Below are 53,695 nucleotides of genomic sequence, written 5' to 3' on the forward strand. Positions count from 1 at the left end.
TCGGCGCGGAGTTCGAGCCGATCCTGCGCAAGCCCGAGGTGGGCGCGATCGCCAACTTCATCGGCGTGGTGCGCCGGCATGGCGACAGTGACGACGTGATAGCGCTGGAGATCGAACACTACCCGGGCATGACCGAGCAATCCCTGTGGACCATCGTCGAGGAAGCGAGCGCGCGCTGGCCGCTGGAAACGGTCAGGATCGTGCACCGGACCGGCCGCGTCGCGCTGGGGCAGGCGGTGGTGCTGGTCATCGTCGCCGCGCCGCACCGGCAGGCGGCGCTCGACGCCTGCGCCTTCCTGATGGATTTCCTCAAGACCTACGCGCCGTTCTGGAAGAAGGAGATCCACGGCGACGGCCATGCCGCATGGGTCGCCGCGCGCACGCGCGACGAGCAGGCGGCGGAGCGGTGGGGCTGAAACGGGGCGGCGCTGTCCCGGGCCGCAGGCTGCAGGCCTCAGGCTGCCGGCGTGAAGCGCTGCCGCCAGCCGCAAGTCACAAGCCGATGACGCATGACGCATGACGCATGACGCAACGACAACGGATGGATACCGATGAGACTGACCATCAAGACCTTCGCCAGCCTGCGCGAGCAGCTCGGCGCCGCGCAGGAGACCCTCGAGCTCGATACCGCCGAGGTGTCCATCGCCGGACTGCTGGAGATCCTGGCCGCGCGCGACGCGCGCTGGGCCGAAGCGCTGCGGCAGCGCCAGCCGATCCGGGCCGCGGTCGACCTGCAACTGGTGGACCGCGCCTACGTGGTGCGCGGCGACAGCGAGATCGCGTTTTTCCCGCCGGTGACGGGCGGCTGAGGAAAACTGAGGAAGACTGAGGAAGGCCGAGGGCGGCTGAGAGGCGGCCGCCTTCGATGCCACCACTGCCACCACCGGCGGCCGGAGCCGCCGGTGCGCCGGCCTCTTCAGCGGGCGCAGCTCGCGACCAGCTTGCCGACCTCGATCACTGCCTCCTCGATGCGCCGCGACCACGGGCTGCTGTAGTTCAGCCGGATGAAGTTACGGTAGCTGCCGGAGATCGAGAACATATACCCCGGCCCGATCGTGATGCCGCGCTCCAGCGCAAGCTGGTAGAGATGCATGGCGTCGACCTTGGCCGGCAGCTCGACCCACAGCACATAGCCGCCGGCCGGGCTGGAGATGCGCGTGCCTTCGGGGAAGAAGCGCGACACCATCGCCCGCATCAGGTTGGCCTGCTGCGCATAGGCCTTGCGGATCCGGCGCAGGTGGTGCTCATAGCCGTCGCGCTCGAGGTACTCGGCAATGGCCAGCTGCGGCACCAGCGGCGTGGCCAGGGTATTCAGGAACTTGAGCTTCTCGACCTGGTCGCGATAGCGGCCCGGCAGGGCCCAGCCGATGCGATAGGTCGCGGTCAGGCTCTTGGAGAACGACGAGCAATGCAGCACCAGGCCCTTGCGGTCATAGCTCTTCAAGGAGCTGGGGTGCGCGTCGCCGAAGTAGAGCTCGTTGTAGACGGCGTTCTCGATCACCGGGATGTCCGCCGCCGCCAGGAACTCGACCAGTTCCCGCTTGCGTTCGTCGGGCATCTGGAAGCCGAGCGGATTCTGGAAGTTCGGCATCACCATGCAGGCCGCGATCGGCTGCGACTTCACGATCGCCGCCAGCTCGCCGATATCGATGCCGTGCTCGGGGTGGGTCGACACCTCGATCGCCTTCATGCCCATGCGCTCGATCGCGTGCAGCATCGCGTAGAAGGTCGGCGACTCCACCGCGATCACGTCGCCCGGCTTGGCCACCGCCTGCAGGCACAGGTTGATCGCCTCGGTGGCGCCGACCGTGACGATGATCTCGTTGGGATCGACCGGCATGCCGTTCTCGAGGTGGCGCCGCGCGATCTGGCGCAGCAGGCGCGGATCGCCCGGCGGCAGCGCGTTGGTCAGGCTCCACAGCGTCTTGTCCCGGCCGGCGGTATAGGCGTAGCGGTTCAGCTTCTCGAAGGGGAACAGCACCGGATCCGGATAGGGCGAGCCGAGCGGCACCGCGTCACCGCTGCCGATCGAACGCAGCGTCGACAGCACCAGCCGGCTGACGTCCACCGTCGATGACACCGCGATCGGCTTGGACGCGCGCAGGTCCTGCATCTGCCGCTCGCCGTCGGCGCGCTCCAGGTTGACGAAATAGCCGGACTGCGGCCGGCTCGCCAGCAGGCCGCGGCTCTCCAGCAGCAGGTAGGCATGGAGCACGGTGGTGATGCTGATGCGGTGCTGCTGGCTGGCCTGGCGCACCGACGGCAGGCGCTCGCCGTGCCGATAGACGCCCTGGCGGATCAAGCGCTCGATATCGTCAGCGAATTTCTCGTAGAGCTTCATCGCAGGCCTCCCGCGCCGGTGGCGCCCGCCGTCGGCCAGGCGATGGCGCCGAACGGATCGGGACCGCTGCCGGTGGCAGGGGGGTGGATGGCCTTGCTTCTCTTCCTGGCTTCGTCCTTCACGGCGGGGGCTCCGATGGTGGCGAGGCGCCGGGCCCGTGGGGAGGGCTGCCGGCCGCGCGCAATGTTGATGGAAGGAAGAGTAAGAGGGAGCGGCTGCCCGCAGTACGCACACATCCGCCCACGGCACAAGAGTACAGTTTCTATCCCGCCTGGGCGGCGGCCGGATTGTACTCGGAACCACGTGGCGTGCGCCCGCAGCCACTCCGAAAGCGCGCGCCGGACGCCGCAGGGCGACCGAGCCATGTCCGGCGTCTTGGCGGTCACCCGGGCAAATGCCATTACACTGTCCGGCCTATGACGTACACCCTAGCCGCCCCGGTCGAGGCCGAGCTCGACATCCGCAAGAGCCGCTTCCTCGCCCTGGCCATCCCCGTCGCCGACCGCGACGCCGCCATGGCCGAACTGCAGCGCCTGCGCGCACTGCATCCCACCGCCACACACGTCTGCTGGGCCCTGCTGGCCGGCGGACAGTCCGGCATGTCCGACGACGGCGAACCCTCGGGCACCGCCGGCCGCCCGATCCTCGAAGTGCTGCGCCACCACGACCTCGACGGCGTGCTGGCCGCCGTGGTGCGCTACTACGGCGGCATCAAGCTGGGCGCCGGCGGCCTGGTGCGGGCCTATACCGACGCCATTGCCGCCGCCCTCAAGCAGGCCGAACGTGTCGAACGGATCACCTACGCCACCTTGGCCGTGGAAGTGGACTACGCCGACGAACCGCGCGTGCGCCGCTGGCTGGACCAGCCCGAACAGGCCGGCTGCAGCCTGGCGGACAGCGCCTACGGCGCGCGCGCCCTGCTGACCCTGCACCTGCCCGCGGCACAGCGCGAGCGCGCACGCGCCGCCCTGCGCGACGCCACCCACGGGCGCGCAAGCTTTCCCGAGCAGCCCGGCGATGACGACGCCTGAGCCACCCGCCATGTCCGCCCCCTCCCCGCATCCCGCCACCGCCACGCTGGAGCCCGCCGGCACCCGCTTCCCGGTGGCCACGGGGCAGACCCTGCTCGAAGCCGCGCTGCGGGCCGGCGTCACCCTGCCCCACTCGTGCCGCAACGGCACCTGCCGCACCTGCATGTGCAAGCTGCACGCCGGCGCGGTCGACTACCGCATCGCATGGCCCGGGCTCAGCCTGGACGAGAAGGAAGACGGCATGATCCTGGCCTGCGTGGCGCTGCCGCGCGGCGACGTGGTGATCGAGGTGGCGACGCCGTTCTGAAGCGACGGCGGAGGCATTTGCGGGAGAAGGCGTCCTGGCGCGTATGCCCGCGCCAACGCCCTGCCCCGGCCCTACCCCGGCCACACCGCCACCGTGCGCGCATGCCGCGCCGCGCAGTCCGCCAGCGCGCCCAGCACCTCGCGCATCATCCACCCCTGCCACGCGTCGTAGTCGGCCATGGTCGGGGCATCCGGAATGCGGCACGGCGCCGCGAGCGCGCTATCGAGCGGCGGCGGCAGCGCGGGTGGCGTCGACGGCGCCGGACAGGAGGCGCATCCGCTCAGCATCAGGGCGGCAATCCACGGGAAGGGGCCTGGCACGTTGGAGTTCCTCCTCAAGACGATCGAGCCGCGCCGCCAGCGCGGACTGGGACTGCCGGTAGGCATCCGCCGCGGCACGCATGGCAGCGCTGCTGGCGCGCAAGGTCTCGAGCGCCTGCGCCGACTGCCGCGCCTGCGCCCCGCTGGCAGCCAGCGCGCTCGCAGCCTGCACGGCCTCCAGGCGCCAGCCATTGGCGGTCCAGCCTGCCGCGCCCAGCAGCAGGCCGGCGCCGGCCAGCCCGGCCAGCCGCCATGCGCCTACATCCGGCATAGCTCACGCTCCTGCCGCCGCCGCTCGACCAGGCCCGGCAGCACGCGGCCGCGCGCCAGCACCCAGCGCGGCAGCTCGTCGCAGGCGCCGGCCACGTCGCCGGCGTTGAGCTTGCGCAACAAGGTGCTGGCAGCGAAGGCCTCCGGCCCGACGTTGTAGACGAAGGACGCCAGCGCCGCCCGGCGCGTCTCCGGCAAGGGCACCGCCACCAGCCGGTCGACCGCGCCGAGCGCCTTGCCCAGGTCCGCGCGCAGCAGCGCCTCGCACTCCGCCTCGCTGCGCCGCTGCCCGAGGCGCACGCCATCGGTATGGCCGTAGCAGATGGTGGCGATGCCGACCGGGTCCAGGTAGGCTGCCGGACGGTAGCCCTCGAACAGCGCCACGGCGGCCGCCGCCAGCGCCAGCGCGCCGGAGCCGAGCGCCAGCGTCACGCGTTGCGGCAGCGCCATCTCAGCGCTCCCGCCGCGCGCGCCACCACGGGCGGCCGATCTTGACCCACAGGAAATGCGCGGCGAGCAGCAGCACATAGCCCAGCGTGACCGCGCTGGCCCAGTCGGCGACGCCGTAGCCCATGAAGGTCATGATCGGCACGGGGGTGGCCGGCATGACCTTGGCGGCCTCCACTGTCATGTCGGCTTGGTTCATCGGGAATCCTCCGGCACAAAAGAAAAAACCCGCGCATGGATACCACGCGCGGGCACCAACGGCACCGGCCGCAGCGCTCAGTCCCAGGGCGCCTGCGGCCAGGCGCTCACCTGCGCCGCATCCGGATCGATGGCGCGCAGCGCCTTGCGGTACTGGCTCATGGACCTGAGCCGCTCCACCTCCGGCTCCGTCAGTTCGCCCAGCAGGAAGCCGTCGAGCAGCGGCGCGATGCGCCGCTCGGCCTCGGCCAGCAGCCCGTCGCGCCGTGCCGCGGCCTCGTCGGCTTGCAGCCGAGCGGCCAGCGCGTCGTCGAGCTGCCAGCCTTCGTCGCGCCACACATGGGCGGGACCTGGCCGCGGCTCGTCGGTGAGGAAAGGCGGCAGGTCGCCGATGCCGCTGTACTCGGCGCCCGCCTCGAAGCGGCTGCCGTCGGCCGTGCGGTAAAGCGGCACCCCGCGGTAGTCGGGCTGCGCGGTCCAGGCGCCGTCCGCCGCGTTCTGCGGCACGCCGCCCGCCGCATCGCGGTAGACGGCGATGGCGCGGCCGGCCGCGCGCGGCGGCGGCACCGGCGTGGCATAGCCGGGCACGATATGGACGCCGGGCTCGAGCGGGCTCGGATCGGCCACGCCCAGGCCGAGGTATTCGCCGGTGGTCGGGTGGTAGTTATGGATGTCCATGAGGTTCTTCCTTGTCTTGGGGTCAGTACTTGATGCAGGCGAGGAGGGCGATGTTGCGGGGGCGGGTTTCGGTGCCGCCGGTGCTGCCGATGGGGGCATAGCTGTTGTCGGAGACGATCATGTAGTTGCCCGTCCCGTTCTGCCCCTGTACCACGCCCTGTCCGGGCAGGCCCGAGTGGGTGTGCTGCTTGAAGAGGTCCGCCTGGGCACTACCGAACGTGCGCCCGGCATCGACGCCGCGCGCATCGTCCCAGCCGCGCAGGAACTCGCCGCGGAGGTCCGGCACGTTGAAGGTCTGCGAGCCATCGCCGTTGCCGAAGGTCGTCCCGACCTCAGCGAACAGGTCGGCGTAGACGGTGCGCGATACCGCGGCACCATTGCAGCGCAGATAGCCGGCGGGCACTGCATTCCTGGCGTGATAGGCGATCGTGCCGGGCAGGACCAGCCCGAAGTTGGTTGCGCCCAGTTGCCCGAGCTTGGTCCAGGCCGTGTTTGCCGCATTGCGCATCTTGAGCGTGCCGCTGGCGGTGTCGGCCCAGAACTGGTAGGGGTAGGACGGATTGGGCTCCACGGAGCCGGACTGGTTCGTCGCGATCGCGGCCAGCGCCTGATTCAGGTCGGCCCGGAACGCGGCACCAGGCTGGTTGTCGATGATCATATCGTGTTGGGACATGTGTTCCTCTCCAGGTCAATAGCCGACCGCATCCCAGTCGAAACGCCTGGAAATGGCTGCGCCGGCAGCGTTGTAGAAATTGACGGTAAAGCCGCGCTCGTTCGGCGCGCTGATGGTGAAGTAGTCGCCCTGCACCATGTTCTGGGCGGTGATGCCGACCTTGGGCACGATATGGAACGGCGGATCGAAAACCACCGCCTGCGCGCCCGCCGCCGACACCACGCCGCGGCCATAGGCAATCCTGTCGGGCATGTCCACGGTGACCGTCAGGCCCGCGACCAGCACGTTGTGGGCACTCGATAAACTGCGCAGTTCGGCGCGCCATTGAAAGGCCCGGGCCTCGTAGTCACCGGCCGCGAAGCGCTCCCAGGGCGACCACGCGGGGGTACGGGCCGGATCGTCGCGGGTGTGGCGCACGAACAGGGTTACCCCGGCATCGCTCAGTCGATCGCCATCGATCGACTGCCAGGTATCCAGGGGCTCCGGTCGTACATCGAACAGGTCGCCGGTGTCGAACCCCAGGGCATCGATCGTCGCCGTCAGCCGCGATGTCTCGATCCGCCCGAGGTCCAGCGCATTGGCGAAGGTGTAGCTGCCCGAACTCGCCACACCCCCGAGCGAATCCACCCATGGCCAGCCGCCGGCACCGACGACCGCATCGATGGCGCCGAGACGGTCGATCTGGCCGGCGTCGTCCCACAATCCGCTCGCGTCGACCGGGCCCTGGCTGTCGATCAGGCCATTGCCGATCAACTTGATGCCGCCGAGCGCCCGGTCGAAGATCACCTTGTCCTTGGCTCCAGCGAAGGCAGGCTGCTCCGACACCGTCGCCACCACGTTCAGTCCCTGCAGGCTGGGAGCGGTGGTGGCCACCTCGGACGCCGTCACGGATTCGTTCCCGCTCGAGTCCACCCACTTGATCAGATAGACGCCGGTCAGAAGCGGCAGCTGTGCCGAATTCGCGGCACCGGCGACATAGCCACCGATGTCGATCGCGCTGCCCCATTCGGGCTGCATCAGGTTCGAGGTATGCCGGATCGATGCCCGGCCGCCATTGCGCACGTCGAGGTCGGTCGCCGGGTCCCAGACGAGGTGCGCACTGCCGCTAAGCGCGCTCAGCGAAAAACCGGTGACATCTTCCGGCGGCGCCAGCTTGCCCACCACCACGTGCACGGGCGAATAGGTCCAGTCCGGGCTGCGCACGCCGATGCCGGAGACGTAGCGCGCCCGCACCACATAAGGCGCGCCGTCCTCGACCGGCATCAGGTAGCCGCTGGTCGCGGTGGCGGCCAGCGGCGCAAGACTGGTCCAGTCTTGCGCGTCAGCCCGCTTGTACTGCAGCTCCACACGACCGGATTGCCGCAACTGCGCATCCTGCGCCGCTGGCCAGATCACCCGAACGCGGGAGGTCACCACCCCGGTCTGGCTCAGTACCAACTGCTCGGAGCCTGACTCCAGGCGGATCTGCCCGACCGGCTCGACCAGTAGGGGATTCGGCAGGTTGGTGTCGGGCGCGGGATCCGACGAGGTGGCGTCACCGGCGTTCCAGTCATAGACGGAAGGTGCTTCTTCATTCAGCACCAGGTCGACACCACCGTCGTCGCTCATCTTCCACGACATGACCCGGAAGGTCTTCTCGGCCCATCCGAACTTGGCCGACGACAGCTTGACCGTGCTGTACGCGGTCAACCGGAACGCGCTCAGTTTTGCCGGAAACTCGACGACGATTCCCTGCCGGGAGCGCTCGAGGATGATCTTGGCCAGGCGCTGCGCCATCACGCCGTCGGTGGTAAACGGCAGCTCGATGTCCCGTTCGATGCTCTCGCCATCCTGCCCGGCATACAAGGCATTGCTGACCGCCGGGAAGTCGCCCGGCAACCAGCCGTTGGCCGGGTTCACGTAGGTTCCCTTGACCACATTGAAGAGGTCGCGCCGGGACATGCGCGCCTGCACCTTCATCGCCCCGCGCAGGTCGTCCTCCGTCAGCGTCATCGTTGGAATGTCGTAAGCGCCGGCGAAGACCCGGAAGACTCCACCGGAGATCACTACCGAACCGGCACCGGCGGTGGTCATCTCGGTCAGGTTGTCGCGCGGCGACTTGTCCAGCATCACGATGCCATTGCAACGGTAGCGCTGCTGGGTGGTGCCGTCCGCCAGGCGCACAGCCTCGTCGCTGACGTTCGCCGCCGCCATCACGGTGGCGAGGTCCACATCGCCGGCAGCGCAGGAAAACCCACGTTCGTCGCACAGGTAGTCGTAGACGCAGAGCGCCCAGTTGTCCGACCAGGCGACGGTGCCACCGCGAGGGTCGTACACGCGCTTGCCGCGCACCAGTGCCTTGATGTTGGGCAGGCCGTTCGGGAATACATCGGCGTCGTACTCCAGCCGCACATAGAGATAGCAGACGCCACGCAGCCGGTGCTCGGCCGACCAGCCCGGCACCATGGCGACCAGGTCAGGATCCGCCTCCTGCTCCGGCCAGCCCAGGTGCTTGTGCACCACCACCAGGCCATTGCTCCGACGCTCCTCGAAGGTCACCACCACCGTTTCCGCATCGTCGGGCAGCCCGCGCACCGTGACTGAGTCGCTGCCCTCGCTCCACGAGACATCCGTGATCGCTACATCGCGCCCATCCGCACATTTGGCGACGGCCACCTGCAAGGTCAGGACCGGAACGCCGGTCGATAGCGTGAAGGCCGTATGGCCTGGCGGAACCGCGACGAAACGGGTGCGGGACTCTCCCCAGACCTTGCGGAACCGGCCGCCCGTCGGCTGGCCATTGCCGTCGAGCGGTCCCACTGCCTGGTCGCCGAGATAGACTTCGTCGATCGCCTCACAGGTATGATCGGCCAGCGCCACGACCAGATGCATGTACTGGTTCTTGTGCGCGCCATCCGTGCTCGCCGCGAACACCAGCGGGCCGGACGTCATTGCCTTGCCGTAGATCAGGTTGCGGGGCTGGACGTTGGAGCGGACGATCTGGGTGCGGCCCTGGGCTTCGGCTGTAAAACTGTTCGTCGTTCGTGGCTTGAACACTGCGCCCATCAAGGCGTTGAAGGCCATCGCTAAAGCCAGCGAAGCGACGGCATAGGTGGCCACGTAGGCCGCGGCCACCCCGATCCCCGCCGCCATTGCCGTGCCCAATGTCGCCATGCCTGCCCCGGCCGAGACCGCTGCGCCAAGTGCCTCCGCTACTGCTGCCGCTGCTGCTGCCGGCATAGTTCCCCCCTATACATGCCAAGCGGCCTTCGCCGCGTCCATCGAATGAAAGACGATGCCCTCGCGCCCCTGCGCGGCCAGCATGCCGCCCACGCAAAGCGCCAGTGCCTCGCCCTCCGGCGTGTCGATCAGCGCCACGTCGCCGCGCCCGGCCAGGGCGGGGGCGACCGGCTCGCCCAGTACCTGGGTGGCGATGCCGGCAACCCCGCCGTTGTCGCGCAGCACGCGGCGCGCGCCTCGCTCGCCCTGGTACAGGCCGCGCCAGCGCGCGCCGGGATCGCTGCCGGTCATGGCCGCGATGCCGTCGCAGACGAACAGGCAGCAATCGCTTTCTCCCCACGAAAAAGCCCGCGCGCGGCGGGCTTCGATGAAGGCGGCCAGGCGGCTCGGCCAGTCTTGTTGTCGTTGCTGTCTTGGCATCAGCGTCCCCATGTCAGTTGCTTCTCCACCATCTGCGCCACGAACTCGAAGCCGCGATCACCGGGATAGCGGGCTTGCTGGTCCTCGTGGTTGTATCGGCGCACCTTGGCGCGCTCCCAGCTGACCATGCGCGATTCCGCCGACACCGTGACCTTGGCGGTCTCGCCCACCTCGGTGTTCATGGTGTCCATGCGGCCGGAGAACAGGCGCACGGGCGCAGCTGCCAGTTGCAGATCCTCCCGCAGCGGCGCGAACCAGATCTGGCAAGCCTTGCCCTGGTACTGCTCCGCCAGCGTGATGGCGATCAGCTCGGGCGGCACGCCCGCCAGCGTGAGGCGCACGCCGATGGCCTCGAGGCCGGCCTGCTCCTGGATCGGCTCGATGCCGCCCAGCGCGCCGATGCCCAGCCACGTGGCGCCGTTCCACTCGATGTCGTAGCCGGCGCTGCACACGCGCAGCGGCTGGGAGAAATCCATCTGCACGAAGAACAGATAGGGCACGTGGCCCGCGCGTACCGCCGCGGCGGTGGCCTGGTCGAGGGGGCGCGTCATGCCGGCACCTCGATGAAGTCCACCGCGAAGGTCTCGTGCCGCCAGGCCGCGGTGCTGACGAACTCCCAGGTATCGCTGGCCGGGCGCATCAGCGCCTTGGGCTTGTCGAGCGCGATCGAGGAGCGGTCGGCGGGCGCGCGCCGGAACGGCGGTGCCACCGGGATCTGCGCCAGCCCGGCGGCGTCGCTGGTGACGTCCGCCGTGACGAGCTTGAGCTCGCCGCCGGCGGCGATGAACTCGCCGGCGCGCAGCACCAGCGTGGCGGCCGGCCAGGAGCGCGACGGCAGCAGGCGGAAGTCGCTCAGCGCGCCGTTGACCTGCGGCGCTGCCGCGCCGGCCAGCTCCGGACGCGCCGCGACGATGGCGGCGGCGGGTGTGCCGTGCGGCCACAGGTAGAGGCGGCCCGCCATGCCGTTGAGCGCGGCCAGCAGCGCCTTGAGCCGGCGCTGCTGCGGTTCGCTCAGCGTGGAGAAGGTCAGGCGCGCCCGCCACAGCGCGCCGGGCCGCTCCACCGTCTGCGTGGCCCGGTTCAGCGGCGAGGTGAAGCTCTCGGTGTTGGACTGCAGTCCGAACATCGCGCCGGACGGCAGGAGGTCGTCGGGAAAGGTCAGGATGGCCATGGCTTATCGTCTCTGGGAAAACTGGCCGCCCCGGTTGATGCTCTCGAGGATCTGGGCCTTGGTCTGCTGCTGGCTCTGCTGGATCGCGGCGATCACGTCGGCGCGGTCGGAGCGGCTGTCGATGTTGTAGGTGTTGTGGAAGGTGATGGCCGGCGCGGCGCCAGACACGTCTCCCTGGCCGGGCAGAGCCGTGTCGGGCAGGATGCGGCCTGCCACGTCGGGCACGAACAGCTCGGGGCGGCCGCGTTCGCCGATCAGGTAGGGCTGGCCGGCATCGACGTTGCCACCGCTGGCACGTATCGGAGTGCCAACCGGCATGCTCATGTCAACGGGAGTACCAGCCATATCCGTACTGGCAGCTTCCCCACCGATCAGGCTGCCGATGAGGCTAATGCCCATCTTCGCTAGTCCGGAGATCGCTGCACGCGCCTGGATCTTGATCAGATCTGCAATAACCGACTTGGCAAACTCGCCAAAATCGAGCTTTCCGGTGGTAGCAAAAGTCGCCACGGCATCGCCCATCTTGCTGAACGCGTCGGAGAAGAGCGACTCCACCGCACCGGCGACGCCACCAGCGGAGCCGAGGTAGTCTTCGAGTCCCTTCTGCGCGTCGCCGAGCCAGCCTGAGAAGGTATTGATGCTGGCCTTCTTCGTCTTGCTATCGCCGGCGCCGGCGCCGGCCTCCGCGGTCGTGGCAGCGCTGGCATCCGCGCTGCCGGCCGCCGCCTCTTGGGCAGCCTGTGCGGCGCCTTGCTGATCCTGCGCACCGCCGGAACCTGCGCCGGGAGTGGAAGTGCCTTCCTGCTGTGGGAACAACCAGTCCAGCAGGCCGACGCCCCCCTTGGCCAGTTGGGACAGCCCGACTTTGCCGACGGATTTGCCGAGCGACTGCAACGCGGTCTTGCCCGCTGCCGGCAGACTGAACTTGCCGGTCTTGGAGTAGTCGACGATGGCGTCCTCGAAGGCCGTCAGGACATCCTTGACGCCGTTCTGGACTGAACCGGCTTCGACCCCGCTGTTACCCGCCTTCTTCTGCATCGCACTGCGGGCCGGATCCACCACGTACTCCCGGAACAGTCCACCGAGGCTGGTGGCGCTGGCGCGGTTGGCGCGCTCCAGCGCGTCGGTGGACTGCTTGGCGCGGTTGACCGCCGCCTCGTGCTGCTTGAGCGCGCTCTGTGCGCCGGTTGCGGTGGTACCGGTCTTGGCCAGCCCGGAGGCGGCCTTGTCGCCGTCGCCCGCCATCTTGGCGATGCTGCCGGTGGCGCGCTCGAGCGCCCGCACGAAGCGGTCGACCGCGTCCTCGCCGCGCTTGAGCGCGGCACTGTCGAGGGCGATGCCCAGGGTTGCGATTTGCATGGTTATCCCTTGCGCTGGTACGCCGCCGCCATCACCACACGGTCGAGGCGGCGGATGGCGTCGAGCTGCCAGTGCGCCGGCCGCTGGCCGAGCAGGGTGAAGTAGGCGTGGATGTCGGAGTAGGTGAGCGGCTGTGGCATGGGCCTGCCGCGGCGGGCCGCGTTGAGGTCCGCGAACCACGTCCACAGCTGCAGGCCGGCCGCCGGCAGCGCCGGTCCCGCCAGTTCAGGCAGGGCGCGGCCACTCTGGCGTGCGGCCGCCTCGAGGTTGTGGCGGACGGACGAGCCGTCGGGCAGGCGCGCGTCGAGCACCGCCTGGTGCTCGGCGTAGGCCACCAGCTCGTCCGTCAGCGCGCCAAAAAATTGGCGGTCTCCGCCGCGGCCGCGTAGACCTGGCCGCGCGCCTCGGGGTTGATGGTGTACAGCAGGCGCGCGTGGTCCGGCGTGCAGGGTTCGTCGATGCCGCGCCAGGCCAGCGTGCGCAGCACCGCGCCTTCGATGGCACGCGCCTCCTCGTCCTCGATCGGGTCCGGCGCCATCTTCTCGCCCTTCTTGGCGGCGACGTAGGCACGCTCGCGCCGTTCGTTGATCAGCTTGCGGTTGGCGGCCATCACCGTGTCCGAGTGATCGCCCAGCACGGTGATGAAGACGCCGAGGCCGTCACCGGCGGAATTCTTCAGTTCGAACTCGTGGCCGGCCTCGCTGGCCCGCACCAGGTTGAGCGAGGCGAGCGGACGCGACGATGCGCCCTGGCTTGTTTCCATGGTCTTGCTCCGGGGAAAGTGAAGGAAGGCGCGGTGGCGGCGCACAAGCGCCGCCGCCGCGCCGGGGCCACTGTCAGGCCAGCGAGTCCTGCACCGACAGCGTGGTCTTCTCGCTGGCAGTGCCGGTGCCGCCGGCGGTGTTCAGCAGCGCCTGGAAACTGAAGGTCTGCACGATGCCCTTCTCGCCGTCGTCCTTGGCGGCGCTGCTCAGTTTCACGCGCGGCAGGTTGAAGGCGATGAAGTCGGCATTGGCGGCATTGCTGGTGGTCAGCGCCGCCACGATGCCGACCTCGCCCTCGCCGACGAAGGCATCGCGCAACGTGCCGTCCTGGAAGTAGGCGGTGAACTGGCCGGTCACCACCAGCCGGCCGGGGAAGAAATCGGGCATGGTGTTCTGCCCCACCACCGGATCGCCGCTGAGATTGCCGTTGACCGACACGCTGAGGCCGGTCACCAGCCCCACCTGCACACCCCCGACCAGCAGTACGCCGTTGACGGCGGCCACCACGCCCGCAGCGGTCTCGGCCGCAGGCGCGGTGAAATAGGCGCCGGTGCCGGTCTTCATGTCGATGCCGCGCAGCTGCGGCGAGATGGTTGCCATGCCGGTGGCGGGCAGGCTCACGTCGAGCTGGCCGACCTTGCAGTCGGTGAACTGCTCGGACTGGTTGATGTCCGCGTACCAGTGCTCGAAGGTCAGGTACTTGTCGGTGTGGCCGCTGGCCGGCACGAAGGTCTTCTTGCCCTGCACCGTGACCGAGGCCGAGGCAATCGGGCCTTCCGCCACCAGCGCGCTGCCATTGAGCACCAGCACGTTGAGCACGGTGGCGGTGAGCGACACCACCAGCAGGTTCTTGGCGGCATTGGCGGCGTTGAAGCCGCCGGCGAGCCGCACCACGTCGCCGGCCTTGATGCCGTCGGTGAGGAAGGAGCCGGCGGCGCGCGTGACCGTATAGGCCGGGCCGCTGCCTGCCACGGTCAGGCTGGCGCCGGACACCACCGCGCCGGCGCTGAAGTCGCGCCGCAGCGCCGCGGCGATCAGGTCGGCATAGGTGCCGGGCGACAGCTCGCCCTTGATGGTGCCTTCGACGCGGCGCACGCCGTGGCGGAAGTCGGCGATCTGCTGGTCGGCGCGGATCTCCTCCGACTGGTAGCTGTCTTTCACCAGCGACAGGTCAGAGGTGACGCGGCGCAGGATCTGGCCGCCGGTCGAGCCGGCCGCGACACCCTGGCCGGTTTGCGCCTTGTAGCGCAGTTGCTTGTACAAACCCTTGGCAATCGGCATGGATAGGCTCCAGGAAAAGAAAAAACCCCGCGCGCGGCGGGGCTGGTGGCAAGGTGGAAAGAGAGCGGGCGGCGTCAGCCGCCCAGGTTGGCCAGGTAGTCGATGCTGACCGGCACGCAGTAGCGGTCGCCCTCGATGGCGCCGGCACCGATGGCCGGCGTGGTGCGCACGATCACCTCGACGCCGTCGGCACGCAGCGTGGTGGCGCGGGCGAACCACTGGCGCAGCGCGTCGGCCTGGGCCTGCACGGCGGCCGTGCCGCTGTCCTGCGGATAGCACAGCGTGACCTTGTAGAGACCGACCTCGCGGAAGGCAGCGCCGTAGCTGGCGTTCTCCGGCGTGGCGGGCGTCATCAGCACGCGCTGGTAGGGCACGCCGGCGGCGGGCGTGAACGGCTGGTTCTCCCAGGCCGTGGCCAGCGCGGGCTGCATGGTCTTGAGGCGTTCTTCGAGCGCCTTGCGGATGGCGACGGTACTCATCTCGGGGGGTCTCCTGCGAGGCAATGCATGGGAATCGGAACGGATGCATCGATGGCCGGCGCAGCAAAGCAAAAAGCCCGCGAGGCGCTGGCCTGGCGGGCTGGATTCGCTGCGCTCCGGTCCGGCCACGGGCATCCCTCCATCGGGATGCTGTGTCTCGGTCTGAACCGGTGCGCCGCGCTGGGCAATCAGTAATCTGGGTTCAGATTAGAGGACAACCGCACAGCGCGCAAGCTTTTGCACCGTGTTTTTTTACGCCATCGCGCATGGCGCGGCGCGCACCGTGAGCACGCGCCGTGCGGGCAATGCGGAAGGCGAGGAAGGCAAATGCGGTGCGGGCTGTGCGGACAGTGTCGCCGTCTGTTGCACCGCCTGTTGCACCGACTGCCGTGCCACCTGCCGCGCCAGTTGCCGGCGCGCGTCGTCCAACGACAGCACATGCATCATCACGCGCTGAGCCTTGGCCAGGCGCGCCTCCCAGTGGCGCAGCGTGCTGGGCGCGGCGCCGTACTTGCGCACCAGCACGCGGCACACCATCTCGGCCTCCATGCGGTGCACATAGTGGTATTGCAGCAGGCGCTTGGCGAGCGGGTCCTGGATGCGCTGCCAGGCGCGCTCGATCCTCCAGCCGTCCTCGATGTCGCGCGGCAGCAGCGGGATCGCGGCCTGCCGCTCGGCGGCATCGCGCAGCGCGGTCGCCACGCGTGCCCACGATGCGCAGCATTGCGGCTGCCAGCGCGGATCGCGTACCACCCTGCCCCAGTTGTCCAGCCGGTCTTCGATATTCATGATCGCTCCTGTGGTGATCGGCCTTGGTTCGGCCCTGCTTCGGTTGCAACGCCCGCGCGCGCCTGGCGCGGGCGCCGTGCATGGCGTCCTTCATAGATCCTCGCGGATCGCCCGCGCGGGGCGCGGCGCCGGCGCGCGGTATCCCGCCGGTGCGTCGAGGAAGCGCGTGGTCTCGCCGTGGTAGGCCAGCGGCACGCTGCCGGTCTCGCCCTGGCGCTGCTTCTCGACCAGCACCTCGCACATGCCGCGCGCTGGCGACTCCGGGTGGTAGACCTCGTCGCGGTAGAGCAGAAGGATGATGTCCGCGTCCTGCTCCAGCTCGCCGGAATCGCGCAGGTCGCCCATCAGCGGGCGCTTGTTGGCCCGGCTCTCGAGACTTCGGTTGAGCTGCGCCAGCGCGATCACCGGAATGCCCAGCTCCTTGGCCAGCGCCTTCAACCCACGCGAATAGCTGCCGACTTCCTGGCTGCGGTTCTCGCTGGCGCCACCGCTCATCAAGCCGAGGTAGTCGATTACCAGCAGGTCGAGCCCGTGGCGGCGGCGCACCATGCGCGCCTTGGCACGCACGTCGGCCAGCGACAGCGCCGGCTGGTCGTCGAGGAACAGGCCGAGCTCGGCCACGCGGCTGCGCGCCGCCGCCAGGCGCCGCCAGTCCTCGTCGCCGAGTTGCTCGGGCTGGCGCAGGCGCGGCAGCGGCACCTCGGCCAGCATGGCTAGGTTGCGCTGGTGCAGCTGCGCCTTGGGCATCTCCAGCGACAACACCAGCACGCTGTGGCCGCGCGCGGCGTGGCAGGCCACGTTGAGCGCGAAAGCGGTCTTGCCCATGGCCGGGCGCCCCGCCACGATGACCAGCTCGCCGGCGCGCAGGCCGCCGCCGAGCTTGGTGTCGAGCGCGCGAAAGCCCGTTGCCAGCGCCTGGTGCGCGCCGGCCGCCTGCTCGCGCAGCGCGCCCAGGCAGGCGTCGAACTCCTCGCTTGCGCGCACCGGGCGCGCCATCGTACGTTCCTGCGCCAGGGCTTCCAGCCGTGCCTGCACGCGATCAAGCACGGCGCGCGCAGGTTCGCCGCCTGCCACCAGGGCCGGCAGGTCCGACGCCACCGCCAGCAGTTGCCGCTTGAGCGCGCGGTCGCGCACGGTGGCCGCGTAGCGCGCGATATTGGCACTGCCCGGCGTCTGCAGCGCCAGCGCATTCAAGTAGGCCAGGCCGCCCGCGTGGGCGTCCAGTCCGTGCGCGGCCAGGCGTTCGAAGACAGTGACCGCGTCGGCACCGACGCCATCGGCAAGCAGGGCGACGATATGGCGGAAGATCGCCGCATGGTCGGCGCGGTAGAAATGCTCGGGCAGCAGCCAGCCGGCGCGATCGATCGCGTCGTTGTCGAGCAGCAGCCCGCCCAGCACGGCCTGCTCGGACTCGATGCTGTGTGGCACCGCGCCAGCCGTCACCGCCGCCAGGCCGACGTCGCGCGCGCTCATGCCGCCTCCTTGTGGTAGCGCCCCTCGCGGATCTTGGCGAAGTTTTCGGCCTTGACGATCCAGTCGAGGCTGGCCACGAACGGCGGCTTGCCGGCGCTGGGCGCACGGCCGGTCAGGAAGCGGCTCTCGGCGATGTAGGCGAACAGGCGGCGCCAGTAGTCCAGCGTGCGGCGCCCGGCGTCCTCGCTCCAGCGCGCGCGCAGTTGTGCCTGCCGCGCCGGCGTCCAGTCGCGGATGCGCGGACACATCGGCAGCAGCTCGTGGTAGAGCGCGACGATGTCTCGGTGCGGACAGTCGGCGCGGCCGCGCTCGGACGCGGCAGGTAGCGTGGCTTCGGCAATCCCCTCGCCGGCAGCGGTGGCCACAGGTAACCCGCCAGGGTTACCCCTTTCCTGGTCCTTCCCCTGGTCCTTCCCCTGGTCCTTCCCCTGGTCCTGCTCATGCCCTTGCTCCTGCTCCTGTTCATGGCTCGCAAGGGCCAGGCAAGGGGCTTCGCCCGGTGCCGGCGCACCGCGGCACCGGCTCAGGTGGAAATCGGTGCGGTACTGGTCGAAGAAGGGGAGCAGGAAGGGGTTGTCCGGCAGCGCGTTGTACTCGTTCTGCGCGCCGGCGCAGCGCTTGTCGGCCGCGCTCAGCGCCCGGCCGATCTGGTAGTGGGCCATCTCGCACACCCACACCATTTCGGTGGCCGGATCGTAGCGGCAGAAGCCGGCCTCGATGCAGCCGGCCAGCCCCGCCGACGCAGCATCCATGCCCAGGCCGGTCTCGTGCGCGATATACATCACCGGCAGGTAATAGAGGCCGAGCATATTGGCATGCGGGCAGGTGGTCAGGTAGAGCGCCACCAGTTGCGCGGGTGCGCCGTGCGCGCGCAGCCGCCTGCCGGTCGGCCCCATCCAGAACTGCGGGCTGATCTTGCCGTAGTCACGCATGGCGGCCCTTCCCGTCCATGCCGGACGCCATGGCCAGCCCGCGCAGGGCGCCGTGCCCGTGCCGCGGCGCCTTCATCGCGCCCCCTTGCGCCCGAGCAGTTCGTGCGGCTTGCCGGTGGCGGCGCAGCGCCGCAGGCCGCGTACCTGCAGGTAGCCGGCGTCGAGCAGCTCACGCACGCGTCCGCACACCGACGACAGGCGCAGGTGGGTGCGTGCGGCGATGTCCTCGCGCGTCAGCAGCACGCCACCGCCGTCGAAGCAGTCGATGACCATGCGCTGGCGCGCGCTGAGACCCGCTGCGCCACCGGCGCCCGGCGCCGTGTTCGCGGCCGCGTCGCCTATCGCTGCGCCGGCCTCCGCTTTCCCTTCCCTTGCATCGTTCATGGCACTTCCCTCCTGTTGAAAGGGCAGGCCCGCACTGCGCGCGCGGCCCGCCGGACCGCCCCGGCGCCGCGTGGCCGGGTTGGGTCGGATGCACTTTCGGACGATTCTATTACCATATCGGTAACCATTACAAGACTCATCTGTTACCATGAAGGTCTATTTACCTTCTCGGTCAAACCGGGTTCAATCACGCGCATGAAGTCGATCAAAGAAATCCGCCGCGAGAAGTTCTCGATTGCCATCGCCGAGAAGTCCGACGGCAACCAGTCGCGCGCCGCCCAGGCCCTCGGCTATTCCACCCCCTCCCTGGTCAACCGCTACCTGAGCGGCGGCAAGGACATTGGCGACCGCACCGCGCGCAAGATCGAGGAGACCTTCGGCTATCCGCAGTTCTGGATGGATTCGGAAAGCCGGCCGGCCGTGCCGCCGGCGCAGTCGGACGGCCTGGCCGCGCGCGTCGGCTTCGTGCTGGAACGGCTGGGCATCCGCAAGAAGGAACTGGCGGCAGCGGTGGGCGCGCCGGAATCGGATGTGCAGGAATGGGCCGAGGGCAGCCGCAAGCCGACCCTGGTCCAGGCCACCGTGCTGCAGGAGCGCTACCAGGTCAACGCTGTGTGGCTGCTGACCGGCAAGGGCCAGCCATCGCCGGCGGTGGCCTACAGCGACGACTGGCACCCGATCCCGATCGCGCCGCAGGCATTCAAGAAGATCGCCGTGGTGGCAATGGCCCAGCTCGGCGACAACGGGCACTTCTGCGACCTGGAATACCCGGTCGGGCACGGCGACGGCTACCTGCATTTCCTCAGCGCCGACCCCGATGCCTATGGCCTGCGCTGCGTCGGCGACTCGATGGAGCCGCGCATCCGCGACGGGGAATTCGTCGTGGTCGAACCCAACCAGGCCGTGGCCAGCGGCGACGAGGTGCTGGTGAAATCGCGCGACGGGCGGGTGATGGTGAAGATCCTCGGCTATACGCGCGACGGCTACACCCACTTCCTGTCGATCAACCAGAACCACAAGACGGTGAAGATCCGGGCCGAGGAGATCGAGCAGCTTTCCTTCGTCTCGGCCATCGTCAAGGCCTCGTCCTGGCGCCCCGACTAGGCGGCAGGGGGTGGCGCCGGGCTGGCTGTGACCCCATAGGACAAAGACAGCCAGCCGAATTGTTACCTTTTTGGTTCCAATTATCAGAAGTGTTTGGTAAGATTCCGTCGGTCGCCGGCAGCGGTGGCCGACCCAGGCAGGAGGAACATCGATGACCGATCAGGACAACCCGGGCAAGGCGCAGGACAAGCGGGCGCGCAACAATCGCTGGCTGTTCCGCGCCATGGTGGTCGCGGTGGCGGCGATCGCGGTGGCCAACCTGCTGCTGGGGGAAAACGACGGCGATCACGACGACGGCTGCGCGCCTTGCGAGCGCCTGCCGGTCAGCGACACCTGAGTCGCGCCGCCGCCTGCGGGACTCGGGCCCTGCCTTCATTCCTTGCGGCAAAACTCGCGGAAAACCGACGATTGCAGACCATTGACCAGAACCGGCATCCGAGCCGGCAGCCGAACCAGCACGACGCGGCCGCGAACATCGTGGCCGTCACCCGCCAGGCCTGGGGCCTGGTGCCCGCCCCGGGACCTTATTCCTCCTCGCCCCCCTCCCGTTGCGCCGGCTCGGACCGGCCGGCGGCGCAGGCCGACCCGCTGGCACAGCCAGCACACTCCGCACAACCGGCGCTCAACGGGGCGGCCGCCTGAGCGGGTGCGCCTGCCGGCTGTCCTCCGGCGCCGCCTCCCGCTCGTCCAGCCCGTAGTCGCGCAGCACCTGGGCCACACGCAGCCGATAGCCGGCGAATACGCCGGCGCGACCGGCCGCCTGCGCGCGCCGGTGCGCTTCCACATTGCGCCAGCGGCGCACGGCCTCCTCGTCACGGAAGAAAGACAGCGACAGCAGCTTGCCGGGCGTGCTCAGGCTCTCGAAGCGCTCGACCGACAGGAAGCCGTCGATGGACTGCAGCGTGGGTAACAGCTGCGCGGCGAGGTCGAGATACTGGTCGCGGCGGCCGGGGGCGGGTTCGACTTCGAAGAGGACGGCGATCATGGCTGGTTTCCAGGCAAGGGATGGGGCATGGCAGGGAATCGGCAACGATTCCGGAACGACATGCCGCCAATGTGCCAGCGCCGTGCGCCGCCATGTTTCATGCTGTGATGAAGCGTGGGCCGCCCCCTCCGACCCGCTGAGACGCACGGCACGATTTTCCGAGACGCCCGGGACAGTACGCGCGGCGCGCTCCTGCAACAATCCCCGCCGGCCCGCCGGCCGCGCCGCCACCAGAGCGGCCCGCAGGCGGCCCCCTGGCCGAGGCCAGGACACTCGATTGATCGACAGGGGGGTAAATCCATGCTGTTCTCCTACACCAGGAACCTATCGCTGACGCTGCTTGCGGCGGCCGCGCTCGCCGCCTGCGGCGGCGACAACGCGGACAGCGGCGCCACGAGCGCCGGCGGCACGCCGGCGACGGGCGGCGGTGCCACGGCACCGGCGTCCGGCTGCGCCGAGACCGGCGTCGATGCGCGCTACGCCTGCCAGACCGGCAGCACCGAGCCGCTCTATGCCTACCAGTGGGCGCTCAAGCAGGCCACCAGCTTCTTCCGCGCCTTCACCGGCACCGCCGATGGCGTCACCGACATCAACGTCGAGGAAGCGCACGCCGCCGGCTTCAAGGGACAGGGTGTCAACGTGCTGGTGCTGGACGACGGCATGGACATCGGCAACGAGGACCTGGCCGCCAACGTCAACCGCGCCATGACCCACAACTTCGACGATGGCGGCAGCGACCCCACGCCGGCCGATATCGCCGCCAACATCGACGAAGCGCACGGCACGGTAGTCGCCGGCATCATCGGCGCGGCGCAGAACGGCAAGGGCGTGATGGGCATCGCGCCGCGCGCGGTGCTCGGCGGCGCCCGCTTCATCGGCCCGGCCAAGGCCGATCCCCTCAAGGCCTACGGCGGCGCCGACTGGTCGAGGTCGGCGCACATCATCAATGCGTCCTACGGCGACAACCCGAAGCTGCCACTTGCCTATGACACCGGCGAGGACGCCTCGCCGCTGATCCGCGCCTTCCCCAAGTTACGCGGCGGCAAGGGCCTGGTGATGGTCAAGGCGGCCGGCAATGAGTTTGCCGACACCGGCGAGAAGCCGACGCGGTACTGCGCTTCGGTCGGCGGCCAGGGCGGCGTGGTGAGCTGCCAGAACCCGGCCAACGACACCGATGCGCTCGAGCCCGGCGTGATCGTGGTCGGCGCGGCCAATGCCCGCGGCGTGCGTGCCTCCTATTCGAGCGCGGGCTCGGTCAACTGGGTGACGGGCCTGGGTGGCGAGGGCGGCGAGGCCGGCCGCTACGGCGAAGCGGGCAGCGGCCCGACCATCTTCTCGACCGACCTGCACGGCTGCGCGCGCGGCTACGCCCGCACAGGGGTGAGCAAGGTGAACGACTTCATGGTGGCCGGCAGCGTGACCAACCAGAAGGACAACGCCAACTGCGACTACGCCAGCATGAACGGCACCTCGGCGGCCACGCCGACGGTGACCGGCGTGGTGGCGCTGATGCTGTCGGCCAATCCGAACCTGAGCTGGCGCGACGTGCGCGAAATCCTGCGCGCCACCGCCAGGCCCATCGATCCTGGCTATGGCTCGCGCGATAACCGCAACCAGCGCGTGAACCTGCGCGACAGCAGCTTCACCGGCTCGACCGACGCCAGCCTGGTGGATGGCAGCCGCAGCGCCCGCGTGGACCTGGGCTGGCAGAAGAACGCCGCCGGCTACCGCTACTCGAACTGGTACGGCTTCGGCCTCGTCGACGCCGGCGCGGCGGTCAAGGCGGCGCGGGCCTACACGGCCTACAAGCCGGCGGAACTGACGGTGCCGGACTTCACCGAGGCCTTCGACGAGATCACCGAGTTCCGCTACGGCCAGGTGCAGAAACTCGGCCAGTTCACCGTGACCGGCAGCGACAAGGTGGATGCGCTGCAACTGCGGCTGAGCGGCTCGGTCTGCCTCGGCAGCGTCGGCATCTTCGTCAAGTCGCCGTCCGGCACGGTGTCGGCGCTGGCGGTGCCCTACAACGCCTTCTACGTGACCGGCGCGGCCGCAGCCGACCACTACGGACTGGGCAGCTATGCCTTCTACGGCGAAGCGGCGGCGGGCACCTGGGAGGTGTACGCGGTCAACGCCGTGCCGCTGATCGAAGGCCCCGGCCAGTGCAGGAACTACACGCCGCGGGACGGCACGTCCACCGTGACGCTGGCCAGCCCGCTGGCTGTCGAGTACCGTATCATTGCCGCCCGCTGAGGCGGCGGGGAGATCCAGATGAAGACCAATCCGTTCGACCGTACGGCGTCCGGCGCCTGCGCCGCGGCCTTGCTCGCCGCCGTCCTCGCCCTGCCCGCCGTATCTGCCGCTGCCGCCGACACCGGCTACGCCATCGGCACCCGCCTCAGCCAGGCGCAGCAGGCCGCGCTCGGCGGCGCGCGCGAGGTGCAGATCGGGGGCCAGGCCTACCGCGTGCTGCCCGACACCGACAGCAAGCCGCGCACGCTCAGCAGCGGGGCGTCGGCCGCCGAGGCCACCTCGCTGGTGGTCAATGCGCGCGGCGTGGTGGGCGAGTCGCGCAACGAGGTGCTGGTCTCGCGCGTGCCGGTGCAGGCCGTGCAGCAGGCCGTCGGCCAGCTCGGCATCCGCGCGGTGTCGGTGCAGTACTACGACCACATCGCCATCAGCAGCCTGCGCTTCGCCAGCTTCGAGGACACCGCCGCCGCGCGCGAGCGGCTCAAGTCCCTGCTGCCCGCCGACGCCGGCGTGGACGTGCCGGTCCGCTACAGCAAGAGCACGGTGCGCTGACCCTGGGCTGACCCTGGGTTGACCCTGGGCTGACCTTGAGCAAACCCGCTGCCGGGCCCTTTGCCGCGCCTGCAGCGGGCCCGGCGCGGCAATTCGCGCCGGGCCCGCCCCTCCTCCACCGACGGTTCCCCTTTCCGCCTCCCATGCGCCATCTCTACCGCCTGGCGGCCTGGGCGGCGCTCGCGCTGCTCGCCGGCGCCTGCGCTTCCTACCGCTATATCCCACCGCAGACGGCCGCCGGCCGCCAGTGCGTCACCACCTGCGACACCAACAAGCAGCTCTGCGCCGCCGGCAAGGAGCAGACCGCCGCCGTCAAGGCACAAGCCTGCGAGACGCGGCGTGCGACGCAGCTTTCGGCCTGCCTCGCGGTGGCGGGCAACGACAAGGCTGCGCGCGAACAGTGCGCGAAGAAGGTCGGCTACTGCTCGACCTACGCCGACACCAGCGCCTGCGACGAGGGTTATCGCAGCTGCTACGTCCAGTGCGGCGGCCAGGTAGTGCTGGAGGAGGACTGAGCTGGAGGAGGACTGAGCGGCACCGGGCACCGCGCATCGAGCCTCCGGCCGGCTGGCGATAGCGGCTAGGCGCGCTCGCCTGCGTGCCGCAATCCCGCCAGCCAGGCCTGGATCAGCGCCGCCTCGCCGGCTTCGGCCTCGGCCACGCCGATGCCGGCGGGCGGGCGGGCCGCGTGCGCAGAGAGCACGCGCACCTCGCGCGGACTCAGGCCGAAGCGGCGGCGGAAGGCGCGGCTGAAGGCGCTTTCGCTGGAAAAGGCATAGCGGTAGGCCAGTTCTCCGATGGCCGGCGGATGCGCGTGCGGACGCGCCAGTTCGTCGAAGCAGTGATCCAGGCGGCGGCCCTGGATGTAGGCGTGCACGCCACCATCGTCGTCGAACAGGCGGTACAGCGTGGCACGCGACAAGCGGAAGGTGCGCGCGATCTGCGCGGCCGACAGCGTCTCGGCGCACAGGTGCGCGTCGACATAACCCTGCACCAGGCGGCGCATGCTGCGGCGCGCCGCGGTCTGCGCCGGCAGCATGCCGTCATCGAGTGCGGCCGCGCCACCTTCGAGCAGCACCAGCGCTGCGCGCACGCCGGCCGCCATTTCCTCCGGCGTCAGGTCGGCGCCGTGTTCCAGCAGCTCGGCCAGATGCGAACCCAGCAGGCGCGTGGCGGCGCGCGCCGGCTCGAGTACGGCGCCATGCAGGTCGCGGCGCCGCAAGGACAGCGGCAGGTGGTCGCGCGGCACCACCAGGGTCAGGTTGGAGAAGGCGCCCGCGCGCGAATCGAGCGCGCGGCCCAGGTCCAGCACGCTGACCGAGCCGGTCGCTGCATGAACCTGGCGTCCGCCGTAGTCCCCCTCGACCGCCCCGGCGAGATAGCACTGGATCAGGATGTGGTCGACCTGGCTGCGGCGGATATCGCCGGCGCCACGCCGGAACGCGTGCGCCACCGACGCGCTGCAGCGCGAGATCAGGCTGTCGCCCAGGTGCACCGCGTCCAGTTCGCCGCGGAAGGCCGCGGCATCGCCGTCAACCTCGATCGTGAACAGCGGTGCCAGCGCCATGCGCCAGGAAGCGGTGGCCTGCGGGTCGGCGCCACCGTCCAGCCGCACCCGCAGCCGCGGCACCGGTGCGCGCGCGGCGGCGTCCGCCAGCGGGGTGCCGGTGCGGGCGGATGCGGAGCGGGAGGCGGATGCGGCAGCGGACAAGAAGGTCTCGGTGATCGGTGATCGGAACAGCGCGCGCGCAGTTCATGGAACCGAGCACGGATGCGCGGGGAAAAGTGCAGATAGGATCATAGCGAATGCCCCTCGCCATGGGAATGGCCGGCACCGTGAGCGGCCCGGCCGTCTTGCCGGATTCCGCTTCCGCCTCCGCCTCAGCCGCCTCAGCCGCCTCAGCCGCCTCAGCCGCCTCAGCCGCCTCAGCCGCCTCAGCCGCGTTCAGGCGACGGGCGCGGAGCCGGCCGTGCCGGCACCCGGCTCGTCTTCCACCGCGATGCCATCGCGCCCCGCGTCCTTGGCGCGGTACAGCTGCCGGTCGGCCCGCTTCATCAGGTCTTCCAGCCAGGCCGCCTCGCCCGCGGCGGCGAAGGCCAGGCCGAAGCTCGCGCGGATGGCGATCCCCTCGCCATTGTCCGCCTGCATGCCGGCATGGCCCAGCCGCTCGCGCAGCGCCTGGGCCTGGGCCACCGCCTCGCGGCGGCCGGGTACGAAGGCCAGCACCGCGAACTCCTCGCCGCCGACGCGCGCAACGATCTCGTCCGCCTGCCAGACCTCGCGGCAGAGACGGGCGATGCGCACCAGCACGCGGTCACCGGCGGCGTGGCCGTAGGTGTCGTTGATGCGCTTGAAATAGTCGACATCGAACAAGGTCAGTGCCAGCATGCGGCCGGCCCGACCCGCCTGCGCGCAGGCCGGTGCCGCCTGGCGCTCGAAAGCGCCGCGGTTGAGCAGGCCGGTCAGCGCATCGCGCTCCGCCTGCACGGTCAGTTCCTCGATCAGGCGGTGGCGCTCCTGCTCCAGCCGGGCCCGCTCGCTGCTGTGCTCCTGCAGCACCTGCACCGCCTCGAACAGTTCGCGGATCTCACCGCTGTAGTGCTGCGCCGGCGCCACCGCGGTGAACTGGCCGGCGGCGATGGCACGGATGTCGCGCGTGGCTTCGGCGAAGGGCTGCACCACCTGGCGGCGGAACAGCCGGGCACTGAGGAAAAAGGTGGCGATCACGGCCGAGAGCGCGGCACCGATGGCGGCCAGCCACGCCAGGCGGGTGTCGCGCCAGCGCTGCACCTGGGCCTGCGCCAGGTCCAGGATCTCATCGCGGAAGGCAACGATGGAGGCCATCAGCGGCACGTAGTGCTGCGTAAGTTCGGCCGTGGTCACGCCGGTGCCCGCCGGCGCGCTCGCGAGCACGCGCAGTTGCTCGATATAGGCCAGGCCCTCGTCGAAGTACTGGCTTTCCATGCGCTGGAAGGTGCCGTGCGCCAAGGCGGGATCGTTGAGCACGCGCGGCTGCAGCAGGCCGCGCAACTGGTCGATGGTGCCGCGCGTGCGTTCGATCGCGTACTGCTCGGCCTCCCCCAGCGGCCGGTGCGCGGCCAGGGCCGGCGCCAGCTGCGAGCCCAGCAGCCCGGCCTGCTCGCGCAGCACCGCGGCCAGACGCGCCGCCAGCAGGCGGCCCAGGATCCCGGGCGCCCCCTCGTCGACGCTGGCGGCGGCGGCGTCGGCGATCGAGACAAAGCGCGGGATCACCCGGACCATGCCATCGATCGCGTGATACAGCGAAGCGCTCGAACGCCGCGCGCGCGGCTGCCGCAGCAGGCTGTCGATGGTGGCGCGCGCCCTGACGAGGTCGGCCTGCGCGACCAGCACCGCGGCCCGCTCGGCACGGCACGGGGTGCAATCGGCCGCTGCCAGTTCACCCAGCAGGTCCGCGATGCGGGCATCGCTCTCGCCACGGAATGCCTGCAGCGTGGCCAGGCGCGCGCTCGGGATCGGCAGGTCTTCGCCGAGCGCGGCGTTGCCCGGACCGCGCTCGGCGGACACCTTCTCCATGGCGAGCAGCACGGCGCGGAAGATGCGCAGGTTCGCCAGCGCCCGCTCGGCGTCGGCGTAGGCGGCCCATTGATGGAGGAACAGCCAGCCGGACCCGGCCAGCAGGATGCCGGCCAGGGCGCCCGTGACGAGGCCGAAGCGGCGCTCCAGCGAGGAGGCGCGCAGGGCGGCGCCGAGCCTGCGCTTCAGCATATCGAGGTCAAACGGGCGCCGCCGGCCGCGGCCGGCGGGATACGGGCGGCGCAGGCGTGGCGAGGGCGGCCACGCCCGTCTGGGTGGCGGTGCCGCCACCCGGCCCGCCACGCAGGCGCGCCCTGTCTGATACGGCGATGGGTTCTTGACATAGTGGGCGGGTAATCTCCGCGTTCGGCAATCGGCCGGGCCGTGACCGCCCGGCGCCGCCAGGCAGGCAGCCGGCCGTCGCGCGGTACCCGGATGCGGGCGGGACCAGCCCGCCCGCTCCGGCAGTGCGGACCCGGCCAGGCCGCACGCGAGCCTACTCCAGGAAGCGGATTTGACAGCACCCCACACTGGAATGGACTCTGCATGGTACCGGGCAGGCGTCCCCGTTTTACGGCACCGTCCCCGACAAATTGAGCGCCCGCCGCGCAAGCCCGGCGGGGCCGCCGGAGGGGCCGGACAGGTTGTGACGGCCGGTGCGCACCGAGGCTCTTGTGCGCATGCCCGGCCCTGGCCTCGGTCATCGGCAGACAGTGAAGGGCGGGTGGATTATTATCATCAGATGTAAATGGACATCAACCATGCGCAGGGAAGCGAAAGCAAGTGATATCGAACTAGGGCAGCCGTTGAAATCCGCGCTGCTCGACGAGTTGGGATTTCCGATTGCGGACCAGGGAACGGTCTTCCACAACCAGGAAGAACTGGCCCTCGCCATGTATGGCGGCCGCTGTTTCTGGGCGGACGATATGGAGCCCCTCGGCCCGGACGAACCGGCATCCCCGCTGGGCGACCGCTATGGCCTGGTGGTCGGCACCCTGCTGCACGTAAAGCGTCCCGGCGATGCCAGCCGGGCCGCCGCCAGCCGCCTGATCGGCTTCACCGAGAACGCGGCCTTCATCGCCTGGCCGAAGCTGGAGGGCCGCAACGCGGACGCACTCGACGGCGAGACGGTACTGCTGCGCGGCTTCACCGGCACCAGCATCCACAGCTTCTCGGCCCGCGTCAAAGCCAGCTCGGGCGCGCCGTTCCCCTACTGGATGCTCGACGAGATCAAGCACATCGACGCGCGCGAGATGCGCGGCAGCATCCGCGTGCCGGTGCGTATCGCCGGCACCTTGTCGATGGCCGACGGCAGCGCCGCGCCGGAGACGGTGCTCATTACCGACCTGAGCCTCGGCGGCGCCTCGCTGATGGCCGCCAGCGCCGCCCTGACCGCGCCGGGCAAGCCGGTGCAGCTCGCCTTCACGCTGCGCGCGGCCGGCCGCAACACGCGCTTCGTGCTCGACGCCCTGACCCGCGACGAATCCAACACCGACGAAAGCGGCCCCTTCCACTGCGTCGGCGTCGCCTTCGATGCCTACGACGAACGCGAGGCCCTGCTGCTGCGCTCCTTCATTCACGAGCAACTGCTGGAAAGCGCGACCCTGCGCACCAAGGGCTGAGCGGCGGCGGCGCGGCCGCTGCCACTGCGGCCGCCCCGGCCTTCTCCTCTCTCTGCTGCCCCCGGCCTATACTGGAATCCTCGTTTCACCCTGGGGGAAACCATGGAATACACGCCTGGCATCAGCCAGCTCGCCGGCCTGCTGGCCGACCCCGGCCGCGCCGCCATGCTGTGGGCGCTGATGGACGGCAGCGCGCGCCCGGCCGGCGAACTGGCACTGATCGCGGGCCTCTCCGCCTCGTCGGCCAGCGGCCATCTGGCGCGCCTGGCCGAGGGCGGGCTGGTGGTGATGCAGGCACGCGGGCGCAGCCGCTTCTACCGGCTCGCCGCACCCGAGATCGGGGTTGCGATCGAGGCGCTGGCGGCGGCATCGCTGGCCAGTCCGCCGCCGCGCCTGCGCGCGCTGCCGGCGTCGCGCGGCGCACCCGCCGCGCTGCGCCAGGCACGCACCTGCTACGACCATATGGCCGGCGAGCTGGCGGTGGGGCTGTTCGAGCGCATGGTGCGGGCGCGCTGGCTGCACCTGGCCGGAACCGGCGTGGAGTTGACCGAAGCCGGCGCCGCGGCCATCGGCGGACTCGGCGTGGACCTGGAGGGCGCGCGCCGCCGGCGGCGGCAATTTGCCTGCACCTGTCCGGACTGGAGCGAGCGCAAACCCCACCTGGGCGGCGCGCTCGGCGCCGCGCTGCTCGACGGCTTCCTCGCGCGCGGCTGGGTGGAACCGGTGCGCGGCTCGCGCGCGCTGCGCCTGACGCCGGGCGGCCAGCGCGAGATCCCGCGCCTGGCGGGCTGACGGCGCGCCGCGATCCGGCTAACATCGCGGGCCGGCCCCATGCACGGCGGCCCGCCTCACCCTGCTCCACCCAGACTTCCCCTGCGCCCGACACAATGCCTCTCGACGACGACCACGACGACCTCCGGTTCACCCTGGAACGCCTGCTCGCCCTGATCAACCTCGACGACCCGGCCGTCTGCGCCGACCAGCTCGCCACGCTCGAAACGCGGCTGGACGACGATCCCGATGCCACCGAGGGCGAGGCGCTGGCCGCGCTGATCAAGGAGGTGATCGACTGGGAATCGGGCTTCTGCGTCGGCGCCGATGACACTGCCGGCTTCGTCGGCTGCATCGGCCACCTCTGCGCGCGCCTGGACTTCGAGCCGGACTGGGGCGTGGAAGACCCCGAGGATCCCGCCCTGCTGGAGGACAACAGCGTGCCCGAGCTGATGGAGCTGGTCCATGCGCAGCTGCGCGTGGCCGGCTACACGCTATGGGCCTGGGACACCGGCGGCGACGCCTATGCCGGCTGGATCACACGCAGCGAGGACGATCCGGAGATGCTGGACGTGGCGCACAGGCTGGGCCTGCACGTGCACAGCGCCGACCGCGCCGGCTGAACCAGAGCTGCACCAGGCCTGCATCGGGACCGGGTCAGGGCTGGAGCGCGGACGCGACACGCGGCGCGCCGTCCTCGTCGGGCAGGTCGCCCAGGCGGATGCCGGCCGCCGCGCCGCCGCGCGCATCGGGCACGCCCAGCGTCTCCTCCAGCACATCGAGGAAGGCGCGCACGCTGGCGGGCATCAGTTTGCGGGCCGGCATCAGCACATAGACCTTGAGTTGCGAGGAGGTGTAGGCCGGCAGCAGGCGCACCAGCCGCCCCAGCTCGACCTCCTCTCCGGCAAAGCGCGAGGACAGGCGTGCCACGCCCAGCCCTTCGGTGGCGGCCTTGAGCCGCAACTCCGCATTGTGGGTGGCGACACGCGGCTGCACCGGCAGCCGCGCCACCTCCACGCCGTCATGCATCACTTCCCACTCGGTGTCGCCGGCATCGCCCAGGGTCGGCCAGCCGGCCAGGTCCTGCGGCACGCGCGGCAGCCCGCGCATGCGGATCAGGTCGGGCGAGGCGTAGAAGCAGCGCTCCACCAGCACCACGCGCTTGCTGGCGAAAGAGGAATCCGACAGTCCGGTGTGGGTCATGACGAAGGCGAGGTCGTAACCCTGCTTGATCAGGTCGGGCTGGTCCCAGGTGACATCGACTTCGACGCGCAGCCCGGGATGCAGCTTGAGCAGGCGCAGCAGGCTGCCGGACAGGTGGGACGAGCCGACCTCGTAGGGCGTGGCGATGCGCAGGGTGCCGTTGACCTGCTCGCTGACCGAGACGGCCTCGGCGCTGATCTCGCGCAGCGCGCTGAAATGCGGCGCGACGCGTTCGTAGAGCTGCTGGCCGCGCTCGGTGATGCGCACGCGCCGGGTGGTGCGCTCGAACAGGCGCACGCCCAGTTCGGTCTCGAGCCGGGACACGGCGGCGCTGGCCGACGACTTGGGCACATCCGCCAGTTCCGCGCCGAGCGTGAAACTGCCGCCTTCCGCCACCCGGCAGAAGATCTCCCAGTCCTTCCAATCGATCGTCTTCATTCGCAAGCCTCGCCACCTTCGCCCGCACCGGCGCTGGAAAGCGCGTCAGCTGCGGCCGGCCATTGTCCCACAGGGCGAACAATGCTGCAGCGCAGTGCCGCAAGCACGGCGGGCGGTGCCGGCGTACCGGCATCACTGCTACGGCATCCCCGCCTTTTCCTTGACAATTTACACTGTATATTTACACTGTAAATAATCGTAGTGATACCGCGGGACCGGCCCGGCCGGAGCGCGCACATTCCTGGAATGCCATGGCCAAGTCCCTGACCCAACCCGAGATCGATGCCTTCAAGGCACGCCTGTGCGAGGTGGCCGAGCGCCGCTTCGCCGAGGGCGGCGTGGCCAGCGTCAGCATGCGCCAGCTGGCCGAGGAACTGGGCTGCAGCCCGATGACGCCTTACCGCTACTTCCGCGACAAGGAGGACATCCTCGCCGCGGTGCGGGCGGCGGCCTTCGACCGCTTCGCCGACGCCATGGAAAACGCCGGCACCGGCATCGAAGACCCCATCGAGCGCGCGCGCGCCTCCGGCCGCGCCTACCTGGATTTCGCCTTCTCCCAGCCGAACGCCTATCGGCTGATGTTCGACATGTCGCAGCCCGACGACGGCCGCTACCCGGAACTGCAGCGGGCCGGCGAGCGCGCCCGCCGCACCATGGGCGCCCACCTGGAGATGCTGGCTGAACGCGGCCAGATCCATGGCGACCCGCAGGTGCTCAGCTACGTGGTCTGGGCGGCCGTGCACGGCCTGGTGGTACTGCACCTGGCCGGCAAGCTGCCGGAGTCCCCCGATTTCCGCACCATCCACGGCGAGATGATGCGGCTTCTCGTGCAAGGCATGCGCACGCCGCCGGCACCCGCCGGCGACACGCCCTGACCAGCCCTGCCAAGCCACCGGCCGCGCCGAGCCGCCCCCACACACTGCAGGAGACATCGATGAGCCAGCCCTTCCCGTCCGTCCCCTACCTGACGGGCAACTTCGCCCCCATCCTGATGGAATGCGACGCGCCGGACCTGCCGGTCAGCGGCGAGCTGCCGCGCGCGCTGCGCGGCACGCTGTACCGCAACGGCCCCAACCCGATGTTCGCGCCGCGCGACGACTTCTATCACTGGTTCATCGGCGACGGCATGGTGCATGCCTTCGAGATCGGCGACGGCCGCGCCAGCTACCGCAACCGCTGGGTCCGCACCGAGAAGCTGCGCCGCGAGCAGGCGGCCGGCTGCGCCCTGTTCGGCAGCTGGGGCAACCCGGCCACCACCGATGCCTCGGTGCAGGAAGTCGACGGGCAGGGCGTGGCCAACACCAACATCCTGTGGCACGGGGGCAAGCTGCTGGCGCTGGAGGAAGCGCATCCGCCGATCGCGCTCGACGCGCGCGAGCTGACCACGCTGGGTCCGCTGCGCTACGAGAGCGACCTCGGCGGCCACGCGCTCGGCAAGATGACGGCCCACCCGAAGATCGACCCGCGCACCGGCGAGATGGTGTTCTTCGCCTATGCGGCCGACGGCCCCTTCACGCCGTCCATGCTGTACGGCAAGCTCGACAGCGCCGGACACCTGACGCACCTGGAGCGCTTGCTGGCGCCCTACCCGAGCATGGTGCACGACTTCATGGTGACGCAGCACTACGCGCTCTTCCCCATCCTGCCGCTGTCCGGCAGCATGGACCGCGCCATGCGCGGCGAGCCGGCCTACGCCTGGGAACCGGACAGGGGCTCCCACATCGGCATCCTGCCGCGCAGCGGCGGCGCTGCGCGCATGCGCTGGTTCCGCAACGATGCCTGCTATGTGTTCCACGTGATGAATGCCTGGGAAGACGGCAGCAAGATCATCGCCGACGTGATGCAGTACGACAGTTCACCGCTGTTCAACCCCGGCGCCGGCCCGGCCGGCACCTCGGCGCGCCTGTGCCGCTGGACCTTCGACCTGGAAGGCAACAGCGACACCTTCACGCGCACCTGGCTGGACGACCTGCCCGGCGAATTCCCGCGCTTCGACGAGCGCTTCGCCATGCAGCCCACCCGCCACGGCTATTTCGCCTGGCGCGGGCACGAGAGCACCGAGCGCAGCGTCTTCGACGGACTGGCCCACTTCGACGCCGTCACCGGGCAGCGCAGGACCTGGCTGCTGCCGGAGGGCGACGGCCTCTCCGAACCGGTCTTCGTGCCGCGCGCCGACGACGCGCCCGAGGGTGACGGCTGGCTGCTGGCGACGGTCTACCGGGGCGCCGACAAGCGCAGCGACCTGGCGGTCTTCGACGCCACCGACATCGCGCGCGGTCCGGTGGCCCTGGTGCACCTCTCGCACCGGGTGCCATTCGGCTTCCACGGCAACTGGCGCAGCCACGGCTGAAGCCGGCTGTCCACGTCTGCCGATGCACGGATCCCCGGACACAAGGACAAGGAGCACATCATGGGCATGCTGACCGGCTTCGCGCCATTCATCGCCTTTTTCATCGCCATGCGCCTGGCCTCGCCGCTCGCCGGCCTGGGCGCGGCCTTCCTGGTCTCGCTGCTGCTGTGCGCGCGCATGCGGCGGCGCGGCGAATCGCTGAAGACGCTGGAGGTGGGCAGCCTGCTGCTGTTCGGCGCGCTGGCGGCCTATACCCTGGTACTGTCGCCGGCCTGGACAGTGGCGACCGTGCGGCTGGTGGTCGACAGCGGGCTGCTCGCCATCGTGGTCGTCTCGCTGGCGATCGGACGGCCGTTCACGCTGCAATATGCGCGCGAACGGGTACCGCGCGAATACTGGGACTCGCCGCGCTTCCTCGCCGTCAACCGCCATATCACGCTGGCCTGGGCCGTGGCGCTGGCGGTGATGGTAGCGGCCGACGCCGCCGCCGAATACGCCAGCGCGATCCCGCTGTGGATCGACATCGCCGCGACCATCCTGGCCTTCGCCGGCGCGGTGACCTTCACCATCCGCTACCCGCAGGCGGTACGGCGGGCGGCGATGGCACAACCAGCGCCGGCCCTCTCCCCCGGCCCCTCTCCCGCGAGCGGGAGAGGGGAGCAAACCGGCGCGATGCAAACGCCGTCGCGCTGACTCAAGCCACAACGATGCACCAGCACCGCGGCCAAGCACGAGGTCTTCGAGGTCTTGGCTCCCTCTCCCCGCACGGGCAGAGGGTGGGGGAGAGGGGTGGTTCAGCAAGGCGCCACATCCAACGAAGCCGTCGGTGTGATCCGGCACGTGGGCATAGAGACGAAGCCGATGGTGTGATTCCACCCGTCACGACCAGCCAGCGCCTGCCCTCACCCCCGGCCCCTCTCCCGCAAGCGGGAGAGGGGAGACAACCAGCGCGGTGCGAACGCTGCCGTACCGGACGAAGCCGCCGGCCAGCCCTCGCCTACTGCTCGAACAAAATCACCGAACGCGCCAGTTCCCCGCGGCGCAGTTCGTCGAAGGCGTCGTTGATCTGCTCCAGCGGCATGCGCTGCGAGATCAGCTGGTCGAGCTTCAGCTTGCCCGAGAGGTAGAAGTCCACCAGGCGCGGCATGTCGACGGGAAAGCGGTTGGAGCCCATCATCGAGCCCTGGATGCGCTTCTCGGCGAGGAAGTCGGTGCCCTTGAGCTCGACCTTCTGGCCCGGCGGGATCATGCCGATCACGGTGGCGGTGCCGCCCCGGCGCAGCATGCCGAAGGCCTGCTCGGCGGTCTGCTTCAGGCCGATGGCTTCGAAGGCGTGGTGCACGCCGCCGCCGGTCAGGGCGCGCACGGCTTCCACCGCGTCGGTGGCGCCGGCGTCGACCACGTCGGTGGCGCCGAACTGGCGGGCCAGTTCGAGCTTGCCGGGCACGCGGTCGATGGCGATGATGCGGCCGGCGCCGGCAATGGCGGCGCCGTTGATGGTGGCCAGGCCGATGCCGCCGCAGCCGATCACGGCCACGGTCTCGCCCGGCTGCACCTTGGCGGTATGAACCACCGCGCCCACGCCGGTGGTGACAGCGCAGCCGATCAGCGCGGCACGGTCCAGCGGCATGTCGCGGCGGATCGCCACCAGCGCGTGCTCGTGGATCAGCATCTGCTCGGCGAAGGCGGACAGGTTCAGGAACTGGTTCATGTTCCCCTGCGGCGCGAGCAGGCGCGGCTCCTCGCCTTCGGCGCGCCTGGTATCGGGCGCCACGCACAGCGACAGGTGACCCGTCAGGCAGAACTCGCAGTGGCCGCAGAAGGCCGACAGGCAGGTGATGACGTGGTCGCCGGGCTTGACCGTGCGCACCAGCGAGCCGACCTGCTCGACCACGCCGGCCGCTTCGTGGCCCAGCACGGCCGGCAGCGCGGTCGGATAGGCGCCGTCGACGAAGTGCAGGTCGGAATGGCATACCCCGACCGCCGCGGTGCGGACCAGCACTTCGTGCGGTCCCGGCTTGGAGATGGCGACGTTTTCGATCACGAGAGGGGTCTTGGGCTGGTGCAGGACAGCGGCTTTCATGCTTCTCCTCTGGGCTTCGCGTTGGGAAGGGCCGGCGCGCGGCGCGGGCACGAGGCACCACCATACCCCCGAAACGGGATTCGGTGAAGCGCCGCGCGGGTGGCCGAAGCCTGGCTACAGTTCGCGCTCTGCCGTCAGCAGGCGCAGCAGGTCCAGGCCGATCTGCTGCGGCACCGAGACGCCGGGTTCGCTGTCGTAGGTGACCAGCAGCCCATGCTCGCGCGTGGTCCAGGCCAGTGGTGGCGCGCTGTCCGGCGCGCTGTCCGGCGCGATGTCCGGCCCGCTCTCGGGCGGGCGCAGCTCCACCTTGTAGGCCATGTCGAGCAAGTTGGGATCCACGCCGCGCGCGATGTGCTCGCACAGCGCGGCGCTGTCGAGCACGATACCCATCTCGGTGTTCAGGCGCGCCGAGCGCATGTCGAGGTTCAGCGAGCCGACGAAGAGCAGGTGCTGGTCGACCATGTAACCCTTCGCGTGCAGGGTCGCGCGGCTCGAGCTGAACAGGCTGCGCGGCCCGCGCCCCTCCAGGTCGCCATAGGCGGAGGGCTTGAGCTCGTAGAGTTCCACCCCCGCCTCGAGCAAGGGCCGCCGGTACGGCGCGTACGCCGCGTGCACCGCCTTGATGTCGGTGGCGGCGAAGGAGTTGGTCAGGATCCGCACATGCACGCCGCGGCGTGCGATCGCCGCCAGCCATTCGGTACCGCCCTCGCCCGGCACGAAGTACGGCGACACCAGGGCCAGGTCATGCCGGGCCCCTTCAAGCAGCTTGGCGAGCTGGTTGATGGCGTGGGTGGGATTGTCTTCCGCCGTGCGCAACACCTTGTCGGGGCGGTCGGCGATCACCGCGGCACGTCCGCTGAACACCGGCATGCGGCCGCGGCGGATACCGGCCGCCAGGCCGGAATCGAGCAGTTCCTGCACGTAGGGGCTGGTGCGGGCCTGGCGTCCGGCGGCGGCCAGGCGCCGGCGCACCTTGTCCAGTTCGTCCCCGCCCTGCCCGTCCTTGCCGAAATGGATCAGCGACGCCGCCGGATAGGCGGCCGCGCTGTTCCAGTAGTCGTCGAACACCGCCGACACCTGTGGCACCACGGGGCCGGCGGCGAGCAGGTCGAGGTCGCTGAAGTCCACCTGGGGGGCGGCGGCGAAGTAGGCATCGGACACATTGCGGCCACCGACGATGGCGAACTGGTTGTCGGCGATCATGGCCTTGTTGTGCATGCGGCGGTCCAGGCGATGGAAATCACCGATGAAATCCATCCAGCGCGCCCCGCGGTTGGCGAAGGGATTGAACAGCCGTACCTGGATGCGGGGGTGCGCATCCAGCGCAGCCAGCAGCGCGTCGTGTCCGTCGGTATGCAGGTCGTCCAGCAGCAGGCGCACGCGCACGCCGCGGTCGGCCGCGGCCAGCAGCTCGCCGATCAACGCGGTACCGGAGGCGTCGGCATCGAAGGCGTAGTACTGCAGGTCGAGCGTGCGGGTGGCGGCGCGCGCCAGCACCAGGCGCGCGGCCAGGGCATCGGGCCCGGACGCCATCGGGTAGAACAGCGAATCGCCGGGATGCTCGGCCAGCTTGGGCGCCACCGCCTCGCCCAGCGGCGTGCCGGCGGTGGCGGCGTAGCCCAGGGCGTGGGAAGGCGTGCGCTGCACATCGCGGGGCAGGCTGGCGCAGGCAGCGAGGAGGAAGGTGGCGCACAGCACGGCAAGTCTGGCCGACATGAGGAATCCTCCTTGCTGCGGCGCACCAGGATCAGGGCACGGGATCCGGCGCGGCGGCCTGCGGGTTCGGTTCGCGCCTGCGCGGCACGCCAGGGTCTGGCGCTCCGTCGGCGCGGTGGAAGGCACGGATGATGTGCTGCGCCACGCGCACCCGCCCGATCACCGGCGCCGGGAAACGCAGCAGCGCGTCCATCCGGCCCGGTCCGGCCGGTTCGAACAGGACGCGCGGCTCGAACTGCGACAGGTCGACGAAATGCATGTCGCCATGATGGCGCAGGCTGCGCCCGGCCTCTTCCAGGAAGTCGGCGCACGCCAGCCGGCCGATGGCGACCAGGCGGGCTTCCACCGCCTCCGGGTCGGCCCCTTCGGCGAGCGGGAAGCGCACCTGGTCGAGTGTGTACTTGCCGGTCCGGGAATGGTTGCGCACCGCCGTGGTCAGCAGCAGGCTGTTGGGAATCTGCACCGTGAAGCCGGTGTACTGGCGCGCCGAGCCGACCTCGACCAGGGTCGTGGTCAGCACGTCCTGGTCGATCACCTCGCCGCAATGGGGCCCGATCTCGACCAGGTCACCGAGCTGGAAGGGACGCGACATCATGCGCATGAACGCCCCCAGGAAGCACATCACGAGTTCCTTGCCGACCAGCAGGATGGCCGCCGCGAAGGCCGCCAAAGAGATCGCCACGCTCTTCAGCTCCGACACCCAGATGCCCAGCAGCAGCAGGAACACCACGGCCGCCACCAGGTTGCGGCTGGCCACGGTCCAGGCGCGATAGTTGTCGCGCGTGTCGGCCTGCTGGCGGCCGCGGAAGAAACGGTTGACCAGCTTGACGACGATCACGCCGCCCAGCACGATGAGCGCGCTCAGCAGTACATCGAACCACAGGTTTTCAGTCTTGATCGGAAGGTCCATTCGCTAGCCGGATGTTGCAGCGCCCACAAGCCGCGGCCAGGCCGCCGCGGTGGCGCACATTGTTGATTCTAGCGGCAGCGCGGCACCCCCGCGCGCTTTGCGCACGACGCGTTTTCTCTTATGATGCCGCCCGACGTACCGGCCGGCAGGCACTGGCCGGCCCCCGACCGGCATCATCCGCACGGGCCGGCCCGCCGCGGGCGGCGCCCGGCCCAGAACACAAGGCCCAATGGACAGCCAGCAACCCCGTACCGGCGCCCCCGTGCCCGCCCTGCGCCGCGCCCTCCGTGCGCGCCATCTCACCATGATCGCCATCGGCGGCTCGATCGGCACCGGCCTGTTCGTCGCTTCCGGCGCCACCATCGCCCAGGCCGGCCCGGGCGGCGCGCTGGTGGCCTACCTGCTGGTCGGCGCCATGGTCTATTTCCTGATGACCAGCCTGGGCGAACTCGCCGCCTACATGCCGGTGTCGGGTTCCTTCGCCACCTACGGCGCGCTCTACGTCGACGAGGGCTTCGGCTTCGCGCTGGGCTGGAACTACTGGTACAACTGGGCGGTGACCATCGCGGTGGAGCTGGCCGCGGCGCAGCTGGTGATGCAGTACTGGTTCCCCCATACGCCCGGCATCCTGTGGAGCGCGCTGTTCCTCGCCGCCATGTTCCTGCTCAATGCGATCTCGGTGCGTGGCTTCGGCGAGGCCGAATACTGGTGCGCGCTGGTCAAGGTGGTCACCGTGGTGGCCTTCATCGGCATCGGCCTGCTGATGATCTTCGGCATCCTGCGCGGCGACGCCGGCGGCATGCCGGCCGGGCTGGCCAACCTCACCATCGGCGACGCGCCCTTCGTCGGCGGCCTGCCGGCCATGATCGGCGTGGCCATGATCGCCGGCTTCTCCTTCCAGGGCACCGAGCTGATCGGCGTGGCCGCGGGCGAGTCGGCCGAGCCGGCCAAGAGTATCCCGCGCGCGGTGCGCCAGGTGTTCTGGCGCATCCTGCTGTTCTACGTGCTGGCCATCCTGATCATCGGCATCCTCGTCCCCTACACCGACCCCAGCCTGCTGAAGAGCGACGTGCAGACGGTCGGCGTGAGCCCCTTCACGCTGGTATTCCGCCATGCCGGCCTGGCCTTCGCCGCCGGCGTGATGAACGCGGTGATCCTGACCGCCGTGCTGTCGGCGGGCAACTCGGGCATGTATGCCTCGACCCGCATGCTCTACAACCTCGCCACCGAGGGCCGCGCACCGCGCGTGTTCGCGCGGCTCACGCGCAACGGCGTGCCAATGCCGGCGCTGCTGGCCACCACCGCCGTGGGCGCGCTGTGCTTCCTCACCTCGTTGTTCGAAAGCCAGTCGGTCTACCTGTGGCTGCTCAACCTGTCGGGCATGACAGGCTTCATCGCCTGGCTGGGCATCGCCATCAGCCACTACCGCTTCCGCAAGGGCTTCGTCGCCAAGGGCCTGGACCTGTCGCGCCTGCCCTACCGCTCGCCCTTCTTCCCCTACGGGCCGCTGTTCGCCTTCGCCCTGTGCATGGTGATCACGCTGGGCCAGAACTACCAGGCCTTCACCCAGGGCCGCGTCGACTGGCTGGCGGTGGCCGCCACCTATGTCGGCATCCCCGTCTTCCTGCTGATCTGGCTGGGCTACCGGCTGGTGCGCAAGACCCGCATCGTGCCCTATGCCGCGATGCACTTCCCGCCGCTGCCGGCGCGCGCCACCGGGCTGCCCGACGCGGGCGCCGCGGCGGCGGCGGCCGAGTAATGGCGGCATAGCAGCGGCATAGCGGCCGGCGCCCGCCCCCCTTGCAGGGCGGCGGGCGCGTGCCGGGTGTCGCAACGAGCACGACGACAAGCATACGGAAACGGAGACGAACACGAGCAGAAGGCAGGCCCACTGCCCGCAACAGGACGCATCCCGACGCGTACCACAACAAGCCATCCCAAGGCACAACACAAGGAGAACCGCTTTGACGCACCGTACCCGCACCACGCTGGCCGCCCTCGCCGCCAGCCTCGCCTTCGGCCTGCCCGTCGGCGCCCAGGCCGCCCCCACCCTGGTCGAATCCGTGCAGGGCTACACGCTGCAGGACGGCAGGCTGGCCACCTTCACCGGCCTGGTGTTCGACCAGGGCAAGGTGCTGGCCACCGGCGACGCCGCCGCGCTGCGCGCCCGCTATCCGGACGCCGCCCGCGTCGATGGCGGCGGCAAGACGCTGCTGCCGGGCCTGATCGACGCCCACGGCCACGTCTTCCGGCTGGGCTTCAAGACCACCGAGATCTCGCTGTCGGGCACCAGGGACCTGGCCGAGGCGCAGGGCCTGATCCGCGCCTATGGCGCCAGGAACCCGCAGCGCCAATGGCTGCTGGGCTATGGCTGGAACCAGGTCAACTGGAAGCTGGGCCGCTTCCCCACCGCCGCCGAACTGGATGCCGCCGTATCCGACCGCCCGGTGCGCCTGATCCGCGTCGACGGCCACGCCGCCTGGCTCAATACCAAGGCGCTGCAGGCGGCCGGCATCACGCGCGAGACCAAGGATCCGGCCGGCGGCCGCATCGAGCGCGACGCCGACGGCAATCCCACCGGCGTGCTGGTCGACAAGGCCATGGCCCTGGTCAACGAGGTGATCCCGCCCTACTCGGACGACGACCGCCGCGCCGCGCTGGCCGCCGCCGTGGCGCACCTGAACGCGCTCGGCCTGACCGCCGTGGGCGACGCCGGCGTGACCGCCGCCGAGGACCGCATCTACCGCGAATTCGCCGACCAGGGCAAGCTGACCACGCGCATCTACGGCATGATCCGCGACGTCGGCGACGACTTCAAGGCGCTTTCGGCCAAGGGGCCGCTGGTCGGCTATGGCAACGACCGCTACAGCCTGCGCGCGGTCAAGCTGTACGGCGACGGCGCGCTGGGCAGCCGCGGCGCCGCGCTGATGGCGCCCTACTCGGACGACCACGTCCACAGCGGCCTGCTGTTCATGAGCGACGCCGCCATGCAGGCCGCGGTCAAGAGCGCCATCCGCGCCGGCTACCAGGTCAATGTGCACGCCATCGGCGACGCCACCAACCACCAGGTGCTGGACGCCATGGAAGCCGCCTTCAAGGAGGTGGGCGGGCGCGAACTGCGCAACCGCATCGAGCATGCGCAGGTGATCGCACTGCCGGACATCCCGCGCTTCAAGCAGCTCGACCTGATCGCCTCGATGCAGCCCACCCATGCCACCAGCGATATGAACATGGCGGAGGACCGCATCGGCAAGGAACGCATCAAGGGCGCCTACGCCTGGCAGACGCTGCTCAGGCAGGGCACCGTGATCGCCGGCGGCTCCGATTTCCCGGTGGAATCGGCCAACCCCTTCTATGGGCTGCACGCCGCCGTCACCCGCACCGATCACGAAGGCCGGCCGATCCAGGGCTGGCATCCGGAAGAGGCGATGACGCTGCCGCAGGCCTTCCGTGCCTTCACGCTGGACGCGGCCTACGCGGAACACCAGGAGAAGACGCTCGGCTCGCTGGAGCCGGGCAAGTGGGCCGACTTCATCCTGGTCGACCGCGACCTGTTCCGGGTGGCGCCGGCGGACATCTGGAAGACACGGGTGCTGCAGACCTGGGTGGCTGGCCAACGCGTCTACGTGAACGAGAACGTGAACGCGAAGCAGGACTGAGCGGCTGCGGCCGGCTCCGGTCTTCCATGGCCGGAAAGCGGCCGGGGCGCCGCGTGCGCTGCCGGGCGCATGCGGGCCGGCCATCTTCACCGGCGCCGCTCCTTGTGGGATAGTCGGGAGATGCGGACGGCGGCGCCACCCCGCCGCCGTCTCCGTTCCGGCAGGGCGGCCCGATGATCCCGCACCCTTCTCGCTTTTTCGCCCCCGGCACCTTGTGGCCGGCCATCCTGCGCCAGGCCGAGCGCGCCCGGCACAGCGGCGCGCTGCAGCCGATCGAGACCGGTACCGTGCTGATCGACGATGGCGGCGTGCGCTTCCAGGTACGCCAGGTCTCGAGCCTCGCCCGCAAACCCGTGCCGACGCAGGCGCCGCACCGGGCCACCGCCGACCCCTTCCTGCCCCATGACCCCGAACTGTTCGTCGCCGACGTGGGCCCGGCTCACCTGGCGCTGCTCAACAAGTTCCATGTCATCGACCACCACCTGCTGATCGTCACGCGCGCCTTCGTGCCGCAGGAGACGCTGCTGGACCTGGCCGACTTCGCCGCCTTGTTCGCCTGCCTGGCCGAGTTCGACGGCCTGGGCTTCTACAACGGCGGCACCGTGGCCGGTGCCAGCCAGCCGCACAAGCACCTGCAGGTGGTGCCGCTGGCCGGCCTGGGCGGCACGCCGCCGATGGTGCCGCTGCTGGACGCGGCGCCGGCCAGCGGCACGCACCCCCATGTGCGCCGCGCGCCCGGCCTCGCCTTCGCCCACGCCTACGCACCGCTGACCACGCTGCTGCCGCCGGAACGCATGGCGCGCGTGGCGCTGGCGCGCTACCGGGAACTGCTGGAGGCCGTCGGCATCGAGGCGCGCGCGACCGAGGCGGGGAACCTGCAATCCGCGCCCTACAACCTGCTGGTGTTCCCGCGCGGCATGCTGCTGGTGCGGCGCGCGGCGGAGCATGTGGCGGGGCTGTCCGTCAACGCGCTGGCCTATGCCGGCTCGCTGTTCGTGCGCGACGCGGCGCAACTGACGGCGGTGGCCACGCTGGGACCGATGGCGGTCCTGCGCCAGGCGGCCGCGCCGGATGACGGCCACGCTTGAGGCTTGCCTGGGACGTGCCTCGGACGTGCCTGGGACGTGCCTGAAGCGCGCTGGGGCTGGTCGCCCTCGCCTTCCAGGTAGATGCGCGCCAGGTGCCTGCCGGAACTGCCCGGTGCCCGCCGTGGCGGAATCCGGCTTGCCCGGCTTCGAAGCGTATTCGTGGATCGGTATTCGTGGATCGGCATCTTCGCACCGGCCGGCACCCCGCCGGCGACGCTGCGCAAGCTGACCGCCGACTTCCAGGCCGCGCTCAACGATCCCGAGACCCACCGCAAGCTGACCCAGGCCGGCTTCGAGGTGATGGCCAGCGACGGCCCCGCGCTCGACCGCTACGCGCGCGAACAGTACGAACGCTGGAAGGGCTTCGTGGCGAAGACGGGCCTGAAGCTGGAGGAATAGGGAACAGCGAATGGGCCGACGTGCGCTGGCGAGCGCTGGCGCCTCAGAAGTCGACGCTGGCCGATGCCGGCGCCGCGATGCGCACGCCGAAGCTGGTAATGTCCGGCAACGTCGCATTGTGGTGGGCGAAGATGCTTGCCACCGGCGCATGCGGCTTGTCGCGCGTGGTGTGCGCATCCGCCACCAGCGAGATGGCATAGCCCAGCCCTGCCACGCGCGTCCAGCCAATCCTGCAGCGGCGTGCGCATCGCGACGCCGGATCGAACAGGACTTGCTGGACGTCGATGACGAGCAGGGCGGAGGTGGTCATGACAAGGCGCAACGGTACGCACGCGATGAGCCGGCACCACGGTACTGCTGCGCGAGCCGAGGCGTTCCCTACTTGGCGCCGTAGTGCAGGCGACAGGCAATGATGGTCAACTCGTCATCGTTGGCGTGATAAACGAGACGGTTGGTATTGTCGATGCGGCGCGACCAGTAGCCGGACAGATTCCCCGTCAGGGGCTCAGGCTTGCCGACTCCATCGAAAGGGTTACGCGTGGTGTCCTGGATGAGCTGATTGATTCGCTTGAGCGTCTTTCTGTCCTGTCCTTGCCAGTAGAGATAGTCATCCCACGCGTCGGGCATGAAGACCAGCTGGCGCGTCATGCCGCGTCCGGATCGATCAACTCACGCTCCACCCCCTCGCCCCGGCGATGCTGCTCGATGGAGCGCAGCAAGCGCTCCGCATTGGCCGGCGAACTGAGCAGGTACATGGTTTCCATCCAGCTGTCGTACTGTTCCTGCGACATGATCACGGCATTGGGCGCATCGCGCCGTGTGATCAGGATGGCATCGTGATCGGCGATGGCCTGGTCGATCACGGCCTTCAGGTTGTTGCGGGCATCGGAGAAATGAACGGTGCGCATGGCTCGCCCCCACTGAACTTGTTCAACTGATTGTACAAGTATAGCAGGCATCGGCCGCAGCGCAGGCCCGCGGTCTCACAGGCGGGAGCGCTCCGGTCGGACGGCGTCGCCCAGCGCGCGCCGCAGCGCCGCGCGCGCCAGCAGGCGGGTGGAGTCCAGCGTGGGCAGCGCCGAATTGGCGTCGCCGATGATCAGCGGGATCTCGGTGCAACCCAGCACCACGGCGTCGCAGCCGCGCTCGCGCAGGCCTTCGATCACGCGCTGGAACACGCGTACCGAATCCGCTTCGATGCGTCCCGGCACCAGTTCGTCCATGATGATGCGCGCGATCGCATCGCGCTCGCCGGGCTCGGGCCGCACGCAGGCCAGACCGGCCCTGGCCAGGGCGTCCGGGTAGACCTCGCTGTCGACCAGCCAGCGCGTGCCGGTCAGGCCCAGGCGGCGGTAACCGCGCCCGGCGGCCTCGGCGGCGACCACCTCGGCAATCGACAGCCAGGGCAGCGGCGAGCGCGGCAGCACCTCGGGCAGGGCCTGGTGGATGGTGTTGTCGGGACAGATCAGGAAATCGGCGCCGGCCCGCGCCAGCTTATGCGCCGAGGACAGCATCAGTTCGGCGACGCCGCCGCGATCGCCCGCCTCCAGGCAGCGCACGTAGTCGGCCAGCGAGTGGCCGTGCAGCGAGACTTCCGGGTGGCCGTGCGGCCCCAGCCAGTGCGCGCCCTCGCTGCAGAGGGTGCGGTAGCAGAGCGCGGCGCCTTCGGCCGAGCAGGCAACGATTCCAATGTGCTGTGGCATGTGAGTATCTCCCGTTTCGGTGTCCCGTTTCGGTGCGCAGGCCCGGCCAGCCCACCGCATGTGCCGGTCGACGCACAAGCCGGCAGCCTACATCAAGTGGCCGGCCGGCGCAGCGGACGGTGCGGCAGGTGGAGTGGGGCGGACCGGCGACACCGACACGGGGCCGCGGCCGGCAGAGTCCGGCATCTGAGATTCCTGAATCGGTTTCGGACGCGTCCCAAACATCCCTGCAAGCGCTTTTGCCATGATGATCCGCCTCCGCAGGCCTCCCTTTCCCACCCCGACCACATGACGACGCCCATCCCCCAGCCCACCTCCTTCGCCTTCGTCGCGGCCTCCTGGGCCGCGCTGCTCGCCGGCCTCGTCGCCTTCCTGATCGGCCTGTTCAACGCCGACATGCAGCTCAACGAGAAGGGCTACTACTTCACCGTCCTCGCCTATGGCCTCTTTGCTGCGATCTCGGTGCAGAAGAGCGTACGCGACCGGCTGGAGGGCATTCCGGTGACAGGCATCTACTACGGCCTGAGCTGGGCATCGACCCTGCTGGCGGTGCTGCTGCTGTGCGTCGGCCTGTTCAACGCAACCCTCGCGCTGAGCGAGAAGGGCTTCTACGGCATGGCCTTCCTGCTCTCGCTGTTCGGCGCCATCGCCGTGCAGAAGAACACCCGCGACCTTCAGGCAGCAAGGCCCGCGCCGCTCGACCCTCCTCCGCTACCGGCGCACGACGGCGCCGCGTCCGCTCGCCACGACGAGCGGGAAGACTTCTGAAACCGCGCCCATCCGCCGCTTTCAGCGCGGAAAACACGCGGCAGCGACACCATCGGCGCACCCCTGGCCGCGCCTACGCCGCCAGCGCCATGGCACCTCCCCTGCGCTGCGCCGCCAGCGCCTCGAGCGCCTCCAGCACGATGCCCGCGAGCCGCTCCGCGGCCGGCGGCAGTACCGGCCCGGCCCGCAGCAGCTTGAGCGGCAGCGAAGGCAGCGGGGGCAGGCCCAGGGCGGCGGCATCGAGCGCGCAGACACTGGCCGGCAAGCCGTAGCGGGTGCGCACGGTGACGCCGAGGCCGGCGGCGGCGGCGGCCCACAGGCCCGCCAGGCTGGGGCTGGTGAAGACCACGCGCCACGCAATGCCGGCCTGGTCCAGCGCCGCGGTCGCGGCGGCGTGGAACTGGCAGGGCCGGTCGAAGGCCAGCAGCGGCAGCGGCTCGCCACCGCCGGGCTGCCACGCCGGCGCGTGGGCACCGATCCAGCACATCGGCGCCTCGTCGATGCGCTCGACGCCGCCCACGCCCTGCAGGCGGTAGCCGAAGGCGGCGGAATCGTCCCAGATCAAGGCCAGGTCCAGGCGTCCGGTGGCGATGCGCTCCAGCAGGTCGGCGTTGCGCGCCACCGCGGCCTCCACGCGCACGCGCGGATGGGCCCGCGCGAAACGGCCCAGCACCTCGGGCAGCATGGCTTCGCCGAACTCCTCCTGCAAACCCAGGCGCACACCGCCGTCCAGCCCGGTGCCGCGCACCGCGACCGCGGCTTCGTCGTTCAGCTCCAGCAGGCGCCGCGCATAGGCCAGCATCACCTCGCCGGCGTCGGTCAGCGCCAGGCCGCGGCCCTCCTTGCGGAACAGCGTGATGCCGGCCTGCTCCTCCAGCTTCTTGATCTGCGCGCTCACCGCCGAGCTGGAGCGTCCGACGCGATCCGCCGCGCGCGCGAAGCTGCCCAGTTCCATGCCGGTCACGAGGCTGCGCAGGGCAGCCAGGTCGAAGTGGATCTGTGACATATCAATCATCCTGTTTTATCGAATCATTGATTCGATATTTTCCGATTTTCAGGATGAATTCTAAGCGCCAGACTGCACAGGTCAACCCTGATCCGGTACCTGCCATGCCTGCTTCCTGCGATTCGCCCCTGTCCCGCCCGTCCGACGCCGCCTCCGCACGCCCCGCCGCCGCGCACGGCCCTGCCCACCGCTGGAAAGTGCTCGGCGTCGGCGTCGCCGCCAACGCTGCCTTCTCCGCCGCGGCCGCCGGCATTCCCACCACCGCGGTCTGGCTGCGCGCCGGCTACCGGCTCGACAACGCCCAGCTCGGCCTGGCGCTGGGCGCGCTCGGCCTGGGCGTGGCCCTGTCGGAACTACCGTGGGGCCTCGCCGCCGACCGCTTCGGCGACCGCCCGGTGCTGCTCGCAGGGCTTGCCGCCACCGCCGCCACCCTGCTGGCCACGGCCGCGTGGCTGGCGCCGTCGGCCGGCTTCGTGCCGCCGCTGGCCGCGCTGATGGCGGCGCTCTGCCTGGCCGGCCTGCTGGGCGGCAGCGTCAACGGCGCCAGCGGGCGCGCGGTGATGCGCTGGTTCCGCGAGGGCGAGCGCGGCTTCGCCATGAGCGTGCGCCAGACCGCGGTGCCGCTGGGGGGCGGCCTGGGCGCGCTGGCGCTGCCCTGGCTGGCTTCGTCGGCAGGCTTTGCCTGGGTCTTCGGCGCGCTGGGGCTGGCCTGCGCGCTGGCCGCGTGGCTGACCTGGGCCTGGCTGCATGAGCCGCCGCAGGCACTGTCCGCTACGGTCCCGGCCGCGGCGGCGCCGCGACCGGCGGCCGCGCCCGCGCGCGGCCCGCTGCGCGACGCGGCCGTGTGGCGCCTGGTCGCGGGCATCGGCATCCTGTGCGTGCCGCAGTTCGCCGTGCTGACCTTTGCCACCGTCTACCTGCACGATTTCGCCCGCATGGGCCTGGCCGGCATGTCGGCCACCATGGTGGCGGTGCAGGCTGGCGCGATGGCGATGCGGGTCTGGAGCGGCCGCCTGACCGACCGCCGCGGCAACCGGCGTGGCTACCTGCGCGCCAGCACCTGGGCGGCGGCGGGCACCTTCCTGCTGCTGGCGCTGGCCAGCGCCGGCGCCCCGGCGGCGGTGCCACTGCTGGCGCTGCTGCTGGTGACGGCCGGCATCAGCGTGTCGGCCTGGCACGGCGTGGCCTACACCGAGCTCGCCACGCTGGCGGGCGCGGAGCGCGCCGGCACCGCGCTCGGCATGGCCAACACCATCGTCTACCTCGGCTTCTTCCTGACCCCGCTGCTGATCCCGGCGCTGCTGGCCGCCAGCGCCTGGCCCTGGGTATGGGCGGTGGCGGGCATGGCGGCGCTGGCCGCGCTGCCGCTGTTCGCCCCGGCGCGCGGCTGAGCGGCTGAGCGGCCGGCGCTGCGCCGGCCGGGCCCGCCTCAGTCGACCTGGGCGCCCGAGCTCTTGACGATCTTCGCCCACTTGTCCATGTCGGACTTCAGCAGGGCGGAGAACTGCTGCGGGGTGCCGTCCAGCACTTCGGCGCCCTGCGCGGCCAGCTTGTCGCGCAGGGCCTTGTCGGCCAGCGCGGCGTGCAGCGTCTGCGCGAGCTTCTGCGAGACTTCGCGCGGCGTGCCCTTGACCGCGAACAGGCCCACCCACAGGTCGCCGCTGTAGCCGGGCACGGTCTCGCCGATGGCCGGGATGTCCGGCGCGAACGGCGAGCGCCTGGCCGAGCTGACGCCCAGCGCGCGCACCTTGCCCGCCTTGATGTGCGGCAGCACCGAGGGCAGGCTGGCGAAGGCCATCGGCACCTGGTTGCCCAGCACGTCGTTGAGCGCCGGCGCCACGCCCTTGTAGGGCACGTGCTCCAGCTTGATGCCCGCCATGCTGTTGAGCATCTCCCCCAGCAGGTGGTTGAGCGTGCCGTTGCCCGCCGAGGCGAAGCGGTAGTAGTCGGGGCGGGCCTTGGCCATGCTGATCAGCTCGGCCATGCTGCGCGCCGGGAAGGCGGGATTGACCACCAGCACGTTCGGCACGCTGGCGACCGGCGCGATCGGCTCGAAGTCCTTGACCGGATCGAAGGGCACCTGGCGGTACAGCGAGGGATTGATGGCCTGCGTGCTGCTGATGGTCATCAGCAGCGTATAGCCGTCCGGCGTGGCGCGCGCGGCGTACTGCGTGCCGATGTTGCCGCCGGCGCCCGGCCGGTTCTCCACCACCACCTGCTGGCCGAGCCGCTGCGACAGGTCGGCGGCCACCAGGCGCGCGACGATGTCGTTGGTGCCGCCGGGCGCCTGTGGCACCACCATCTGGATGGGCTTGGCGGGATAGGGCTCGGCGTGGGCCGGGGCGGCGGCGCACAGCGCCAGGCTGGCGGCCAGGCCGGCCAGCGCGCGGGGGTTGCGTAGCATTGCATCTCCTCTGGTTGACGGCCGGCGGCATCGGGCCGCGGCCGCATCGGAGCGCACTCTACCCGCGAAGCCCGCGGGCGGGAAATTCAATCGGCGACTACGCGCATAAGTTTTACTTATCCGCCTGCGCAGCGGTCGCCGGCGCTGCCTCGGCCGGTGCCGGCGGCCGCTTCAGCGAGCCGCCCTCGGCGATACGCGCAGCCACCAGCTCGCGCAGGATCTCCGCCACCGCCTCGGCCGCATGGGTACGCGGCAGCGCGCGCGGCCAGCACAGCGACAAGGTGCGGCGCAGCTCCGGCACGATCAGCCGGCGCGGCACCGCCGGCGCCGCGTCCGCGACCGAGGAGGCCGGCAGGATGGTGCAGGCCAGCCCCTCGCGTGCCGAGGCCAGCAGGAAGGGCAGCGAATCGAGGTCGGCCACCACCTCGAGGCGGATGCCCGCACGCGCGAAGCTGCGCTCCACCACGTCGCGCAGGCCCTGCGCGCCGCTGGGCAGCACCAGCGGCAGGCCATCGAGCTGGCGCAGCGCCACCGTCCCCTCGCCGGCCGTATCGAGCCCATCGTCTGCATCGTGCGCAGCGCCGGCACCACCCGCCCCGTGCAGGCTCCCGCGCCGGGCCCGGCGCGGCGGACGCAGGCTGCCCGCCGGCGGGGTGCCGATCAGGTAGAGCGATTCGCTGGCGAGCGGCTCCGGCTCCACCGCGCGCGAGGGCGTGTCGCGGAACAGGATGGCGAAATCCAGGCGGCCGTTGTTGAGCAGCTCCGAGATGTATCCGCTCATGCTCTCGAACAGCTGCAGGCGCACGCGCGGATAGCGCTCGCGCACGGCCCGCATCAAGGGCATGCCGAAGGCGGCCGCGGCCGTGGTCGGCAGGCCGATCGCCACCGCGCCGGTGACATCGGCGCCGGCCACGCGCACCTCCGCGCCCGCGGCCTCGACCTGCTTGATGATGGCGCGTGCATGCCGGTACAGCGTGCGGCCCGCTTCGGTCGGCCGCACGCCCTTGGCGCTGCGGTGCAACAAGGCGACGCCGAACTCGGCCTCGAGCGCCGCCAGCTGCTGGCTGAGCGCCGGCTGTGCCACGCACACCACCTCCGCCGCCCGCGTCAGGCTGCCTTGGTCCACGATGGCCACGAAATAGCGCATGGCACGGATATCCATCGAATTCGGCTCCTGTGCGGTGAGATCGATGCGGGCCGCCACCGCGCGGGGCGGCGGGCAATGTATTGATTCTACTTATGGACGCCTGCATTTTCGCTATTTCCGCCGGCGGGCGAAAGCGGCTAGATTCTCGCCATCGACCACTAGCCCACTGAATCCCTGAGATCGGCCGGTGCCTGCCATGGCAGGCCTTTCCCCTCCCATTTCCATGATTCAGTGGTCCAGCGCCCCGGACTCCATCCCAGCCCCGACATGTCCCGTCCCCTGCAAGGCATCACCGTCGTCTCCCTCGAGCAAGCCATCGCGGCTCCCTTCTGCACCCGGCAACTGGCCGACCTCGGTGCGCGCGTGATCAAGATCGAACGCCCCGGCGGCGGTGATTTCGCCCGCGCCTACGATACGCGCGTGCGGGGCCAGTCCTCGCACTTCGTCTGGACCAACCGTTCCAAGGAAAGCCTGACGCTCGACCTCAAGCACGAGGCGGCCGGCGCGCTGCTGCGCAAGCTGCTGGCCGGGGCCGACGTGCTGGTGCAGAACCTGGCCCCCGGCGCCGCCGCGCGGCTGGGCCTGGACTACGCCAGCCTGAGCGGCGACTTTCCCCGCCTGATCGTCTGCGATATCTCCGGCTACGGCGCCGACGGTCCCTATCGCGACAAGAAGGCCTACGACCTGCTGGTGCAGAGCGAGTCGGGCTTCGTCTCGGTCACCGGCACGCCGGAAGAAGGCGTCAAGGCCGGCGCCTCGGTGGCCGACATCGCCGCCGGGATGTATGCCTACAGCAATATCCTGGCCGCGCTGCTCGAACGCGGCCAGACCGGACGGGGCAAGCGCATCGACATTTCCATGCTGGAAGCAACGGTGGAATGGATGGGCTTCCCGCTCTACTACGCCTTCGACGGCGCCGCGCCGCCGCCCCGCGCCGGGGCCGCGCACGCCACCATCTATCCATACGGCCCCTTCCCCACCGGCGACGGCAAGACGGTGATGGTGGGCCTGCAGAACGAACGGGAATGGGCCGCGTTCTGCGCCACGGTGCTGCAGGATCCTGACCTGGCCAGCCATCCGGACTACGCCGACAACAGCCGGCGCAGCGCCAACCGCGACACGCTGCGCGCACGCATCGTCGCCGTGTTCTCCGCGCTCGATGCCGACCAGGTCATCGCCCGCCTGGAGGCGGCCCGCATCGCCAACGCCCGCGTCAACACCATGGCCGACGTCTGGGCCCACCCCCAGCTCGCCGCGCGCGGGCGCTGGCGCGAGGTCGAGACGCCGGCCGGCGCCGTGCCGGCACTGCTGCCGCCGGGAGCCACGGAGGCGCGCATGGATCCCGTGCCCGCCGTGGGCCAGCAGACCGACGCCATCCTCGCCGAACTGGGCTGCACGCCCGAGGACATCCGCGCCCTGCATGCCGCGGGCGCGCTGTGAGGAGTGCCGCGATGTCCCGACCTGCCCTGCCGCTCAGCTACCTGTTCGTGCCGGCCGACCGCCCCGAGCGTATCGGCAAGGCGCTCGCCAGTGGCGCCCATGCCGTGATCGTCGACTTCGAGGATGCGGTCGCGCCGGCCGCCAAGGACGATGCCCGCACGGCCTTGTCCGCCGCCTGGCCGGCCCTGCGCACGCAGGCGGCCGCGGCGGGCGTGCCGCTGCTGGTGCGCGTCAACGGCGCCGACACGTGCTGGCACCGTTCCGACCTGGCGTGGTGCGCGCAGGGTGGCGCCGATGGCATCGTGCTGCCCAAGGCCGAGCCAGAGGCCGCGCGCGCCCTGCGCGCGGCCCTGCCTGACTGTGCCTGCCTGCCGCTGCTGGAAACGGCCGCCGGCTTCGCGCGCCTGCGCGAACTCGCCGCCCTGCCCGGCGTGGCCCGCCTGCTGTTCGGCAGCATCGACCTGATGCTGGACCTCGACATCGGCGATGCCGGCGCCCCGCTCGACTACTTCCGCAGCCGCCTGGTAGCGCATGCGCGCGCCGCCGGCCTGCCGGCGCCGGTGGATGGCGTCTGCACCGCGCTGGGCGACGCCGCCGCGCTGGCGGCCGAAACCACCCGCGCGCGCGCCTTCGGCTTCGGTGCCAAGCTGCTGATCCACCCGGCCCAGGTGGCGGGCGTGCATGCCGGCCTGGCACCGGATGCCGAGCAAGCCGCGTGGGCCCGCCGCGTGCTCGACGCGGCCGAGCGGGCCGGCGGCGCGGCCATCGCCGTGGACGGAAAGATGGTCGACCGGCCCGTGCTGGAACGGGCCCGGCGCATCGTGTCGCGCCTGGCGCCGGCGCGACCGGGCGGGAACGGAGATCCGCGCTAGCACTTGCCGGCGCGTGGCCGGCCCTGGCGCGACGGCCTGTGAGGCGGCGCGCGGAGCGGCATGCAGGCCAACCTGCAGGCCGACTTGCAGGCCGGGCTACAGGCCGGCCGACTGGAACCGCCGCGGCGCCGAGCAGGCCCGATAGGCAATGTCGGCGATGTCGCCCAGGTCCTCGGCCGGCCGCCACTCGGACGGCTGGTCGCGCGACATCGCGGCGATCTCGCCGTACATGGCGTCCGGCGCATCGCTGCGCTGGTAGCCCCGGTACTTGACCACGCGGTAGCGCGCGAAACCGCCGGCGCAGTCCAGTTCGATACGCGACAGCGAGCCATGCAGGCGCTCGCCATGGAAGCGGCTGGCATCGCCCTGGTAGACCACGGCGAGATCCAGCGTCGGACGGCCCTGGCCGTCCTGGCGGCGGAAGTAGTAGGACTTCGTGCCACCGGTGTGGGACATCTCCTTCAGCAGCAGCCACTCGCCATCGCCATCCCAGCGCTGCGCCGCGGCATCGCCTCGCCACAGGCCGAAGTGGCGGCCCACGCCGAGCGCGACCACCAGCACGACGGCCAGCGTCAGCAGCTTGCTGGCGCGCGAGCCCTGGTCCGGCGCCGGCAGCCGCGCCGCGGCCGCCACCGGAAGCGGGGCAGGCACCGGAGCGGGTACCGGTGCAGGCACGGCAGCGGCGATCGACATGCCGAACGGGGCAGGACCGGGAGCCGGAACAGGAAAGGGAACGGGGGCCATCGCCAGTCCGCCGCCGCGGACGTAGCCACGGCCATGGCCGCGGATCCAGCCCCAGAACGAGCCGCCGGCGAAGCCTAGCACCATGCAGGTACCGACCGTGATGCCGGTGGCAACCAGCGCGTCGACGCCCGACTGCTGGTACAGCGGCGTGGCGGGCGCGGAAACCAGCCCCGCCGTCACGCCGAATGTCATCCACGCCTGCGCCGTGCGCAGGACCGAGGCCTCGGTGCTGCGCGGATAAATCAGGTGCGAGACGAAATAGGCAACGATGGCATGCACGATGACGGGCAGCATGGACTGGATCTCCTTCTTCTCAGTCGAGCCTGGCGAAGACTCCGGAAGCGCACTGCTGGATACCAGACCACCTTGTCGTGCGCATCAAGGCACCG

At 70.5% G+C, this 53,695-nt stretch carries 58 protein-coding genes (1 of these 58 cut by a window edge); 24 read left to right on the plus strand and 34 right to left on the minus strand.

Features of this window, described 5'->3' with window-relative positions; genetic code table 11:
- Positions 1-416 carry the 3' portion of a molybdenum cofactor biosynthesis protein MoaE gene (locus BKK80_RS32685; protein ID WP_071018188.1) on the plus strand. The gene continues 166 nt to the left of window position 1, outside the view, so only the last 416 of its 582 coding nucleotides appear in the window; its start codon lies off the left edge, out of view; the stop codon is at positions 414-416.
- 135 nt (positions 417-551) lie between these two features.
- Positions 552-809, plus strand: coding sequence for a MoaD/ThiS family protein (locus BKK80_RS32690; protein ID WP_071038986.1), 258 nt, complete (start codon positions 552-554; stop codon positions 807-809).
- Between the two features lie 107 nt (positions 810-916).
- On the opposite strand, the gene BKK80_RS32695 is transcribed toward BKK80_RS32690, so the two are convergent.
- Positions 917-2,341, minus strand: coding sequence for an aminotransferase-like domain-containing protein (locus BKK80_RS32695; RefSeq protein WP_071018185.1), 1,425 nt, complete (start codon positions 2,339-2,341; stop codon positions 917-919).
- Positions 2,342-2,757: 416 nt separating this feature from the next.
- On the opposite strand from BKK80_RS32695, the gene BKK80_RS32700 reads away from it, so the two are divergent.
- Together BKK80_RS32700 and BKK80_RS32705 are read left to right on the plus strand one after the other, a co-directional pair.
- On the plus strand, positions 2,758-3,372 hold the full coding sequence (locus BKK80_RS32700) for an IMPACT family protein (RefSeq protein ID WP_071018183.1): 615 nt from the start codon (positions 2,758-2,760) through the stop codon (positions 3,370-3,372).
- A 10-nt stretch (positions 3,373-3,382) separates the two neighbouring features.
- On the plus strand, positions 3,383-3,679 hold the full coding sequence (locus BKK80_RS32705; protein WP_071072826.1) for a 2Fe-2S iron-sulfur cluster-binding protein: 297 nt from the start codon (positions 3,383-3,385) through the stop codon (positions 3,677-3,679).
- A gap of 219 nt (positions 3,680-3,898) precedes the next feature.
- Here the strand turns inward: BKK80_RS32705 and BKK80_RS32710 are convergent, their stop codons facing one another.
- The 18 genes from BKK80_RS32710 to BKK80_RS32795 all read right to left on the minus strand — a co-directional run bounded on the left by BKK80_RS32710 (position 3,899) and on the right by BKK80_RS32795 (position 18,536).
- Complete coding sequence (locus BKK80_RS32710; protein ID WP_071072828.1) at positions 3,899-4,270, minus strand: hypothetical protein; 372 nt, start codon at positions 4,268-4,270, stop codon at positions 3,899-3,901.
- The gene (locus BKK80_RS32715; RefSeq protein ID WP_071018177.1) at positions 4,258-4,719 is read right to left on the minus strand and encodes a lysozyme; all 462 of its coding nucleotides are present in this window, start codon (positions 4,717-4,719) and stop codon (positions 4,258-4,260) included. The genes BKK80_RS32710 and BKK80_RS32715 overlap by 13 nt, the downstream gene beginning before the upstream one ends.
- 1 nt (position 4,720) lies before the next feature.
- On the minus strand, positions 4,721-4,915 hold the full coding sequence (locus BKK80_RS32720; RefSeq protein WP_071072831.1) for a hypothetical protein: 195 nt from the start codon (positions 4,913-4,915) through the stop codon (positions 4,721-4,723).
- 77 nt (positions 4,916-4,992) lie between these two features.
- A complete protein-coding gene (locus tag BKK80_RS32725; protein WP_071072832.1) occupies positions 4,993-5,592 on the minus strand; it encodes a tail fiber assembly protein in 600 nt (199 codons plus the stop codon).
- A gap of 22 nt (positions 5,593-5,614) precedes the next feature.
- On the minus strand, positions 5,615-6,265 hold the full coding sequence (locus BKK80_RS32730) for a phage tail protein (RefSeq protein WP_084545849.1): 651 nt from the start codon (positions 6,263-6,265) through the stop codon (positions 5,615-5,617).
- 15 nt (positions 6,266-6,280) lie between these two features.
- Positions 6,281-9,418 carry a phage tail protein gene (locus tag BKK80_RS32735; protein WP_157903382.1) on the minus strand — a complete coding sequence of 1,046 codons (3,138 nt, stop codon included), beginning with the start codon at positions 9,416-9,418 and terminating at the stop codon, positions 6,281-6,283.
- A gap of 75 nt (positions 9,419-9,493) precedes the next feature.
- Positions 9,494-9,904 carry a DUF6950 family protein gene (locus BKK80_RS32740; RefSeq protein ID WP_157903383.1) on the minus strand — a complete coding sequence of 137 codons (411 nt, stop codon included), beginning with the start codon at positions 9,902-9,904 and terminating at the stop codon, positions 9,494-9,496.
- Positions 9,904-10,455 (minus strand): hypothetical protein, encoded by a 552-nt coding sequence (locus BKK80_RS32745; RefSeq protein ID WP_071072838.1) that lies wholly within the window; start codon positions 10,453-10,455, stop codon positions 9,904-9,906. Before BKK80_RS32745 ends, BKK80_RS32740 begins: the two co-directional genes overlap by 1 nt.
- Positions 10,452-11,075 (minus strand): hypothetical protein, encoded by a 624-nt coding sequence (locus BKK80_RS32750; RefSeq protein ID WP_071072839.1) that lies wholly within the window; start codon positions 11,073-11,075, stop codon positions 10,452-10,454. The genes BKK80_RS32745 and BKK80_RS32750 overlap by 4 nt, the downstream gene beginning before the upstream one ends.
- Positions 11,076-11,078: 3 nt before the next feature.
- Entirely contained in the window at positions 11,079-12,434 is a 1,356-nt protein-coding gene (locus BKK80_RS32755) for a phage tail tape measure C-terminal domain-containing protein (RefSeq protein WP_071072841.1), read from the minus strand.
- 2 nt (positions 12,435-12,436) lie between these two features.
- A complete protein-coding gene (locus BKK80_RS32760) occupies positions 12,437-12,769 on the minus strand; it encodes a phage tail assembly chaperone (protein ID WP_071018161.1) in 333 nt (110 codons plus the stop codon).
- A gap of 11 nt (positions 12,770-12,780) precedes the next feature.
- Entirely contained in the window at positions 12,781-13,197 is a 417-nt protein-coding gene (locus tag BKK80_RS32765; protein ID WP_071018159.1) for a hypothetical protein, read from the minus strand.
- Positions 13,198-13,270: 73 nt separating this feature from the next.
- On the minus strand, positions 13,271-14,479 hold the full coding sequence (locus tag BKK80_RS32770; RefSeq protein ID WP_071072843.1) for a phage tail tube protein: 1,209 nt from the start codon (positions 14,477-14,479) through the stop codon (positions 13,271-13,273).
- Positions 14,480-14,553: 74 nt separating this feature from the next.
- Entirely contained in the window at positions 14,554-14,958 is a 405-nt protein-coding gene (locus BKK80_RS32775) for a phage tail terminator-like protein (RefSeq protein ID WP_071018155.1), read from the minus strand.
- 252 nt (positions 14,959-15,210) lie between these two features.
- The gene (locus BKK80_RS32780) at positions 15,211-15,747 is read right to left on the minus strand and encodes a hypothetical protein (protein WP_071072850.1); all 537 of its coding nucleotides are present in this window, start codon (positions 15,745-15,747) and stop codon (positions 15,211-15,213) included.
- A gap of 90 nt (positions 15,748-15,837) precedes the next feature.
- Positions 15,838-17,220: a replicative DNA helicase gene (gene dnaB / locus BKK80_RS32785; protein ID WP_071072852.1), complete on the minus strand. Its 1,383-nt coding sequence runs from the start codon at positions 17,218-17,220 to the stop codon at positions 15,838-15,840.
- On the minus strand, positions 17,217-18,152 hold the full coding sequence (locus BKK80_RS32790; protein WP_071072854.1) for a hypothetical protein: 936 nt from the start codon (positions 18,150-18,152) through the stop codon (positions 17,217-17,219). Before BKK80_RS32790 ends, dnaB begins: the two co-directional genes overlap by 4 nt.
- Positions 18,153-18,224: 72 nt before the next feature.
- The gene (locus BKK80_RS32795) at positions 18,225-18,536 is read right to left on the minus strand and encodes a hypothetical protein (RefSeq protein WP_071072856.1); all 312 of its coding nucleotides are present in this window, start codon (positions 18,534-18,536) and stop codon (positions 18,225-18,227) included.
- 195 nt (positions 18,537-18,731) lie between these two features.
- Between BKK80_RS32795 and BKK80_RS32800 the strand changes: the two genes are divergently transcribed.
- The 3 genes from BKK80_RS32800 to BKK80_RS32810 all read left to right on the plus strand — a co-directional run bounded on the left by BKK80_RS32800 (position 18,732) and on the right by BKK80_RS32810 (position 20,282).
- A complete protein-coding gene (locus BKK80_RS32800; protein ID WP_231908204.1) occupies positions 18,732-19,640 on the plus strand; it encodes a S24 family peptidase in 909 nt (302 codons plus the stop codon).
- Between the two features lie 151 nt (positions 19,641-19,791).
- Positions 19,792-19,977: a hypothetical protein gene (locus BKK80_RS32805; protein WP_071038990.1), complete on the plus strand. Its 186-nt coding sequence runs from the start codon at positions 19,792-19,794 to the stop codon at positions 19,975-19,977.
- A 71-nt stretch (positions 19,978-20,048) separates the two neighbouring features.
- On the plus strand, positions 20,049-20,282 hold the full coding sequence (locus tag BKK80_RS32810; RefSeq protein WP_071038993.1) for a hypothetical protein: 234 nt from the start codon (positions 20,049-20,051) through the stop codon (positions 20,280-20,282).
- Here BKK80_RS32810 and BKK80_RS32815 read toward each other — a convergent pair.
- Entirely contained in the window at positions 20,263-20,625 is a 363-nt protein-coding gene (locus tag BKK80_RS32815; protein ID WP_071018145.1) for an antibiotic biosynthesis monooxygenase family protein, read from the minus strand. The genes BKK80_RS32810 and BKK80_RS32815 overlap by 20 nt on opposite strands.
- Positions 20,626-20,925: 300 nt before the next feature.
- Between BKK80_RS32815 and BKK80_RS32820 the strand changes: the two genes are divergently transcribed.
- The 3 genes from BKK80_RS32820 to BKK80_RS32830 all read left to right on the plus strand — a co-directional run bounded on the left by BKK80_RS32820 (position 20,926) and on the right by BKK80_RS32830 (position 23,942).
- Complete coding sequence (locus BKK80_RS32820) at positions 20,926-22,878, plus strand: S8 family serine peptidase (protein ID WP_071072858.1); 1,953 nt, start codon at positions 20,926-20,928, stop codon at positions 22,876-22,878.
- An 18-nt stretch (positions 22,879-22,896) separates the two neighbouring features.
- On the plus strand, positions 22,897-23,427 hold the full coding sequence (locus BKK80_RS32825; RefSeq protein WP_071072860.1) for a hypothetical protein: 531 nt from the start codon (positions 22,897-22,899) through the stop codon (positions 23,425-23,427).
- Between the two features lie 143 nt (positions 23,428-23,570).
- The gene (locus BKK80_RS32830; protein ID WP_071018141.1) at positions 23,571-23,942 is read left to right on the plus strand and encodes a hypothetical protein; all 372 of its coding nucleotides are present in this window, start codon (positions 23,571-23,573) and stop codon (positions 23,940-23,942) included.
- A 65-nt stretch (positions 23,943-24,007) separates the two neighbouring features.
- Here BKK80_RS32830 and BKK80_RS32835 read toward each other — a convergent pair whose 3' ends face one another.
- Together BKK80_RS32835 and BKK80_RS32840 are read right to left on the minus strand one after the other, a co-directional pair.
- Entirely contained in the window at positions 24,008-25,138 is a 1,131-nt protein-coding gene (locus BKK80_RS32835) for an AraC-like ligand-binding domain-containing protein (RefSeq protein ID WP_071072862.1), read from the minus strand.
- A 234-nt stretch (positions 25,139-25,372) separates the two neighbouring features.
- The gene (locus BKK80_RS32840) at positions 25,373-27,175 is read right to left on the minus strand and encodes a GGDEF domain-containing protein (RefSeq protein WP_083384379.1); all 1,803 of its coding nucleotides are present in this window, start codon (positions 27,173-27,175) and stop codon (positions 25,373-25,375) included.
- A gap of 569 nt (positions 27,176-27,744) precedes the next feature.
- Here BKK80_RS32840 and BKK80_RS32845 point away from each other — a divergent pair.
- The 3 genes from BKK80_RS32845 to BKK80_RS32855 all read left to right on the plus strand — a co-directional run bounded on the left by BKK80_RS32845 (position 27,745) and on the right by BKK80_RS32855 (position 29,999).
- Positions 27,745-28,605 (plus strand): flagellar brake domain-containing protein, encoded by an 861-nt coding sequence (locus BKK80_RS32845; RefSeq protein WP_071038998.1) that lies wholly within the window; start codon positions 27,745-27,747, stop codon positions 28,603-28,605.
- Between the two features lie 102 nt (positions 28,606-28,707).
- Positions 28,708-29,397, plus strand: coding sequence for an ArsR/SmtB family transcription factor (locus BKK80_RS32850; RefSeq protein WP_071072864.1), 690 nt, complete (start codon positions 28,708-28,710; stop codon positions 29,395-29,397).
- 95 nt (positions 29,398-29,492) lie between these two features.
- Positions 29,493-29,999, plus strand: coding sequence for a DUF6630 family protein (locus tag BKK80_RS32855; protein WP_071039002.1), 507 nt, complete (start codon positions 29,493-29,495; stop codon positions 29,997-29,999).
- A gap of 34 nt (positions 30,000-30,033) precedes the next feature.
- On the opposite strand, the gene BKK80_RS32860 is transcribed toward BKK80_RS32855, so the two are convergent.
- A complete protein-coding gene (locus BKK80_RS32860; RefSeq protein WP_071018132.1) occupies positions 30,034-31,017 on the minus strand; it encodes a LysR family transcriptional regulator in 984 nt (327 codons plus the stop codon).
- Positions 31,018-31,268: 251 nt separating this feature from the next.
- Between BKK80_RS32860 and BKK80_RS32865 the strand changes: the two genes are divergently transcribed.
- Genes BKK80_RS32865 through BKK80_RS32875 form a run of 3 tightly spaced genes read left to right on the plus strand, consistent with a single transcriptional unit; the run spans position 31,269 to position 34,060 of the window.
- Positions 31,269-31,892, plus strand: coding sequence for a TetR/AcrR family transcriptional regulator (locus BKK80_RS32865; RefSeq protein ID WP_071039003.1), 624 nt, complete (start codon positions 31,269-31,271; stop codon positions 31,890-31,892).
- 59 nt (positions 31,893-31,951) lie between these two features.
- Positions 31,952-33,367 (plus strand): carotenoid oxygenase family protein, encoded by a 1,416-nt coding sequence (locus tag BKK80_RS32870; protein WP_071018129.1) that lies wholly within the window; start codon positions 31,952-31,954, stop codon positions 33,365-33,367.
- Positions 33,368-33,427: 60 nt separating this feature from the next.
- Positions 33,428-34,060: a hypothetical protein gene (locus BKK80_RS32875; protein ID WP_205683731.1), complete on the plus strand. Its 633-nt coding sequence runs from the start codon at positions 33,428-33,430 to the stop codon at positions 34,058-34,060.
- A 304-nt stretch (positions 34,061-34,364) separates the two neighbouring features.
- Here the strand turns inward: BKK80_RS32875 and BKK80_RS32880 are convergent, their stop codons facing one another.
- The 3 genes from BKK80_RS32880 to BKK80_RS32890 form a co-directional block, all read right to left on the minus strand.
- Positions 34,365-35,450 carry a Zn-dependent alcohol dehydrogenase gene (locus BKK80_RS32880; protein WP_071018127.1) on the minus strand — a complete coding sequence of 362 codons (1,086 nt, stop codon included), beginning with the start codon at positions 35,448-35,450 and terminating at the stop codon, positions 34,365-34,367.
- A gap of 114 nt (positions 35,451-35,564) precedes the next feature.
- Positions 35,565-37,166 carry a phospholipase D family protein gene (locus BKK80_RS32885; protein ID WP_071072866.1) on the minus strand — a complete coding sequence of 534 codons (1,602 nt, stop codon included), beginning with the start codon at positions 37,164-37,166 and terminating at the stop codon, positions 35,565-35,567.
- Between the two features lie 31 nt (positions 37,167-37,197).
- Positions 37,198-38,076 (minus strand): mechanosensitive ion channel family protein, encoded by an 879-nt coding sequence (locus BKK80_RS32890; protein ID WP_083384378.1) that lies wholly within the window; start codon positions 38,074-38,076, stop codon positions 37,198-37,200.
- Positions 38,077-38,305: 229 nt separating this feature from the next.
- Here BKK80_RS32890 and BKK80_RS32895 point away from each other — a divergent pair, with 229 nt between their 5' ends.
- The 4 genes from BKK80_RS32895 (at position 38,306) to BKK80_RS32910 (ending at position 43,222) form a co-directional block, all read left to right on the plus strand.
- Positions 38,306-39,835, plus strand: coding sequence for an amino acid permease (locus BKK80_RS32895; RefSeq protein ID WP_071018123.1), 1,530 nt, complete (start codon positions 38,306-38,308; stop codon positions 39,833-39,835).
- 205 nt (positions 39,836-40,040) lie between these two features.
- Entirely contained in the window at positions 40,041-41,735 is a 1,695-nt protein-coding gene (locus BKK80_RS32900) for an amidohydrolase (RefSeq protein ID WP_071072868.1), read from the plus strand.
- 173 nt (positions 41,736-41,908) lie between these two features.
- Positions 41,909-42,823, plus strand: a complete 915-nt coding sequence (locus tag BKK80_RS32905) for an ATP adenylyltransferase family protein (protein WP_071072871.1) — start codon at positions 41,909-41,911, stop codon at positions 42,821-42,823.
- Positions 42,824-42,982: 159 nt separating this feature from the next.
- Entirely contained in the window at positions 42,983-43,222 is a 240-nt protein-coding gene (locus BKK80_RS32910; RefSeq protein WP_071018118.1) for a tripartite tricarboxylate transporter substrate-binding protein, read from the plus strand.
- A 43-nt stretch (positions 43,223-43,265) separates the two neighbouring features.
- On the opposite strand, the gene BKK80_RS32915 is transcribed toward BKK80_RS32910, so the two are convergent.
- The 4 genes from BKK80_RS32915 to BKK80_RS32930 all read right to left on the minus strand — a co-directional run bounded on the left by BKK80_RS32915 (position 43,266) and on the right by BKK80_RS32930 (position 44,925).
- A complete protein-coding gene (locus BKK80_RS32915; protein ID WP_071018116.1) occupies positions 43,266-43,532 on the minus strand; it encodes a hypothetical protein in 267 nt (88 codons plus the stop codon).
- A 68-nt stretch (positions 43,533-43,600) separates the two neighbouring features.
- Positions 43,601-43,870 (minus strand): Txe/YoeB family addiction module toxin, encoded by a 270-nt coding sequence (locus tag BKK80_RS32920; RefSeq protein ID WP_071018114.1) that lies wholly within the window; start codon positions 43,868-43,870, stop codon positions 43,601-43,603.
- On the minus strand, positions 43,867-44,130 hold the full coding sequence (locus BKK80_RS32925; RefSeq protein ID WP_071018112.1) for a type II toxin-antitoxin system Phd/YefM family antitoxin: 264 nt from the start codon (positions 44,128-44,130) through the stop codon (positions 43,867-43,869). Before BKK80_RS32925 ends, BKK80_RS32920 begins: the two co-directional genes overlap by 4 nt.
- Positions 44,131-44,205: 75 nt before the next feature.
- A complete protein-coding gene (locus BKK80_RS32930; RefSeq protein WP_071018110.1) occupies positions 44,206-44,925 on the minus strand; it encodes an aspartate/glutamate racemase family protein in 720 nt (239 codons plus the stop codon).
- Between the two features lie 288 nt (positions 44,926-45,213).
- On the opposite strand from BKK80_RS32930, the gene yiaA reads away from it, so the two are divergent.
- Positions 45,214-45,693 carry an inner membrane protein YiaA gene (gene yiaA / locus BKK80_RS32935; protein WP_071039019.1) on the plus strand — a complete coding sequence of 160 codons (480 nt, stop codon included), beginning with the start codon at positions 45,214-45,216 and terminating at the stop codon, positions 45,691-45,693.
- A 73-nt stretch (positions 45,694-45,766) separates the two neighbouring features.
- On the opposite strand, the gene BKK80_RS32940 is transcribed toward yiaA, so the two are convergent.
- Positions 45,767-46,699, minus strand: a complete 933-nt coding sequence (locus tag BKK80_RS32940) for a LysR substrate-binding domain-containing protein (protein WP_071073507.1) — start codon at positions 46,697-46,699, stop codon at positions 45,767-45,769.
- A gap of 104 nt (positions 46,700-46,803) precedes the next feature.
- On the opposite strand from BKK80_RS32940, the gene BKK80_RS32945 reads away from it, so the two are divergent.
- Positions 46,804-48,090, plus strand: a complete 1,287-nt coding sequence (locus tag BKK80_RS32945) for an MFS transporter (protein WP_071072873.1) — start codon at positions 46,804-46,806, stop codon at positions 48,088-48,090.
- Between the two features lie 38 nt (positions 48,091-48,128).
- On the opposite strand, the gene BKK80_RS32950 is transcribed toward BKK80_RS32945, so the two are convergent.
- Together BKK80_RS32950 and BKK80_RS32955 are read right to left on the minus strand one after the other, a co-directional pair.
- A complete protein-coding gene (locus BKK80_RS32950; protein WP_071039023.1) occupies positions 48,129-49,103 on the minus strand; it encodes a tripartite tricarboxylate transporter substrate binding protein in 975 nt (324 codons plus the stop codon).
- A gap of 112 nt (positions 49,104-49,215) precedes the next feature.
- Positions 49,216-50,265 carry a LysR substrate-binding domain-containing protein gene (locus BKK80_RS32955; RefSeq protein ID WP_071072875.1) on the minus strand — a complete coding sequence of 350 codons (1,050 nt, stop codon included), beginning with the start codon at positions 50,263-50,265 and terminating at the stop codon, positions 49,216-49,218.
- Between the two features lie 252 nt (positions 50,266-50,517).
- Here BKK80_RS32955 and BKK80_RS32960 point away from each other — a divergent pair, with 252 nt between their 5' ends.
- Positions 50,518-51,690 (plus strand): CaiB/BaiF CoA transferase family protein, encoded by a 1,173-nt coding sequence (locus tag BKK80_RS32960; RefSeq protein WP_071039025.1) that lies wholly within the window; start codon positions 50,518-50,520, stop codon positions 51,688-51,690.
- Positions 51,691-51,701: 11 nt separating this feature from the next.
- Entirely contained in the window at positions 51,702-52,562 is an 861-nt protein-coding gene (locus tag BKK80_RS32965) for an HpcH/HpaI aldolase/citrate lyase family protein (RefSeq protein WP_071072877.1), read from the plus strand.
- A 96-nt stretch (positions 52,563-52,658) separates the two neighbouring features.
- Here BKK80_RS32965 and BKK80_RS32970 read toward each other — a convergent pair whose 3' ends face one another.
- Entirely contained in the window at positions 52,659-53,600 is a 942-nt protein-coding gene (locus BKK80_RS32970; protein WP_071018096.1) for a hypothetical protein, read from the minus strand.
- Positions 53,601-53,695 lie beyond the last annotated feature (95 nt).

Origin of the sequence: Cupriavidus malaysiensis, from assembly GCF_001854325.1 — a bacterium.
GTDB classification, from domain to species: domain Bacteria; phylum Pseudomonadota; class Gammaproteobacteria; order Burkholderiales; family Burkholderiaceae; genus Cupriavidus; species Cupriavidus malaysiensis.

Bases quoted from the DNA above. Each gene is read 5' to 3' on its own strand.
- BKK80_RS32830 (WP_071018141.1), top strand. From the start codon at position 23,571: ATGCGCCATCTCTACCGCCTGGCGGCCTGGGCGGCGCTCGCGCTGCTC.
- BKK80_RS32775 (WP_071018155.1), bottom strand. From the start codon at position 14,958: ATGAGTACCGTCGCCATCCGCAAGGCGCTCGAAGAACGCCTCAAGACC.
- BKK80_RS32695 (WP_071018185.1), bottom strand. From the start codon at position 2,341: ATGAAGCTCTACGAGAAATTCGCTGACGATATCGAGCGCTTGATCCGC.
- BKK80_RS32790 (WP_071072854.1), bottom strand. From the start codon at position 18,152: ATGCGTGACTACGGCAAGATCAGCCCGCAGTTCTGGATGGGGCCGACC.
- BKK80_RS32890 (WP_083384378.1), bottom strand. From the start codon at position 38,076: ATGGACCTTCCGATCAAGACTGAAAACCTGTGGTTCGATGTACTGCTG.
- BKK80_RS32860 (WP_071018132.1), bottom strand. From the start codon at position 31,017: ATGAAGACGATCGATTGGAAGGACTGGGAGATCTTCTGCCGGGTGGCG.
- BKK80_RS32770 (WP_071072843.1), bottom strand. From the start codon at position 14,479: ATGCCGATTGCCAAGGGTTTGTACAAGCAACTGCGCTACAAGGCGCAA.
- BKK80_RS32780 (WP_071072850.1), bottom strand. From the start codon at position 15,747: ATGAATATCGAAGACCGGCTGGACAACTGGGGCAGGGTGGTACGCGAT.
- BKK80_RS32965 (WP_071072877.1), top strand. From the start codon at position 51,702: ATGTCCCGACCTGCCCTGCCGCTCAGCTACCTGTTCGTGCCGGCCGAC.
- BKK80_RS32795 (WP_071072856.1), bottom strand. From the start codon at position 18,536: ATGAACGATGCAAGGGAAGGGAAAGCGGAGGCCGGCGCAGCGATAGGC.
- BKK80_RS32960 (WP_071039025.1), top strand. From the start codon at position 50,518: ATGTCCCGTCCCCTGCAAGGCATCACCGTCGTCTCCCTCGAGCAAGCC.
- BKK80_RS32915 (WP_071018116.1), bottom strand. From the start codon at position 43,532: ATGACCACCTCCGCCCTGCTCGTCATCGACGTCCAGCAAGTCCTGTTC.
- BKK80_RS32855 (WP_071039002.1), top strand. From the start codon at position 29,493: ATGCCTCTCGACGACGACCACGACGACCTCCGGTTCACCCTGGAACGC.
- BKK80_RS32895 (WP_071018123.1), top strand. From the start codon at position 38,306: ATGGACAGCCAGCAACCCCGTACCGGCGCCCCCGTGCCCGCCCTGCGC.
- BKK80_RS32905 (WP_071072871.1), top strand. From the start codon at position 41,909: ATGATCCCGCACCCTTCTCGCTTTTTCGCCCCCGGCACCTTGTGGCCG.
- yiaA (WP_071039019.1), top strand. From the start codon at position 45,214: ATGACGACGCCCATCCCCCAGCCCACCTCCTTCGCCTTCGTCGCGGCC.
- BKK80_RS32885 (WP_071072866.1), bottom strand. From the start codon at position 37,166: ATGTCGGCCAGACTTGCCGTGCTGTGCGCCACCTTCCTCCTCGCTGCC.
- BKK80_RS32705 (WP_071072826.1), top strand. From the start codon at position 3,383: ATGTCCGCCCCCTCCCCGCATCCCGCCACCGCCACGCTGGAGCCCGCC.
- BKK80_RS32690 (WP_071038986.1), top strand. From the start codon at position 552: ATGAGACTGACCATCAAGACCTTCGCCAGCCTGCGCGAGCAGCTCGGC.
- BKK80_RS32920 (WP_071018114.1), bottom strand. From the start codon at position 43,870: ATGACGCGCCAGCTGGTCTTCATGCCCGACGCGTGGGATGACTATCTC.
- BKK80_RS32865 (WP_071039003.1), top strand. From the start codon at position 31,269: ATGGCCAAGTCCCTGACCCAACCCGAGATCGATGCCTTCAAGGCACGC.
- BKK80_RS32850 (WP_071072864.1), top strand. From the start codon at position 28,708: ATGGAATACACGCCTGGCATCAGCCAGCTCGCCGGCCTGCTGGCCGAC.
- BKK80_RS32925 (WP_071018112.1), bottom strand. From the start codon at position 44,130: ATGCGCACCGTTCATTTCTCCGATGCCCGCAACAACCTGAAGGCCGTG.
- BKK80_RS32880 (WP_071018127.1), bottom strand. From the start codon at position 35,450: ATGAAAGCCGCTGTCCTGCACCAGCCCAAGACCCCTCTCGTGATCGAA.
- BKK80_RS32815 (WP_071018145.1), bottom strand. From the start codon at position 20,625: ATGATCGCCGTCCTCTTCGAAGTCGAACCCGCCCCCGGCCGCCGCGAC.
- BKK80_RS32700 (WP_071018183.1), top strand. From the start codon at position 2,758: ATGACGTACACCCTAGCCGCCCCGGTCGAGGCCGAGCTCGACATCCGC.
- BKK80_RS32755 (WP_071072841.1), bottom strand. From the start codon at position 12,434: ATGCAAATCGCAACCCTGGGCATCGCCCTCGACAGTGCCGCGCTCAAG.
- BKK80_RS32765 (WP_071018159.1), bottom strand. From the start codon at position 13,197: ATGGAAACAAGCCAGGGCGCATCGTCGCGTCCGCTCGCCTCGCTCAAC.
- BKK80_RS32740 (WP_157903383.1), bottom strand. From the start codon at position 9,904: ATGCCAAGACAGCAACGACAACAAGACTGGCCGAGCCGCCTGGCCGCC.
- BKK80_RS32800 (WP_231908204.1), top strand. From the start codon at position 18,732: ATGAAGTCGATCAAAGAAATCCGCCGCGAGAAGTTCTCGATTGCCATC.
- BKK80_RS32745 (WP_071072838.1), bottom strand. From the start codon at position 10,455: ATGACGCGCCCCCTCGACCAGGCCACCGCCGCGGCGGTACGCGCGGGC.
- BKK80_RS32750 (WP_071072839.1), bottom strand. From the start codon at position 11,075: ATGGCCATCCTGACCTTTCCCGACGACCTCCTGCCGTCCGGCGCGATG.
- BKK80_RS32825 (WP_071072860.1), top strand. From the start codon at position 22,897: ATGAAGACCAATCCGTTCGACCGTACGGCGTCCGGCGCCTGCGCCGCG.
- BKK80_RS32870 (WP_071018129.1), top strand. From the start codon at position 31,952: ATGAGCCAGCCCTTCCCGTCCGTCCCCTACCTGACGGGCAACTTCGCC.
- BKK80_RS32730 (WP_084545849.1), bottom strand. From the start codon at position 6,265: ATGTCCCAACACGATATGATCATCGACAACCAGCCTGGTGCCGCGTTC.
- BKK80_RS32875 (WP_205683731.1), top strand. From the start codon at position 33,428: ATGGGCATGCTGACCGGCTTCGCGCCATTCATCGCCTTTTTCATCGCC.
- BKK80_RS32735 (WP_157903382.1), bottom strand. From the start codon at position 9,418: ATGGCGACATTGGGCACGGCAATGGCGGCGGGGATCGGGGTGGCCGCG.
- BKK80_RS32930 (WP_071018110.1), bottom strand. From the start codon at position 44,925: ATGCCACAGCACATTGGAATCGTTGCCTGCTCGGCCGAAGGCGCCGCG.
- BKK80_RS32845 (WP_071038998.1), top strand. From the start codon at position 27,745: ATGCGCAGGGAAGCGAAAGCAAGTGATATCGAACTAGGGCAGCCGTTG.
- BKK80_RS32970 (WP_071018096.1), bottom strand. From the start codon at position 53,600: ATGCTGCCCGTCATCGTGCATGCCATCGTTGCCTATTTCGTCTCGCAC.
- BKK80_RS32720 (WP_071072831.1), bottom strand. From the start codon at position 4,915: ATGAACCAAGCCGACATGACAGTGGAGGCCGCCAAGGTCATGCCGGCC.
- BKK80_RS32955 (WP_071072875.1), bottom strand. From the start codon at position 50,265: ATGGATATCCGTGCCATGCGCTATTTCGTGGCCATCGTGGACCAAGGC.
- BKK80_RS32945 (WP_071072873.1), top strand. From the start codon at position 46,804: ATGCCTGCTTCCTGCGATTCGCCCCTGTCCCGCCCGTCCGACGCCGCC.
- BKK80_RS32950 (WP_071039023.1), bottom strand. From the start codon at position 49,103: ATGCTACGCAACCCCCGCGCGCTGGCCGGCCTGGCCGCCAGCCTGGCG.
- dnaB (WP_071072852.1), bottom strand. From the start codon at position 17,220: ATGAGCGCGCGCGACGTCGGCCTGGCGGCGGTGACGGCTGGCGCGGTG.
- BKK80_RS32840 (WP_083384379.1), bottom strand. From the start codon at position 27,175: ATGCTGAAGCGCAGGCTCGGCGCCGCCCTGCGCGCCTCCTCGCTGGAG.
- BKK80_RS32805 (WP_071038990.1), top strand. From the start codon at position 19,792: ATGACCGATCAGGACAACCCGGGCAAGGCGCAGGACAAGCGGGCGCGC.
- BKK80_RS32715 (WP_071018177.1), bottom strand. From the start codon at position 4,719: ATGGCGCTGCCGCAACGCGTGACGCTGGCGCTCGGCTCCGGCGCGCTG.
- BKK80_RS32725 (WP_071072832.1), bottom strand. From the start codon at position 5,592: ATGGACATCCATAACTACCACCCGACCACCGGCGAATACCTCGGCCTG.
- BKK80_RS32820 (WP_071072858.1), top strand. From the start codon at position 20,926: ATGCTGTTCTCCTACACCAGGAACCTATCGCTGACGCTGCTTGCGGCG.
- BKK80_RS32710 (WP_071072828.1), bottom strand. From the start codon at position 4,270: ATGCCGGATGTAGGCGCATGGCGGCTGGCCGGGCTGGCCGGCGCCGGC.
- BKK80_RS32940 (WP_071073507.1), bottom strand. From the start codon at position 46,699: ATGTCACAGATCCACTTCGACCTGGCTGCCCTGCGCAGCCTCGTGACC.